The following is a 57,671-nucleotide window of genomic DNA, read 5'->3' as shown; positions in this document are numbered from 1 at the left end:
GCCTTGTCGCGTATGGCATTCATGTGCTCTGGGGCATGACTGATAATCATCTGCCTTGCTTCCTGATAGAGCTCGATATATTGTTGTTCGCTACCCATTTATTCTTCTCCTATTTCTTCTTTGATCCAGTCGTAACCATGTTCTTGTATCTCTTTGGCCAGTTCTGGACCTCCGGTTTTTACGATGCGTCCCTTGTAGAGCACATGAACAAACTGTGGACGAATCATCTCCAACAGTCGGTCGTAGTGGGTGATAACGATACAGGAGGTTTGTGGAGTCTGCAGTTTGTTGACTCCTTCTGCAACAATGCGCATGGCATCGACATCGAGGCCTGAGTCGGTCTCGTCGAGAATGCTTAGCTTTGGTTCAAGCATAGCCATTTGGAATACCTCGTTGCGCTTTTTCTCGCCACCGCTGAATCCTTCGTTGACCGAGCGGTTGGCAAGTTTAGAATCGAGTTCTACTATCTTTCGCTTCTCGCGCATAAGTTTTAAGAACTCTGCGGCATTCATTGGTTCAAGACCTTGATATTTCCGTTTTTCGTTAATGGCAGCTTTCATGAAGTTGGTCATCGATACTCCGGGAATCTCCACAGGATATTGGAACGAAAGGAACAATCCCTCGTGTGCGCGGTCTTCGGGCTTCATGTCCAATAGATTTTTACCATTGAAATATGCTTCTCCTTCGGTCACTTCGTAGAGTGGATTGCCCACGAGAACGGCACTGAGTGTGCTCTTGCCCGAACCGTTGGGGCCCATGATGGCATGTGTTTCACCGTCGCGAATGGTCAGGTCGATGCCTTTCAGTATTTCTTTGCCAGCAATGGTGGCATGCAGGTTTTTTACCTCTAACATATCTTGAGTCTTTTTATTGTCGTTGTTGTTTTATCCCACGGTACCTTCGAGTGATACGCTGAGCAGTTTCTGTGCCTCGACGGCAAACTCCATGGGGAGTTTCTTGATTACTTCTTTGGCATAGCCATTAACGATGAGACCTACGGCTTGTTCGGTGGGTATGCCACGCTGGTTGCAGTAGAAGAGTTGGTCTTCCGATATTTTGCTGGTAGTTGCTTCGTGTTCGAATACTGCGGTGTCATTGTGTACATCCATATAGGGGAAGGTGTGTGCACCACAGTCACTGCCCAGCAGTAGAGAATCGCAACTGGAGTAGTTGCGTGCATTGTCGGCTGTGCTGGTAGCACGTACCAGTCCGCGGTATGAGTTTTGGGAGTGGCCGGCAGATATTCCTTTCGATATGATGGTACTTTTGGTGTTTTTGCCCATGTGTATCATCTTTGTGCCAGTGTCTGCTTCTTGATAATTGTTGGTAACAGCTACACTATAGAACTCTGCTGTCGAGTTGTCACCACGGAGTATGCAGGAGGGATATTTCCAAGTGATAGCACTTCCGGTTTCTACCTGTGTCCAGGAAAGTTTAGAACCTTCACCTCTGAGATCACCGCGCTTGGTGACAAGGTTGAGCACACCACCTTTACCATTCTCATCACCGGGATACCAGTTTTGTACGGTAGAGTATTTTACTTCGGCTCTATCATTGACAATGATCTCTACGATGGCGGCATGTAATTGGTTTTCGTCGCGCATAGGGGCTGTGCATCCTTCGAGATAGGATACGTAGGCATCGTCGTCGGCAATAATCAATGTGCGTTCAAACTGTCCTGTGTTACGTGCATTGATGCGGAAATAACTGCTCAATTCCATAGGACAGCGCACACCTTTGGGGATATAGACAAAAGATCCATCGCTGAATACGGCACTATTGAGCGCTGCAAAGAAATTGTCGCGGTATGGTACTACCGTACCGAGGTATTGTCTGACGAGTGCGGAATGTTCCTTAATGGCTTCACCGATGGAGCAGAATATTACACCTTTCTCTGCGAGCTTCTCTTTGAAGGTGGTCTTTACCGATACCGAGTCCATGATGGCATCCACTGCTGTATTGCCACTCAATGCCAGACGTTCTTCAAGGGGAATACCCAGTTTGTCGAAAGTCTTCTCCAGTTCCGGGTCAATCTTTCCGTCACCTTGGGGTTTCTTGGCCAGCGGGTCTGCGTAGTATGATATGGCTTGATAGTCAATAGGTGGCACATGTACATGTCCCCATCGTGGTTCCGTCTGCTGTTGCCAGTAACGGAAAGCTTTGAGACGGAAATCAAGCATCCATTCGGGCTCTCCCTTTTTTTTCGATATGAGCCTGACAATATCCTCATTGAGTCCTTTCTCAATGATTTCAGTATGTACATCAGTAGTGAATCCAAACTCGTATTTCTGTTCAGCTACTTGGCGTACTAATTCGTTGTTGTTTTCTTTCATTTCCATTTGGGGTACAAAGTTACGAATAAGTGAGTGAAGTACAAAAGGAAAACGAGTTTTTCTTTTCGCTTTAGTTCCTTTAGAAAACTATTCTCTGCTTGATGATGCATAGTCGCGTGGTGATAGACCGAAGCGCTTGCGGAAACACTTGCCGAAATAACTACTATCCTTAAAGCCTGAACGATATGCCACTTCGTTGATGCTGAGGTTAGTGTGTTTTAGCAGTTCGGCAGCACGTGATAGTCGGAACTCCTTGATAAGATCGAGTGGTGCAAAGCCTGTGACGTTCTTCACTTTCTTGAAGAATGCCGATCGCGACAGCCCCATTTCAGCAGCCATGGTATCGATGTTGAATTCGCTGTTTTGCAGATTCTCATCGATGATGCGATGCAACTGGTCTATAAACTCCATACCTTTTTGCTCAACATATTGTGAGTAGTCAATCTCTTTGGCTGGTGTAGCGGTGGCCATAGTATGTAGCTTTGCCAGTCGTTGACCGATAATCATTTCGTTTCTCATTCGGTTCATTTGCAGTCCTGTGCGTACAATGAAGAATGTGATGATGCCGATGACAGCCAGATAGATAAGATATGCCCACCATGTGGCCCACCACGGTGGAAGTATGCAGATGTGCAGTTCGTCTCTTGAGCAGAGTGTTGGATTGCTGTCGTCTATTGTTTCAACCACAAAGGTGTAGTTACCTGGTGGTACTTTGGTGTACGATGCTTGTCTGTTTTGTCCGCTGTAGTTCCAGTCGTGGTCGTATCCTTTCAGTCGGTATCTGTATGCCACATTGTTGTTATTGATGAAGTTGAGTGCGGCAAATTCGATGGTGAATGAATTCTGATCGTGTTTCAGTTCTATCTGTTTGAGTTGGTCGATGCCATGTTGGTTTTCTATGCGTTCCAGTTGTTGGGTGATGTTTCTGTTGTTTACGCTCATATTGGTAATGAACGTATGGTAGTTACTGTTTTCGTTGACCAGATGCTTGGGGTCGAAGACGATGATGCCTTGTTTGCATCCTAGCCATATTTCACCATTGTTCATGCGACATGCAGAAGCCTCTTCAAATTTGACATCAGGCAGTCCATCGTATTTGTCGAAGTTACGTATGCGTTCATTTTTCGGATTATAGCAAGCAATAGTGTTTTCTCCTGCAAACCACAGTCTGCCGTTCAAGTCTTCGGTAATGGATACGATGACGTCGTTGCGCAGTCCTTCTCTCATGCCAAGTGTTTTGAAGTCAGGACAGTGTTTGTGTTTGTCGTAGTTGGTTAGTCTGCTCAGTCCACCACCGAAAGCGCCCATCCATATATTATCCCTGTTGTCTTTGAAGATGGTGTAGATGTCGTTGTTAGCAAACGATGATGCACGCTGTTCCTTATAGGTTTCAAATTTGATGTCTTGTGGTTGGCGGAATTTGGTATCTGTACTCATCAGTCCGTCAATCGTTCCAATCCATAGCCGTCCGTGTTGATCCTCGGCCATGTTTCTCACTTCAGTATATAATCCGTAGGACGGGTAGTTGATAAATCCGTTGTGTCTATTGTAGAAAACCAGTTGCGTGCTGCCGTTTTGTTTCACCAGATTGAGCCCGCCATCGAGAGTTGCTACCCAGATATGTCCTTTTTTATCAGTATAAGTCATATATACCGCATTGCCACTGATGCTTTGTGGATTATTGTCATCATGTAGGTAGTGGTTCAGTCTGTATCCAGTAGGCTGGCTGTTATCGGGTGTTGCCACGACAAGTCCGTCGCGTTTGGTTGATAGCCAGAGTCTGTGGTGCTTGTCTGCCATGACGTGGTAAATGGCTCCGATACCATGAGTCTTATAGTCGAAGGTATGTATGCGTTGTCCTTGTGGGTTGAGAATGAAAACGTCTCGGCTTCTAGTGCCCACCAATACGTTGCCATTAGGAAGTTGAAAGATGCTTCTTACTCCCGTTTGATCGAAATCAAAGGGGATGAGTTTGAAAATGCTTTTTGGTGAATGTATGCAATAGATGCCGTTCGTTGGAGTTGTTACCCACACAAGGCGGTCGTTGTCTTCGTAGATTTGAACATAGTCGTTGATGCCAGCTTGTGCAACTATCGCCTCCAGCTGTGTGTTTTTCCTCTTTTGCAGATTGTCGTTGTCTGCCATCCGTTGTTGTAGTTGTTCGCCTCTGGGTACAGCAAAGATGCGATAGTCGCGTCCCACCCATACTGAATATCCGTTGTTTTCTTCACAGTAGTCACGGTATAGTTGGTAGGTGAATGGGTTGATTTTCCCTTTTGACGAAAACAGTGTCTTGATGTCAATATGTCCCTTGGGGGTTGTTGTTGCCATCAAGAGGTTCTTGTCTTTTGTAAGTAGCAATACTTGCCCATTATCTGTAGCCTGCAGTTTAATGACCTGCATGTTTTGCGAGAGGTGTTTGAGTTCCTCGCCTAAGGCATGAAACCGTCCTGTGCGTCGGTAGAATACATACACTTTCCAATCCACGGTCTTTAGCCAAAGATTACCTTGTTGGTCTTCTGCCATGCTTTCTATCTTGCGTGGTGGTATGTCAGAGTCCGGGCGTGTACTTTTCTTCATTGTCTCGAAGTGGCTTCCGTCAAAACGACATAGTCCATACCATGTGCCAAACCACAGGAAACCATCGCGGTCTTTCATCGCACAATACACATTATTGCTTGGAAGTCCGTTGCTGGTTGTATAGTGGTCCGTTACAAGTAACGATGCTGTTTGCCCCCATACTGTTAATGCGGGTATGATGGTCAGTAGCAGTACCAGACAGTTTTTAAGTTTCGTCATGGTGACAAAATTACAAAGATTTTTTGAAAATCAATGATATTCCTGATAAAAATATGTGCATTGGTACTCATGTAATAGGACATTTCTCACAATCGCTATCTTGTGTGGTGTTGTTATTTGTTGTTATCAAATATAAAGATATAGGTGCATCGTGATAGAGATAACGGGAACGAATATTACAATACGCTTACTTCTATTTCGGCAAAGAATGAAAATAAGAACGGGTGTGATAAATCATTCTTTTCCTCCACACCCGTTCTCTGTATTCCTGTCACATGATTATTTTCTTGTGGCGCGAATGAAATAGGTAATCAGTAGAATATATGCAACGAGCGAGAGGAGTTCGCTCAATGGGTTTGCCCACCATGCTGTATAGTCAAACTGCACACCACCGAAGCGCAACAGTGCACTGATGACTCCCATTAATGCACCACCAGCAATGAATCCTGAAGCGATGAGGTTGCCCTTTTCGCCACGTTCTTTATTCTCTTCTGCATTCTTAGAACGTGATGTTACAAACCAATTGACAGCACCGCCAATCAGCAGTGGTACGTTGAGCTGTATGGGGATAAACATGCCCAATGCGAAAGCCAGTGCAGGAACTTTACACCAAGTGAGGATAATAGCCAGTATGGCACCGATGGCATAGAGAACCCAAGGCGCTCCTGTGCCTGTCATCAGCGGATCGATGACAGCAGCCATAGCATTTGCCTGTGGTGCAGCGAGTGCTCCTGATGCAAAACCGTATGTCTCGTTGAGTAGCATCATGACACCACCTACAGTTGCAGCACTTATCAGTGTACCGAGGAATTTCCACGTTTCCTGTTTACGAGGTTGTGTACCTGTCCAGTGTCCAATCTTCAGGTCGGTGATAAACGAACCTGCCATAGAGAGTGCTGTGCATACCACTCCGCCCATGATGAGTGCAGCCACCATACCGCCGGTGCCGCTCAGTCCTACAGCTACCATGACTACCGAAGCAAGTATCAATGTCATCAGTGTCATTCCTGATACAGGATTGCTACCCACAATGGCAATGGCATTAGCAGCTACGGTAGTGAAGAGGAACGCAATGATGGCAGTAAGAAGAATAGCTACTACGGCAAAGAGCAGTTTGCCGCCCATAACACCAAACCAGAAGAAGATGAAGGTGATGAGCAATGTAGCAATGGAAGCGATGGCGATGAAGCGTAAGGACAGATCGGCATCATTTTTTTGTTCTGTTGTTGGTTCGATATCTGTTGTTTTAGCGGTAGGTTTCATGCGTTTCACTGCGCCAATGATGATGTCGCGACTCTTGATAATACCTATGATGCCTGCCATGGCAATGGCACCGATACCTATCGATTTGCCATAGCTGGTGAATATTTCCTCTGGCGACATTGCACCTACTGCTGTAGTAATGGCAGGGTTCCATTGGTTGAGGACCTCGGTAGGGAAGAGTAGTGCCATTCCGGGCACTACCAACCACCATACAAAGAGTGATCCCAGTGTGATGATGAGTGCGTATCGGAAACCGATAATATAGCCCAAACCGAGAACTGCCGCCCCTGTATTGTTTTTGAATACGAGTTTAGCGCGGTCTGCCAAATCGCTACCGAATGGTATCATGCGGCTGGTTACATTCTCGTTCCACCATCCGAAGGTAGCCACGATAAAGTCGTAGAGACCGCCAATCAGTCCGGCCAACAGCAATGGGCGAGCCTGTGATCCACCTTTCTCTCCACTCTTTAAAACCTGTGTAGTAGCAGTAGCTTCAGGGAAAGGAAACTGTTCGGCAGGAGCTTCTACAAAGTATTTGCGGAAAGGAATAAGGAAAAGGATGCCGAGCACACCGCCCAATAGCGATGCAATGAAGATTTTCAGGAAGTCGGCTTCCATTCCAGGATACTTGGCCTGCAGGATATAGATGGCAGGCAAGGTGAAGATGGCACCAGCCACAACGGCTCCAGAACAGGCACCAATCGACTGGATAATGACGTTTTCGCGTAGTGCATTGTTGCGCTTGGCTGCTGTTGATACGCCCACGGCAATGATGGCGATGGGGATGGCTGCTTCAAAAACCTGTCCTACTTTCAGACCGAGATAGGCTGCGGCAGCCGAGAATAGTACAGCCATGAGCACACCCCAGGTGACAGACCATACGTTGACTTCGTTTTGTTGTTTCATATTATAATTTTAGTTTGATTCTGTTCATAGCTTCCTCCAAGCGTTTGCGCTGGCAAGCAATATTGACACGGACATAGCCACGACCACTTTCGGCGCCGTACATAGTGCCAGGATTGAGCCATACTTGAGCTTCGTCGAGCAGTCGTTGGCAGAGTGCATCAGTCTCCTCGCCACCAGCCGATACGTCAATCCATGGTAGATAGGTGCCTTCCAATCGGCATACTTTCCATTGCGGGATGTTGTTTCCCACAAACTGACAGAGCCATTGGTAGTTGCCCCAGAGGTATTCGTTGAGTTGGTCTATCCAGTCTTCGCAGTCGTTGTAGGCTGCCATAAGTGCCACATTGCCGAAGGGATTGATATCGCACACCTCATTGATATTAATAGCTCGGTTCAGTCTGCGTCGCCATTCGGGGTTGGCGCAAATCATGTTGGCAGTCTGTAGTCCGGCAATATTAAATGATTTGGATGGTGAATTCAGTATCACGCTGTTTTGCCGACAACTCTCGCTCACGGCAGCAAAAGGTTGGAATCGGTGTCCAGGCATGACAAGTTCGCAATGTATTTCATCGCTAATCACCTTCACATCGTGCTTCATGCAGATGGTATTGATACGCTCCAGTTCGTCTATAGTCCACACTCGTCCTGTTGGATTGTGTGGATTGCAGAGCAAAAGCATCGTAGTTTTCTCTTCTGCACAACGTTTTTCCAAGTCCTCCCAGTCTATTACAAACGTATCGTTGTGGCGCAACAACACGCTTTCTGATACCTGACAACCGTTGTTTCGGATTGATGAGAAGAAGCAATTGTAGTCTGGCGATAGCATCACCACTTGTTCGCCAGGCATGGTCAGTGCCTTGATAGCCACCGAAACGGCAGGTACTACACCAGTGGTATATAGAATTTCGTCGCGGTGGATAGTCCATTGGTGGCGTCTTGCAAACCATGAGATGACGGCATTATAGTAGTCATCTTCCACCAGAGTATAGCCGTAGATGCCCTGTTGTGCTCGTTTTACTACTGCTTCGACAATGGCAGGAGCTGCTTCGAAGTCCATATCAGCTACCCACAAGGGTATAACCTTGTCTGATGGAGCCTCGTCCCACTTTACACAGTGGGTGCCCCGGCGTTGTGTCGGTTTGTCAAAATCGTATTTCATAGGCTTTATAGCTTGCGAGTTTCTATTACACAGTTGTTAGGTTGCCGCACATTTTTGTCGATGGTGATGCTACCTATCGAGTCTGCCACGATGTGTCCCGACGTTGGATTTTTTATGTTTTCCACATGTCCGCGGATGTCTGCCTCTACTGTAGAATATTCGAAGATGCGGTCACATTCCGCATCGAAGGTACAGTTTTCGAGTTTGAGGTTATCCACATAGCAGAGCAGTTGTTCGCCTTTGAGGTGGCAGTTGACGAGGCGCACGTTCTTGGAGTGCCATGCCAGATACTCTCCATCGAGCTCAGAGTCATAGACCGTCACGTTCTCACACTCCCAGAATGAGTCTTTCGTGGTGATTTTAGCATGGTGTATTTCCACATTCTCGCAGTATTGGAAGATATATTTCGAGTCGCTCACCAGTCCGTCCACATAGATGTTGCGTGCAAACATAAAGGGGTATGTCCCATCGTGTAGTGTTACGTTTTTCAGTCGTACATCTTCTACGCGCCAAAAAGTTTCGTCGGCATCTGTAATCTCTACGTTTTCCAGCGTCACGTTTTTCATTTCGCGGAAGAATTTCGGACCGTCAATCTTGGTATCTGTCATTGTAAGATTGTCGGTGTACCAGATGGCAGAACGTGATCCTGGTGCAAAATAGCAATGGTCAATTTGTGCACCATCAACGTGCCACCAAGGATATTTTCCATAGAAGTGACATCCTGTTGCAGCGATATTGCTACATTGCTTGATACCACTCTCACCATCTATGATGGTCACGTTATCCAGTTGTAGGTCGTGTGTGGCGAACAATGGGCGTTCACCACCGAATTGTTTGTCTTTTATCAGTTCCATATGTAATCTTGTCGTAGCCCATCAACAGAGCATTTATTTGTTTTATTCCGCAAAATTACGACTATTTTGTGGAAAATCCCTCTCCCTTTCCACTAATTTTTCTTTCTGTTAGGTATAATCGGAAATACAGGTAGTTTTTCGGTCTTTGAGGTATCTCTATGTTTCTTCGTTCTGCATCAGAAAGCGGAATACCATATCGTGGCTTTTCTGTTTGAATCGGCTTCTGCGTTTACGCAGTGTAGGTTCTGATGTTTTGGTCATCATGGAGATGGTGGCATTGTTGCATCCGAGGAAGGTGAGGATAGCATATATACATTCGTCTTCGGTCAGTTCGGTGAACAATCTGCGAAGGTTTTGCAATGGTTCAATAAACACCTCCACCACACTATCAAGCAATGGCATGCGTTCTGGGTCTGACAGATATTGATGATCGGTGCGATATTTCAGTTGGTAGAGTCGCATGTATTCGGGTCGCATCTTAAACAAATCTCGTGCCACTGCCAATTGTTGTAAGCAGAGTGTATAGAGTTTTTCGTTGTTGGGCATTGTTTGCCCTACCTTGTTTTGACTTTCTTCCGCAGTCTGTTGTATTGTGTTTCGTTCGCGGTAGATTTGCAGTTTGAGGTTTTCCAAGCGTTTCTGTAAGCGCATGATACGTTTTTTGTTGCGGTGTGATACAAACATGATGGCAGCCCCCATAATCATCAGCACCACAACTACCATTACCATCCATTGCGTGCGTTGCAGTTTCAGTTGTGCGTTGTAGCGTTCTTGCTGATATTGCTCAGTCAAGTCGCGCATATCCTCATCGCGCCTTTTATTCCAATATTTGTCAAGATAGTTATACGATGTATCTGCAGCCACACATGCTGCTTCGTAGTTTCCTATGCTCCGTTCAGCCAAGAAGAGTCGTTGGTATAGTTTCGATCTTCCTTCTAAGTCCTCTTTGGGAATATTGGCGATTGCCTTACGGGTGGCATCGATACACAGTGTCCATTGTTTCAAATACTGATAGCAGCGTGACTTATTATAATAATAGTGAAATTCATGGGCATCTATGTTGCGTGCATAACTGTATGACTTGTCGGAATAGGCGAGTGCTTCGTCAAACTTCTCCATGCTGAGTTTCAGTGCACCGAGGTTGTTGTATGCATTGTAAATGCCGTTGGAGTCGTTCATGGCAATGGCTTTGTCGAGTGCTTTATTGAAATAGTAGGTAGCCGAATCGTTCTTGTGTATGAGATAATAGGACGATCCCACTCTTGTGTATAGTTGTAAGTGAAGAGTGTCGTTGCGCATTGCCAGTGCGGTGTTGAGTCCGCGGTGTGCATATTCTATAGCTTTCTTGACGCGATCTTCCTCCCAATATACTTTCGACAGTAGTGCATAGGTGCGTGCCAGTAGCGGTGTAGGCTCGTTTTCGTCTTGCAGTTGCAAACTGCCAAGCAGCATTTCGCCAGCTTCGGTCCATTTGTGATCCTTCTTAATGAGTTGTTCGCTTTGCTGATATAGCATTTGTGCCTTTTCTGCCTTATTGCTACATGCCCCCATGGTGATGATGGCAAGGAGCATGATGATGAGTTTCAAATAGTGCATGTGTGATGTGTTTAGTGTTTATAGTGCATAGAAAGCATCCATTAGTGAGCGTTTGTAGTTTCTGCTCACCTTCAGTTCGTCGATGTCTTGCAGTGGCTCTTTGAGAAAACACTGCGACTCCTGTATCATTTTGACGTGTTCTATGTTGACAATATAGCTTTTGTGAATTTGTACGAAATCGGCAGAGTAGTCCAGTATAGTATCGCTATTGCTGCGTGATCGTAGGCAGTAGATGTTGCCATCGCAGCAGATTACTTCCCATTGTTTCCTGTCTGTATTGAAGCGGAAGAAAGCCACCTCAGAAGCCTGCAATACAATATGTTCGCCCGTTGCGTTGATTACGATAATTGATTGACGGCGCTGTGGTGCAACTGTCTGCATGGTTGGTATTTCCGTCAGTTTGTTTTCGTAGTAGCGCATCATCAGCATTGCTACATCTTCTGGTGTGGGTGGTTTGAGCAAATAGTCGAAAGCCTGTAGATGAAGGGCATCTATCATATATTTTTCGTGGGCGGTATAAAACACCACTTTGGTATTTGGTTTTACCTGATGACGTATCTGTTGGCAGAATTCTATACCCGTCATGGATGGCATCTCTACATCGGTGAATATCAAGTCGGGTTGTAGTTCTATCACCTGTCCGACAGCCGTCGGCCCATCGTAGGCAGTACCTACCACTGTTACTGGGTGATTGCTTTCAAGTATTCGTTTCAACACTTCGACAGCCACGACGCTGTCATCAATGATGAATGCTCTGATATGTCGTTCCCTATTAGTCATAAGCTCTTTTATAAAAGGTTATAGTAAGAAGTCGAAACTGTCGGGCACAGTAATCCACGAGCGGCATCCTGTTTCTCCGGCAGGCAGGTCTCGCCTGTTCATTATGCCGAAAGCAATCTTACTGTTGTTGTGGTCGTTGAGCATTTGTATGGTTTGTTGCACCACTTTCATACCGGTGTGCATCTGTTCTGTTGATGTAGGTCCCAGTCCCATGCCGTTGTCGAGCACTTCTATTTCAGTGCTGTCAGTTCCTTTTCTGTGTATTTTGATGAGTAGGTCACGATATTTGCCTTCCACTATTTTCTTGGGTCTCAGTCCGTGTTTGATAGCATTCTCTACATAGATTTGTACCACCATAGCAGGTATAAACACACGGTCTGTGTTCACGTTTTTTTCTTTTTCTATCTTGAAACGGAAGTCAGATTCCATCTGTTGTGACTCGATGCTGACGTAGTATTTGATGAAAGCCAGTTCTTCGCTGAGTGTTGTTTCCAGCATTTCGGTTTGTGCCAGTCCTCTTCTTAGCAGTTGTGTCAGCGATGACAGGTTTACCTTTTTTCCATTCATTTGTGCCAGCATTTCATGGTTGAGTGCGTTGAATATGAAGTGAGGCGATATGCGGTTACGTATGTTTTCCATGCGTAGCCTTACAATCTGTTGCCTTACTTTCAGATTGTGTAGTTGATGTTGTCGGTGTCGCAGATAAACCAATATGCCAAGCACGATGATAATGAGTGTGGCAATGAGGAATAGTCCCCATGCCAGCAGTCCCATGATATATTGTCGGTCAATGATGTGCTGTTGTTCGTCCAGCTTTCTATTGTGTTGGTATTGAAGCAGATTGGCATTCATGCGCATGGTCATGTTTGCCGTTTGTATTGAGTCATTGATGGCATCTTTTTGTTGGTGAACTGCATAAGCTTGGGGCATCATCTTAGCTGTGCGATACACCAGTTCTTCGATTCTGAGTCGTTGCACCACTGCCGCAGGCAGCATGTGCTTGGGTGTTGAGGCTTCAGCCATGCGCTTTAGTGCCCGGTCAGTATGTCCTTCTTTAAGGTCGAGCCCAATGCGCGATGTTTCGATATAGTAGCGCACAATATCGAATCCTGCCTGTTGGAAGAACGCGTCAGCCTCGTCGAGTGCCTGTCGGGCTTGTTCGGTGTGTCCCAGCCACACGTAGATTTCGCCCATATTGGCACGTGCAGTGTAGTAGTCCCATGCTTTGGTAGAGTCGCCTTTTACCAGTGTAGCAGCTTTTTTGAAATAGGGTAGAGCTTCGCTGTATCGTTGTTGCAGGTACAGATCATTACCTCTGTTATTGTAGAAGATGAATTGATCTGCTCTCTGCATCTCTGATACGTGTTGTTCGGCGCGTTTCCACCATTTGTTGCTATTCTCATAGTCTGCCATGAAGGTATATACTGTAGCTATGCCCAACTCTACGGCAGTGTTGGCATTGGGGTTATTCATCGTGTCTGATAGTGCAAGTGCCTGCATATAGGCGTCGGCGCTATAGTCGAGTTTTCCCAATTGTCGGTAGTAATCGGCTTGGTTGGTTAGTGCAGACAGCATCAGTTGAGGGCGTGCGTTGATTTTTTTGAGTTGTTCTATAGCCTTGTTGTTATAGACCAGTCCAGAATCAGGTCGCCCCATGATGGCAGTATGCCACACCCCTTTAGCCAACAGCCATTCGGCTTGCAGCAGATTGAAGTCGCTGCCTCCACGTCCGGGCTTGCGAGCTTTGTGGTTACAACTGCTGATATACTGTTGTATGCGGTTCATGGTAACCTTCATGGAGTCAGTCTGCATGCGGGTGTAGTATAGTTTATTGCGCATAGAGAGCCAGAGGTAGTAGGCGTCGCTGTCTTTTGCTGCCATCAACTGTTGGTTGATGCATCGCGAGGCGTATGCCGTACGTCCCATACCTATCGAGTCTTCCACGTTTGTACGCAGTGTTTCTTGTTGCTTTTCTTCTTGCACAACGTCGCATCCCGTCATCATGGCGAGTGCAAGCAAGCCCCCTGTCACTGTTTTTAGTTTCCACATAGTTATTGCCAGGTTATGTTTATGTAACCGCAAAAGTAGGCATTTTTTCTGAAAAAGCCATCATCTTTCTCATGTTTTTGTGTGCTAATGCCTTTTTTCAATTTTGTATTTCCTCTTTCTAATCCTTGTTAGGCATGGTGCTTTTTTGCTCGTTGATATGTGTGGCATGTGGCATCGCTATTGTTTTTTTATATTGATGTGCAACCCATTATTCGATGTTTTTTTGTATATTTTTATTGTGGTTGTGAGAGTTATGAACAATTTTATCATAAGGGTGTTGCACGTTTGATAAAAGTATTATCCAACGTTTGATAAAGGTATTATCCAACGTTTGATAAAAGTGTTATCCAACGTTTGACAAAAGTGTTATCCAACGTTTGATAAAGGTGTTTTCAACGTTTGATAAAAGTATTGTCTAATGTTCGACAAAGGTATTTTCCAATGTTGCCAAAGGTGTTTTCAAACGTTTGGCAAAAGTGTTGGCAATGTCGAAATGAAAACAAAGTGATTGTTGGTCAGTGGTCGAACGGTGGTCGAACGGTGGTCGAATTTCCCGATTTTTAGGAATCGACCACCCGGTGTAAGTGCCTGTAAGCGTGCGTTATATTGTAGAATGGTGGCCGAGTGGTCGAAAATTTTAAAGGCACGCGTGCGTGCGCATGTGTGCGCGTACATTATATTATAATATTATAGAGATAAGCTAAATAAAAAAAACTGTGAAGCAAAAACAAAGAAATTTATTTTTTTTAGTGTTTATGATGACAAACCGTGCAATGGTGCGTCATTATACTGAAATACTATATAGTTTGTACAACCTAAAATGAAATTTAAAACAACCACCTTACACATGATGATATGTGTAGCCTTCATGATAATGACAAATGTCACAACGGCATTTGCACAGAAATATCGTGTGGCTGCATGCGACTGGATGATGCTGAAACGACAAAAGTTAGGAGAGTTTCAGCTTGCTAAAACCATTGGCGCTGATGGTATCGAGATGGATATGGGGCCATTAGGCAAACGACCGCAATTTGACAACAAACTCCGTGATCGTCATTTCCAGCAACTCTTCCGTCATACAGCCGATTCACTTGGTATCGAAGTGCCATCGGTAGCCATGTCTGGATTCTTTGCACAGAGTCTGATAACGCGCGACAACTGGCGCGACCTCGTAGCAGACTGTCTGAAAACCATGGACGTGATGGGTGCCAAGGTGGCATTCCTGCCATTGGGAGGCACTGGCCGCGAGTGGCAGACGATGACAGGCGAACCCTATAACACACTTGTTGCACGTCTGCACGAAGCCGGAGAGATGGCACGCCGCGAAGGCAAAATTATCGCGCTGCGCACAGGAATGGATGCCCGCCACACCAAGCGGATGCTTGCCGATGTTGATAGCAAGGGCGTGAAAGCCTACTTCAATCTTCAAGATGCCGTTGACCAAGGGCTCGACCCATCGACAGAATTGCGCATACTGGGCCGACGCCGCATCGCCCAGATCCATGCCTCGCTGACCGACAGCGTCACCCTCGACCGCGATACGCGAATCGATATGCCCGCAGTGAAACGCACCCTCGACCGCATGGGGTGGAGCGGATGGCTCGTAGTGGAGCGCAGTCGCGATGTAAGTCGTGTCAGAGACGTGAAGTATAACTTCTCCACCAATGTGGCATACCTCAAGAGACTGTTTCAAGAAAAAAGAGACAATAAATAAAAACTAATTACTAACAAAATGATTTATTCTATGAACAAAAATCGAATCTTTACATCAGGTAAAATGTGTGCCATAGCCCTCGTAGGTGCTGGTGCGCTGATGCTTGCCTCATGTGCAGAAGACGGTTTCACAGAAGAGCAGTTCGTTAGCTCTGTTACCAACAGCAAGCTCAAAAACCCCGAACTGACCTTCGGTTCGCAGGTCAATTCCGACGGAAGTGAGAGCGTCATTGTGAAATGGGAAACCGTGGCTGGTGCCGGTGGCTACGAGTATGAGGCTTACAATGTGGACGACCCCACAAAGCCAGTAGAACTCGCTAAGGGTACTGTAGATGGAACATCGTTCACATTCCCCAAAGCAGAGGACACCAACTACGAGGTGAAGGTCCACACCATGGGCAACACCCGATTGAACAATACCGAGGCCGATGCTCCTGAGGCAGTGAAGTACAGCACACTGGTGCCTGCCATCACTATTCCTGCCGGTCAGGATATTGCTGAATTCGTAGCTGCCAATATGCAGGACAGCGAAAACGAACAGGCCTTCGAGTTGGAAGCAGGCGGTCAATACACCTGCAACACCGCAGTAGATTTCAAAACCAACAAGATGACTTTGCGCGGTAACAAACTCGACCATGCCACTGTGGTGATGGGCGAGAAAGCTGCCATCTTCACTTCAGCACAGCTTAAAGTGAAGTTTATTAAATTCGACTGTAGCGCCATCAATCGTAAGGGTGGTGTCATCGAGATGTCACCAGAGCCTCCTGCATCATGTTCAGCCGAAGCCCAGAAGGTGGGTGCCGGTAAGAACGGTGGCAAACCAGCCGATGTCTATATCCTGCAAGATCCTATCGTCATCCAGGATTGCGCCTTCAAAAACGTATGTGACGGACTCTTTTCAGTGGGCGAGTGCTCATGGGGTATCGCCGATGTGCGCGTGATGAATTGCGTGGTTCAGTTGAACAACGATGGTACGAAGAACTCCAACGGTGCCATCATCTGCGGATTCTCTAACGGCTTCAAGGCTCCAAGCGGTGGCTCATTCTGGTATGGTGGCATCAAGAGTATCACCATCAAGGAGAGCACCATCTACAACATTGTAAGCAACAGCAAGAACCGCATGTTCCGTTTCAATAACAAAGACTTGGATCGTGCATTCCCCACAGCCGACGGTAGCTGCACCATGATGGACAATACCTTCGTGCGCGTTTATGACAAGAAAGAGTTTGGTAACAACACTCCTAACCGCAAGGAGTATGTTATCACCTTCGATAACAATATCTTCTACGACTGTTTCCGTCTGCAAAAGTTCATTCAGGGCAACTGCACCAAGACCTTCCATCAGGAGCTGAACACCATTCAGGGCATTGCCAACTCAGTTGATGGCACCGACAAAGGCAAGTATGCAACAGAAGAAGAAATCGGTATCGATGTCGCTGAGACCAAGAAAGAACTCGACTTCACACAGCCCAACTACGGTATCAATTTCAAAGCCACAGGTGCTATCTCAAGTACTATTGGCGACCCACGTTGGAAGAACTAATCCATTAACGACCAAAAAATATAACTGAACACAGTATGAGAAAGTTTATTGCAAGAATATGTCTGGGTACGATGATGGCTTTTGCTGCCGCACCAGTCATGGCCCAGAACCAGACCGTTACGGGTAGCGTGGTCGATGAAAACGGCGAACCCGTCATCGGCGCATCCGTTATGGTGTCGGGCACCAAGACTGGTACGGTCACCGACGTCAACGGTACTTATAAAATCAATGTGCAGAAAGGACAAAAGGTTGTCATCTCTTATATCGGCTATCTGCCACAGACCGTATTGCCCGGAGGAAAGATCTCCCTGCAGGAAGACCGCCAAAGTCTTGACGAAGTGGTAGTAGTAGGTTATGGTGCACAGAAGAAAGCACACCTCACCGGATCAGTAGCCACAGTAGATATGAACGACGTGCAGGATATTGCTGCAGGCGGACTGGCTTCTACACTGAGCGGACTGGTTAATGGTATGTCGGTTAGTGGCGGTGATGCCCGTCCAGGCGAGCGCGCCACCATTAAGATACGTGATACCAACTCACTCGGTTCCGTGGGCGTCAGCGCACAGGAGCCTCTCTTCGTTATCGATGGTTATGTATATCCCAACGATATCAAGATTGGCAACAGCACCCAAAACCTCGGTGCTGAGGCATTCAATAACCTCGATCCCTCTGAAGTGGAGAGCATCTCTGTATTGAAAGACGCTTCTGCCGCCGTTTATGGTGCACGTGCTGCCAATGGTGTAATCCTCGTGACCACCAAAAAGGGTAAGATTGGCAAACCAACCATCAGCTATAGCGGAACCTTCGGTTTTACCGATGAGGTGGCTCGCCCCAAAATGCTGAGCACCTATAACTATGGTCGTCTCTACAATGCAGTGGCTGCCGCCGACCCCACCAACACTTCGCTCAACAAAACCACCGCACTCTTTCAGAAGGATGAGCTCGAGGCTATGAAGAATCTCAATTATGATTTGCTGGGCGACAACTGGGAGACAGGATTCACGCAGAAGCATTCTGCCAATATCAGCGGTGCCACGGAGCGTGTCAGTTACTTTGGAGGTATTTCTTACTTCACACAGGACGGTAACCTCGGACGCCTCGACTACAACCGCTGGAACTATCGCGCCGGCATCGACGTGAAGGTCAGCAAGTGGCTCGGTGCCAATCTGACCATCAGCGGCGACTATGGCAAAAAGAATACACCACTCGTGAAAGTGGGCGGTTCGGGCAATGAGAAAGACTATAACCTGCTGCTCACTCACCCAGGATATATTCCCGAATATATCAACGGCATGCCTATGGCTGCCTATGGAGTCAGCAACTCGGAGGTGAACCAAAACCAGAACTACAACTTCTCGGTGCTGCAGAACAATGGCGACTACAGCCGTTCGATGAGCAACAACATGAACATCAACGCTGGCATCACCTACGACTTCGGATGGAGCAACATCCTCAAAGGACTGAAACTGAAGTTCTCTTACTCGAAGAGTATCAACAACACGAAGAACAACCAGTATGGTTCTCACTTCACACTCTATAAGATGAACCAACGCTATGGTAGCGGTCAGCACCTCTATACACCAACATCTGGCGATGAAGAGGGCTTCGACTATCTCGCCAATAGCAACTTCGTGGCTCTCGAAAGGGCCAACGGCGATATGCTCTACCGCACCATGACACGCACCGACAACTATCAGATGAACTTCACCGCAACCTATGCGCGTGACTTCGGACAGCATCATGTCAACGCGCTCTTCGCCATTGAGAAGTCGGAGGCCGAGAGTGAATACCTCGAAGGTCAGCGTCAGACTCCTTATCCCTTCACCACAGGTCAGTATAACTCGGCTAGCGGCGAACGCACCACGGTGTTCACCCGCAGTGAGAGCGGTACGATGTCGTACATCGGACGTATCAACTACGCTTATGCTGATAAATACCTCTTCGAATTCTTGCTCCGCTCTGACGCTTCTACTAAATTTGCTCCAGAAAACTATTGGGGAACATTCCCTGCAGTATCAGCAGGTTGGGTAATCAGCGAAGAGAAATGGTTCCAGAAAGCTGCATCTTGGGTTGACTTCCTCAAACTGCGTGCCAGCTGGGGTATGACCGGTCGTGACAACACCGCTGCTTGGCAGTGGATGCAGGTCTATGCACAGGATGCCAACAAGGGTATCATCTTCGGTACGGGTGCGAACATCGATTCGGGTAGCCGTATCACCATCAATAAAAACAACTCGGCCGTCAACCGCGACGTGCATTGGGACAAGTCCTACAAGACCAACATCGGTGTTGACTTCCAGGTGCTCAACAAGCGACTCGCCGTTTCTGCTGAATACTACAATGAGAAGAACCGCGAAATGCTGATGAACATCAAGCAGAGCGTGCCTTCTACCGTTGGTACTCAGAGTGCCGCTGTCAACCTCGGCGAGATGAACAGCTGGGGATGGGAGCTCAGCGTCAACTGGCGTGACAAGATTGGCAAGGACTTCAAATATCGCATTGGTCTCAACACTGGCTATCGCGACAATGAGGTCCTCGTGATGGACTGGGTGACTGGCAACTCACTGTATCGCCAAATTACCAAAGGACATCGCACCGACATGGGACTCTGGGGTATGCAGTGCATTGGCATGTTCCGTTCATTCCAGGACATCAACGAATACTTCGACATGTATATGAAGAAGGAAGACGGCAGCTATGGCACCTATATGGGCATGACCAAAGAACAGGTTCGCCCAGGTATGCTGATCTATAAGGATGTGCGTGGCGCATTGCAAGAGAACGGCACTTATGCTGGTCCCGACCACAACGTGGACGAGGAGCTCGACCAGGTGCAACTCTCCAACCGCACCAACCCTTATGGATTCACCATCAATGCCGGCGCTGAATGGAAGGGCATCTCGCTCACCGCTCAGTTTGGCGCAAGCTGGGGTGGCTACACCGTAGTGCCTTCGGCTGCTCTGAAACCCAACGGTAGCCTGGAATACTGCAACATGCCGTCGTTCTGGAATCCCGACAACATGTTTGTATATCAGGATATCTATGATGGAAGCGGAAATCTGCTGATGGAAGCCAACCGCGACGCACAGTATCCTAACCTGGCTTATAGCAATGTGAATGCCGTGACCTCTTCGTTCTGGAGAGTGAGTGCTGCACGTGTGGCCCTCAACCGTCTGACCTTGGCTTATACCATTCCTTCAAGCCTCTACAAGAAATTTGGTATCAACAACATCCGTGTCAACGTGACGGGTCAGAACGTGCTCAACTTCTACAACCCCTATCCTGATAAGTTTATGAATCCTATGGCAGGCACTTACGGCAGCTATCCTAACCTCCGCAAGTGGACTGTTGGTGTCAACCTCTCGTTCTAATTCATTATTGGGATACATTATATATAATAGTATAAGAATATGAAAAAAACAATTAAATATTTCAGTTTCGGTCTGTTGACAGTGGCTGCTTTCTCGGCTTGTAGCGACTCGTTCCTTGAGGAAAAGAAGAACTACGACAATGTCAACAAGGACGTATATAACTATATCGAGGGTGCCAACGGCCGCCTCAATGACCTCTATGCTTGGTCGTTGCCACAGGTGAGCAACATCTCTTGGAAGTACCCCTCATGCGGCAATGCCGACGACGCTGCCAAATCTACAGAGGAATATAGCGGCTTCGGCGCATTCGTTGACCCGCAAAACGAACTATCGTCGACAACTACGGGTACCAGCGTACCCGACTATTTCAAGGGTTCGGACGGCAATATCCAGGAACTCTGCTATGGTCGTATTCGCAATATCAACGACTTTATCAAAAACATCAAAGAGTGCACACTCAGCGAGGATAATAAGAATATCATGCTCGGACAGGCTTACTTCCTCCGTGCCTGGTGCTACTACAACCTCGTGAAATGGTATGGTGGCGTGCCCCTCGTGACCGAACCACTCGATCCCGTGGAGACTTCGTTCACCAATCGTTCTTCGGCTGAGGCCAGCATCAACTTCATCCTTGAAGACTTGAAGCAGTCGGCTGAACTGCTTGAGGCTAAGACTACCAATGGCGGATGGGACTCAGACAACTGGGGACGCGTCACCACGGGTACGGCTCTAGCCCTGAAAGGCCGCGTGCTGCTGCTTTGGGCAAGTCCACTCTTCAACCGCGACAACGATGAAAGCCGTTGGACCAATGCCTACACCGAGATGAAGGCCGACCTCGCCAAGATCAATGCTTGTGGCTATGGCCTCTATCAAACCGCCAACAACGTGAATGGTAGCGACTTCGCCGCTCAGTTCACTCAGGTAGGACAAAACCCTGAGGCTGTCTTTGTGACACTCCACAACAACATCAAGGGCACAGGTGCCGACAACCAGAAGAATAACAACTGGGAGAACGGCATCCGTCCTAAGAATACTTGTGGCTCGGGCAAGAATGCTTCGGCTATGCTCGTAGATATGTTCCCCATGGCTGATGGTAAGATTCCTGAGGGCATGGAAACCTATACCAAACTGCCTACTTCCAAGTATACTTACGATGCTAACTATCCATTCATGGACCGCGACCCACGTTTCTATCGCACCTTCGCTATGCCTGGTTTCCGCTGGGCCTATAATGGCGATGCTTCGTCTGCCAATGCCAACAACCCATCGGATGGCAAGAACTATGTGCTTTGGAACTATGTGTGGTACACCACGCTCGACGACCAGGGCAATGCTGAAAGTGGCAACTCTTATGGTGCCGACAACTTGCTCGCTAGCCGTCAGGGCATCTACGTGCGCAAAAAGAGTGATGACCTCGATGTCAATCCTTCTGCTCTCTACACCTACAATCCTACACAGTCTGGCAATGGCGCGCCCTTCCATTCAGCAGCACAGCTCATCGAACTGCGCTATGCTGAGGTGCTGCTCAACCTCGCTGAGGTGGCTTGCGGTGCCGGTCAGTTGAACGATGCTGTGGGCTATGTCAATCAGGTGCGTCAGCGTGCTGGCGTTCCCGCCTATGATCTGCCAGGCGATCAGGCCACTTGCATGAGCGAAATCCTCTATGAGCGCCAGGTGGAGTTTGCCTATGAGGGTAAGCGCTTCGACGACATGCGTCGCTGGTTGCTCTTCGATGGTGGTGCAAACTTCGCCTCTATCGGTGCCAAGGTGCTGAAAGGATGGGGTGGCAATACCTGCACATGGCTCGGCTTCAAGCCTTTCAACGGTCAGCGTCGTGAGAACATGGAGTTCCGTACTGCTGATAAGTATGGCGTCGGCAAAACCACCTATGACTCGGATCCTCTGGTGAAGGCTGGCGTGACGCGTCCTGCTGGCGTTGACTTGCGCAACGACCTGACCGACCAGTTGGAGACGCTGAAGTCATGGTATGGCGACAACCTCGTGCGCAAACTGAAGAAGGGCGACGCCCGTGAGACCAATGGTGAGTCGACAAAGGTGGATCTCTATACCAACTTCCGTGCGAAGTACTACTTCCTTGGCTTCTCGTCGGCTATCTCAGAAAAGAATATCGGTTTGCCCCAAACCATTGGATGGGAAGACGCTAATAACGGTGGTGCGATGGGTACGTTTGACCCGCTGACTGCTGAATAATCTGAAACAAACATATCAAAAGGAATCCCTTGCATCATCGGTGCAAGGGATTCCTTTTTTTGAGGAGCGGGCTAAGTTTTCTAGAAAACCTATTCCCTATAGAAACCTCAGCCCATCAGCCCCCGCCCATCTCCTCAGAAAAAAATCCTGTGATAAATAGGTACATTTCTTTAAACCTTTCGTCATTATTATAGTCGAATACCACAGCCAACTACAATAAAATCTACATAAGAAACAATGAAACACTCTGTTTTGATGGCTGCAATGGCAGCCACTCTGCTGTTTCCTGCAACAGCCAAAGCCCAGTATCCACAGATCACACAGGAAGCAAAAAAACTGATTGACTCTTTGGAGAATAAGTGGCAAGCCCATAGCGACTCAGCTTGGGCAGTAGCATTCCCCATCGTGGTGAAAGAGGCACAGGAAGGAAAACCCTATGTGCCTTGGGCTTCGCGTCCATACGACCTTCGTCAGGCAAAAATCCCCGCTTTCCCCGGAGCTGAGGGAGGCGGTATGTACACCTTTGGTGGCCGTGGCGGAAAGGTATTGACTGTCACCAATCTCAATGACGATGGTCCCGGATCGTTCCGTTGGGCATGTGAACAGGGCGGTGCACGCATCGTTGTATTCAACGTATCGGGCATCATCCGTCTGAAATCCCCCATCTTTGTACGTGCGCCATATATCACTATTGCCGGACAGACTGCTCCTGGTGAAGGTGTCATTATTGCTGGCGAGTCGTTTCAGGTGGATACCCACGATGTTATCGTGCGCCACATGCGCTTCCGTAGAGGTGAAACTCTGGTATGGCATCGCGAGGATTCCTTCGGTGGAAACCCTGTGGGCAATATTATGATCGACCACTGTTCATGTGAATGGGGACTGGATGAGAATATTTCATTCTATCGCCACATGTTTGACATGAAGGATGGAAAACCCAAACGAAAGGTGCCTACAGTTAATGTTACCATTCAGAACACCATCTCTGCTAAAGCACTTGATACATGGAACCATGCTTTTGGTTCTACCATCGGTGGCGAAAATGCCACATTTATGCGCAACCTTTGGGCAGATAATACTGGACGTAACCCAAGTATAGGATGGGGCGGTGTGTTCAACTTCGTCAACAACGTGGTTTATAACTGGGTACACCGTACTGCTGATGGAGGTGAGTTTACTACCATGTCCAACTTCATCAACAACTATTATAAACCAGGTCCTCTCACTCCGAAAAACTCACCAGTGGGCCACCGCATTGTAAAATCGGAGAGCCGTAGCGTCAATCTCTTCCCCTTTAAGCAGTTTGGACGTGTGTATGCTACTGGCAATATCATGGAAGGATATGATGAAGTGACGCGCAACAACTGGAATGGTGGCATACAGACTGCCGACAAGGATGGTGATATTGATGCTACAGAACTCGCTCTGATGCGTAGCAACGAACCTTTCGAAATGCCATTTGTCAACATCATGGGTGCAGAGAAAGCCTTCGACTGGGTATTGTCAAATGCTGGAGCTACTATTCCCTCACGTGATATCGTCGATCAGCGTATCTGTGATGAGGTGCGTACCGGACAGGCATACTTCGTGGAGAAGTATGAGAAGAAAGTAAAAGACAATCCCTATGGCGACATGTGGGGACTACACGATAAGTCGAAAAACGAACAGGGATTCTTCAAACATCGTCGTCTTCAGCAGGACAGTTACAAACAAGGTGTCATTACTGATCCCCGTCAGATGGGTGGCTATCCTGAATATAAGGCTTGGACACCATGGGTAGATACCGATGGCGACGGTATGCCTGATGAGTGGGAAATTGCCAACGGATTGAATCCTAACGATCCTTCTGACGCTAACGGTGACTGCAATGGCGATGGATACACCAATATAGAAAAGTACATCAATGGCATCGATCCCAAGAGCAAAGTGGATTGGCGTAATCTCAATAACAACTACGATACACTTGCTGCCAAGGGTAAACTGATGTAATACAAGGTATTGACAATGATGAAAACCATGATAAAATGTGCAACTATCGTATGCTTTCTGTTCTTCTCTGCTATTTCGGCAATAGCTCAAGTGGCGCTGAAGAGCGAAGGCCGCGATGCGCAATATGTGGAGACTATCAAGGCACGATCGCAGAAAATAGTGAATGGTCTTAAGCTCGCCGATGCCCAACAGGCTGAGAATGTATGCCATATCATAGCTAACCGTTACTTCCTGCTCAACGATATCCACGAGACTTGTGCACAGCAAAAACGCTTTGCCAAAGACTCGGTGGCTGATTCCAAGCAGCGTCAGCATATTATAGAATGTGCAGAACGCAGTCGAGATGCAGAACTCTACAAGCATCATTTCGAGTTTACAGCAGCTCTTTCGCTCTATCTTAACGATAGTCAGGTAGAGGCGGTGAAAGATGGAATGACCTATGGCGTGGTGCCCAAAACATATCAGGCACACCTTGAAATGATACCATCACTCAAGGATGAAGAGAAAACACAGATTCTGGCATGGTTGAAAGAGGCACGCGAATTTGCCATGGATGCCGAAAATTCTAATAAGAAGCATGGTTGGTTTGGCAAATACAAAGGGCGCATTAACAATTGGCTCACAGCAAGAGGATATAATCTGAAAGCTGAACGTGAGGCATGGTACAAACGCATAGAACAACAAAAGAAAACAGAAAAATGATGAAAAAGGGATTCTTACAACTCCTTTTCCTACTTATGGTAATTCCATCGGCAGCCCAAGTGTTGCCGATGGATTACTCGTATTGTGGGTATGAACGTTCGGAACAGCCGATTCCTGATGCTGCCGTGAAGGTCTATGTGCAACCTACAGGTGGTGATGATGCTCCGTTGATTCAACAGGCCATTGACATGGTAAGTCGGCAGAAACCCGATGCTCGATTGGGTGTCCGTGGTGCGGTATTGTTGGGAGACGGTGTCTTTAACCTTGCCACTCCATTACGCATAGGAACCAGTGGCGTGGTGCTTCGTGGAAGTGGTCGCGACCGCACCATTCTGCGTAAGACAGGATACGACAGGGGAGCGCTACTCTATATCGAAGGACAGCCCCAGCGCATCTATGGAGATACTGTTGATGTGGAAAATACGCCTGCTGGCGCTCTATCCATAGGTGTTAAGTCATTACCCAAAACATGGACTACTGGCACCCGACTCCTTGTATGGCGGCCTTCTACTGCAGATTGGATTCGCTCACTCGGTTGCGAATCGTTTGGCGGAGGCCAGCGGATGGGGTATTGGGCATGGCATCCTGGGGATATTGATCTGCGTTGGAATCGCCGTATCATGTCGTATAAGGGCAATACACTGGCGCTCGACGCTCCCGTAACCCTCTCGATAGAACAACGGTGGGGCGGGGCTAAGGCTGTTGCTTATACCCAACCAGGGCTCCTTGAACGTTGCGGCGTAGAGAATCTTACACTTGAATCTGATTACGACCGCACCTTGCCGAAAGATGAAAACCACTGTTGGGATGGCGTATCAATTACTGATGCTGAGAATTGCTGGGTACGTATGGTCACCTTCCGACATTTTGCAGGTTCTTCGGTTGTCGTAGGTCGCAGCGCTTCTCAGGTCACTGTTGAAGACTGCAAGTCATTGACTCCTGTGTCAGAGATTGGTGGTTTACGTCGTCGCACCTATTTAGTATTGGGCGAAAAAACACTCTTTCAGCGTTGTTATTCCGAATATGGCATCAACGACTATGCTGCCGGACATACTGCTCCTGGTCCCAATGCCTTTGTACAGTGTGACAGTTGGCAATCGTATGGTCCCAGTGGCAGTATCTCTTCCATGGCGCCAGGTCTGTTGTTTGACCTTGTCAACATTGATGGCAACGATCTTTTGTTCCGTAATCTGGAGTTGGAGAAGTTTGGCGCAGGCTGGAATACCGCCAATAGCACGCTTTGGCAGTGTACGGCTGCAGGTTTGTTCTGCTATTCACCTGATACGCTGAATCGCAATTATTCAATTGGTTGTTGGGGACAGATAGTAGGCAATGGTGAGTATTCCAAGATGAACGAACATGTCAAACCCTATAGTGCGTATCGTGACCAATTATTGAAACGCCTAACTACCGATCGGGATGAGATAGATAAACGATGCCGTGTGTTGGAGCGAAATACTACTGCAAGCAGTTCGCCTACTATGGAAGTGGCGATGAAAATGTCGACAGAAGCCCTGTTGCCACGTACTACGATGGAGGCTTGGATTGATTCCGCACATTTTGAAGCAGACATTACACCGATTAAACCTTTGGTCTGTAAATCTCCGAAACCATCGGTACAGAATCCGTCCGTCTATGCCCTAACCAATGGTTGGATTACCAAAAATGGTGCTGTATTGGTTGGGCAGAAGCATCAAACGCCTTGGTGGTCTGGTCGCACGATAAGTAGTTTCCTGCCTAAAGCCAAAGCTGCACTCACTCGTTTCGTACCTGGCGAAGAAGGTACTGGTCTCACCGACCGTGTGGATAGTGTGGTAGAAACCATGAAAAAATCGCACACAGTAATATTCAGCCAAAACTATGGTCTATGGACTGACCGCCGACGCGATGACCATGAACGCATCCGTCGTAAGAATGGTGACGTATGGGCACCGTTCTTTGAACAGCCTTTTGCCCGTAGCGGACAAGGTACAGCATGGGATGGATTGTCGCTCTACGATTTGACCAAACCTAATCTGTGGTATTTCTATCGTCTTCGTCAGTTTGCTGAAAAATCGCAAGACATAGGTATCCTACTCAAAAACCAACACTATTTTCAGCACAATATCTTGGAGGCTGGTGCCCATTGGGTTGATTGTCCATGGCGTACTGCCAATAATGTGAACCATACACCATTCTTGGAACCAGTCAATTTTACAGGTGACAAGCGTATCTTCACCGCTCAACTTTTCTACGATACTACCAACGAAAGCCTCCGTCCGCTTCATCGGCAATATATCCGTCAGATGCTTGATGCTTTCAAAGGACAGCCTAATGTGGTACATTCCATTGGTGAGGAATTTACCGGTCCCCTGCAATTTGTGCGCTTCTGGCTCGATGTGGTTGCTGAATGGGAAACGGAAAATGGTCGCACTTTGGTGGCACTGGCTGTCACAAAGGATGTGCAGGATAGTATTCTGAACGATCCTATACGCTCAAAAATTGTCGATATCATCGACATCGAACAATGGTACAACCATCAAAAAGGACAATATGCACCGCCGGGTGGTATGAATATGGCACCACGCCAGTATATGCGTAAAATCCGTGGTGGTAGTGTGCGTTTTGATGACGTGTATCGTGCCGTAGCGGAATATCGCACCAGCTATCCTGATAAAGCAGTCATCTATTCCGCCCAAAAGTATCCTGAAATGGGCTGGGCAGCTTTGATGGCAGGTGGTTCATGTGCTAATGTTCCGGTGAATGATAAGATGTTTTTGCGTGACATAACCTCGATGAAACCGCAGAAAATTGACGACAACTACCTGTTGCAAGGTGATTGTGGCTATGTGGTATATAAGACAACCAGTACACCATTGAGTCTGCCGCTTGCCAGTTCTTCTACCTATAAATATATGCAGATAGATGCGAAAACTGGCGATATCACCGAGAAAGGAATGGTGCGACGGCAAATAGAGTTTACCGAGCGAGGTATATACTGGATTCGTAAAAAATGACTTAAATAATGGGAAAAATCGGTATTTCACGATTTTTCCCATTTTCTTATTTGTTTTTTCGGTTGATATAAATCAATTCTTCTTAACTTTGTCATCAGAAAACAAACAAACTACTACACACATATACTACCTAACAACGATGACTACAGAAACGCAAAGAGCGCGTACTCAGACGCTCCTCACCGAATTCAGCAAGGGCAGCGATGCAGCCTTTGCCGAGTTGTACGAAATGTATGTACAACCTTTATATACTTATGGATTGCGCATGACACATAATGAAGAGTTGCTGAAAGATTGCATTCAGGAAGTTTTCCTTAAGGTATATAGTAAACGAAGCGAGCAGACAGATATTAAGAATTTTGCCTCTTATCTGGTCATCTCTATGAAGAACCGTCTCCTTGACGCCTTTCGTCATCAGTCATTTTGCAGCGACAATGAAGTAGAGTGTTATGCAGGACGAGCAGCTGACTGCGATGTGGAACAAGGATACTTATTGATCGAAGACGAACAGATGCAATTTCAACAAGTGGCAGCATTGATGCAATGTCTCACACCGCGACAGCGTGAAGCCATCACCCTTTACTATTTGGAAGGTCGTAAATATCCTGAGGTGTGTGAGCGTATGCAGATGAACTACCATTCAGTACGTAACTTGATGCACCGTGGTATGTTGAAATTGCGCGAATCAGCAGGTGTCTTACAGACTATTCAGTGATGACAACAGATGTGCCTATACGTCATTAGAAAAAGACGAGGCACGTGAAAAAGCACTATTATACCCAGGTTGATGAGTTTTTGTGTGATGATGATTTCATCCGCTACGTACTCGACCGCGACACATCGATGGTTTCCCGATGGGAAACCTATATTACTGCGCCCTATCGTGCCCATCATGCATTTCTCACCGCATGCGATATTTTGATGCATCTTGATGATAGTTCACTCCTCAGCAGTGAGGAAGCTGGTCGATTGAAAGAGCGAATTTTTCTCTTTTTGGGAAAGAAGTCTCGATAGCGTATTTGTCGTGCAGTTCTGACATGTGCTTTTTTAATTTGCTTCTTACTACTATTCTATCTTGTCCTATGCCCTTAGGATAGTCCAAGTATGCTGTGTATAGATGATGACATAACGTGTACTCGTGCGTCCTTATTATAAAATAAATAACGACATGAAACGACTGATTTTTTCTGCTCTGGCTAGCATGGTTATCCTTGCAACTCAGGCTCAACCGTCGGTAGAAACCGAACGACAGTATCTCTCCGGACACGGTGCTGACGATATGGTGCAGTGGGATTTCCGGTGTACTGATGGTCACAACAGCGGACAATGGACTAAGATTGGAGTGCCGTCGTGCTGGGAACTGCAAGGTTTTGGTACTTACCAATATGGTATGCGCTTTTATGGCAAGGCAACTCCCGAAGGCATTGCTGATGAGAAAGGACATTATCGTACTACCTTCCAATTGCCTGAAGCATGGCGGGGCAGACAGATTCTGCTTACCTTTGAAGCTGTCTTTACCGATGCGCGAGTGACCATCAATGGGCGTAAAGCTGGTTCTGGATTGCATCAAGGCGGTTTTACCCGTTTTCAGTTTGATGTTTCTGACCGTGTTTTCTTCGGCAAAAAGGCTAATCGCCTTGAGGTGGAAGTGTCAAAGGAGAGTGTTGATCCACAAGTGAATCTTGCTGAACGTCGTGCCGATTATTGGAATTTCGGCGGTATTTGGCGCCCTGTCTTCATCGTGGCGAAACCAGCTCTCAACATCCAGCGAATAGCCATAGATGCGAAAGCTGATGGTCGCATGCGAGCAGAAGTCAATCTGAACCGTGCTGTTCCCGGTTCTACAGTAGGAGTGGAAATTGTTGATGAGGGTGGTAAAACCATTGCCCATAGTAACAGATTTGCTGTTGGTAGTGACCATACCCTGATAGATTTCATGGTCAGCCATCCCCGCTTGTGGAATGCCGAACAACCCTATCGCTATACAGCAGTATTCTCTTTGCGTGATAGTGGTGGCCGTTTGCTTCATGTGGAACGTCAGAAGTTTGGTTTCCGCACCATTGAATACCGCCATACTTATAATGGCGATGCCGAAGATGGCGTGTTTATCAATGGCAAGAAAGTTATATTCAAGGGCGTCAACCGTCATTCTTTCCGTCCAGAAACCGGTCGCACCCTGTCAAAAGCCAAGAATATAGAAGACGTCAAGCTTATCAAGTCAATGAATATGAATGCAGTACGCTTGTCTCATTATCCTGCAGACCCTGAATTTCTTGATGCTTGTGACTCGCTCGGACTCTATGTAGAGTGTGAACTTCCTGGTTGGCATTGGGCACACGGCACTATTGTTGGGTCGCAACTAGCGGAAGAAATGGTCACTCGTGACTGCAATCATCCTTCTATCATCTTTTGGAGTAATGGCAATGAAGGCGGGTTTAACTACGACCTCGAACCTGTTTTCCATCGTTTCGACCTTCAACAGCGTGTGGTGCTTTATCCTTGGGCCAATCGCAATGGCTTTGAAACCAAACATTACCGTTCGTGGGGTGAAACGGCAGAATACATGAGACAGAAAGAAATCTTCATGCCTACCGAATTTCTTCATGGCCTCTATGATGGCGGACATGGAGCAGGACTGAAAGACTACTGGCACCTCATGATGTCCAATCCACGTTGTGCGGGCGGTTTTCTATGGGATTTGATGGATCAAGGTGTGGTGCGTACCGATATGAATGGGCTTGTCGATTGTATGGGTAACTTTGCCTCCGATGGCATTGTAGGTCCCCATATGGAGAAAGAAGGCTCTTATTATACTATCCGCGAAATATGGTGTCCCGTACAAATCAGTAGGGAGGGCAACCGATTGAAAGTGGCAAACCATTATGATTTTACTTCGCTGAAGGATTGCCGTTTTACCTATCAGTATGTGGCAATGCCTCGCTACGGGGAATCAGCCACTAAGGTATTGGCACAAGGCTCATTGCCTTCACCCGATATCAATCCTCATGGCGAGGGATATATTACTTTACCCCAACAGCCAGAAGGCACACTCCTCGTGACAGTATGTAATCCGCAAGGTGAGGAAATCTATACCTGGCGCTTCGCAGAGAAGTTCACTGCTGATAAACCTGTCGTAGCTCAACAGCTCCAACCGCATGAGACCGACACTACAACCACTGTTGCCGTGGGTGGTCGCCACTATACGTTCTCGAAGAAAAACGGTTGTCTTCAGTCTGTTACTGTGGCAAATCGTATCATTTCCTTTGCTAATGGTCCCCGTTTCGTAGCAGCCAAACGTAGCGACCGTTCCGATGATGGCTTCTATAACCATGATGATAAAGAGGCATTTAAGAAGAAAACCGACTATATCACTTATGCTGATCAAGGTGCTTTCGATGGTTTTTCATGGAATGATTCCACACTCGTTGCTACCTACAGACATGGTTCTCTAAGTCAAGTGGAATGGACCTTTATGGCCGATGGTAGTGTGAGATTGACCGCCCATTGGTATTTCAATGGTGTAGTAGATCTGTTGGGTATTACTTTCGATTATCCAGAACAGCAGGTGAAAGGCAAACGCTGGGTGGGCAATGGCCCTTATCGTGTATGGCAAAATCGCCTCGATGGCCCACAATATGGCTATTGGACCACTGCCTATAATGATCCCATTCCTGGTGAAACCTTCGAATATCCTGAGTTTAAAGGTTATTTCTCTACCGTCAACTGGATGCAACTTGAAACAAAAGAGGGCGTTATCGGCATCCGTCAGCCTAATGCCTATGTAGGTATTTACCAGCCACGTGATGGCCGTGACCACTTGCTCTATACTTTGCCAGAAACTGGTGTTTCGCTCTTGAGAGCCATTCCTGCTGTGCGCAACAAGGTTAATACCACCGATCTCAATGGTCCTTCTGCACAACCCTATTGGGCAGAAGGTTCAGATTCCATCACCGCAATACTCTCGTTCGAATGAAGAAATATCTCATCAGCATCGCCCTTTTGACACTTGGCATGCAAGCACATGCCTCGTCGCGCCCCTGGACATTCTGGTATTGGATGTACGGTGCAGTAAGCAAACAAGCCATCAAGGCAGATCTTCAAGCCATGAAAGATGTGGGATTGGAAGGCTGTTACCTCATGCCCATACGTGGTGTGGGTGAACGGCCCGACTATCAAGGCACTGCCCAGCAACTCACACCCACCTTTTGGCAGATGGTTGACTATGCCATGGAGCAGAGTGACTCACTACAGATGCAGATGGGTGTGCATATCTGCGATGGCTTTGCCTTGGCAGGCGGTCCTTGGATTAGTCCTGAAGAATCGATGCAACAGGTGGTATGGACCGACACCATCGCACATATCGACCGACGTCATTCCACATTTGTCTTGCCCCAAGCTCATCCCGGCCATTTGGGTTTCTATCGTGATATTGCCGCTTTTGCCGTTCGTGTGGCATCACCATTGCCCAAACCCCATGAAGGCGGAACGATCAAACGCGATGAAAAGGGAGTATTTCGTGCGAAAACACCCGGTTTTATCGAGTTTTCTTTCGATGCTCCGCAACAAGTACGAAGTATCCATATCGTGCCCAGTGGCAACAATGTGCAGGCGCAGCGATTGCGTATTGAAGCCAGTACGGATGGTGTAACCTATCAGTTGGTACGCCAATTGACACCTCCCCGACAAGGATGGCAGAATACCGATCAGAACTATACCTATAGTCTTCCTGCCACCACAGCCCGATATTTTCGTTGTTATTGGACGCCTGTAGGCACCGAACCTGGTAGTGAAGATCTTGATGCTGCTAAATGGGCACCTACGTTGAAAATACGTGATATCCGTTTGGGGGCCGATGCTGTCATCGATCAGTATGAAGCCAAGAATGGTAGTGTGTGGCGCATAGCCACCAACAACAGTCCTTCGACAGATTTTCCAGAAGTGGTGATGCTCGACAAGGATGGTAGCCCCAGACATCCGTTGGGCAATGGAATATGGCGTATTGTTCGTTTTGGCCATACCGCTACAGGTCACACCAATGCCACTGCAGGTGGAGGTAAGGGACTGGAGTGTGATAAATTCACACAGAAAACAGTAGAGAAACAAATTGATAGTTGGTTTGGACAGTTTATGAAAAGACCCCATTCCAACGTAGTGCGCTATATGCATATTGACTCTTGGGAATGTGGGTCGCAAAACTGGTCAGCGTCGTTTGCTGATGAGTTTCAGCGGCGTTGTGGTTACGACCTTTTACCTTTCCTTCCCGTTTATGCAGGCATTCCGATGCCAGGAGATGATCGCGTGTTGCGTGACATCCGTACCACCATTGACCATCTCATCAACGATGTGTTCTTTGCCACGGCAGCCCGTAAGGCCCGTCAATATGGGGTGAGTCTCTCCTCAGAGAGTGTTGCCCCCACCATGATTAGTGATGGACTGACCCACTACCGCTATGTGGATTTTCCGATGGGTGAGTTTTGGCTCAATTCTCCCACACACGACAAGCCCAACGATATGCTTGATGCCATCAGTGGAGCGCATGTTTATGGCAAAACCATCGTTCAGGCAGAGGGATTTACCGAGATTCGTGGTGTTTGGAATGAAACTCCAGCCATGATCAAACCATTGCTTGATCGCAATTTGGCATTGGGCATGAATAGACTGTTCTTTCATGTCAACACCCACAACCCATGGATGGACCGCCGCCCCGGTATGACTCTCGATGGAATCGGACTTTTCTTCCAACGTGACCAAACTTGGTTTCGTGAGGCCAAGGGTATGGTCGATTACATCACCCGATGCCAAGAATGGCTTCAACGTGGTGTTCCCGTAGTAGATATTGCCGTATTTACTGGTGACGAAATGCCGTCTCGATCACTTACTCCCGACCGCCTTGTGCCCATGTTGCCCGGTCTTTTTGGTACCGACCGCATAGCTGATGAGGCACGGCGCCTTGCCAATGAGGGGCAACCCATGGAAGAAAGTCCCGTTGGAGTGCGCCATTCTGCAGGTATCATAGACCTCAAGAATTGGGTCAATGCCCTTCATGGCTACTGCTACGACTCGATGAATCCTGACGGATTGCAGAATGGAAGGTTTGATTATAAGGCGCTCGTCGTGCCACAAGGCTCATTCGTTTCCGATGCCTCCAAGCGTCGCATTGCAGAACTCGAAAGTCAAGGCGTGCGCATCATCCGCACACCTTATTGTCAAGACACCCTCGATGTCATCGGCCCTGATGCCTTATTGCCCGAAGGAGTGGCATTCAACCATCGTCGTGATGGCAATACAGAGATATATTTCCTTGCCAATCAGCTGGACAGCGCACGCACCATGACCATATCGCTGCGCACCACTAAAGGTGTTCCTCATATCTATTATCCTATCGATGGGAAGCAGGAACAACCAGTTTTCCGCCATTCCAACGGAAGAACCGAACTGATGTTAACCTTGTCAGCCTATGGTTCGGCATTTGTTATATTTACAGATGAGTCACAAGGAAATGCGCCCGAAACAACGCTTCAACACCATGTGCTCACCACAGCACCATGGGATATCCACTTCCACAACAATGGTGTCAGTCTCCAGCAGCAACCACTTGCTGATTGGACAGCGTCATCCAACGATAGTATCCGCTATTATAGTGGTCGTGCTACTTATACCACAAACTTCAAAATCAAGGTAAAAAAAGGACAACGCTATTATCTCTCGTTGCCTGATGTTAGAGATGTGGCGCAGATTTGGGTCAACGAAACCGACTGTGGCATTGTATGGACATCCCCTTACGAGGTAGATATTACCAATGCTGTACATCGTGGCAACAATACGTTGCGCATCGCCGTTACCAACACCTGGCATAATGCTTTGCGTGGTGCTGATGCAGGCAAAGCCCCGTTTGATGGCATTTGGACCAATGCCCGATACCGCACCAAGGGCGACAGCCTATTGCCTGCAGGTCTCCTTGCCCAACCCATTATCCGTATTACTAAAGCAACAAAACAACAATAATGAAAAGACTTCTACTATCCCTTCCGCTTTTGTGTCTCTGCACCTTGGTGCAAGCCAAGGTCGTGATGCCTCGCTTTTTTGCCGATGGCATGGTGCTTCAGCAGCAAACTGAATGTCGGCTTTGGGGCACAGCGACACCTGGTGCCCCTTTGGTCGTTACTGCTTCATGGACTCATGGTAAATGGAAAAGCCGTGTTAATGCCGACGGCAGTTTCTCTATCACCATCACAACTCCCACAGCAGGAGGCCCTTTCACCATCTCTATCGACGACGGTGAAAAGACCATGCTTAGCAATGTGCTCGTTGGTGAGGTATGGATTTGTAGCGGACAGTCGAATATGGAGATGCCCATGAAAGGTTTCAAGATGCAGCCTGTAGAGGGAACAACCGAAGAACTCTTGCGCTGTAAAGATACAAAAATGCGCCTTTTCACCGTCAAACGCCATGCTGCAATCACTCCACAAACCGATGTAGAAGGCGAATGGAGCGAGGCCAACAGTGAGAGCGTGCGCAATTTCTCTGCCACCGCCTATTATTTCGGACGTGCGCTGCGTCAGCAACTTGATGTTCCCGTTGGACTCATCGTCACCGCCTGGGGTGGTTCTGCTTGTGAAGCATGGATGGCAGCCGACTGGTTGAAGGCATTTCCCAAGGTGACACTCCCTCGTGATGAGAAGGATGTGAATCGGTTGAAGCAGCGTTGCCCCACCGCTTTATATAATGGACAGCTTCGTCCCCTTATCGGTTATGCCATGCGTGGTGCTATTTGGTATCAAGGTGAGGATAATGTGCCCCGTTACGACTACTATGCCTCACTGTTGGAAACCATGGTACGAGGATGGCGTGCCGACTGGAAGCAAGGCAATTTTCCATTCTACTATTGTCAGATAGCCCCCTACGATTATAGTCTCATCAATTGGAGCGGTAGCCAACTCTTGCGCGAACAACAACTCTTGGCTGAGCAGCGCATACCCCATGCCCGTATGGCGGTGTTGATGGATGCCGGTTTGGAATATGGCATTCATCCACGCATGAAACGACAAGCCGGCGAACGACTGGCTCTGCTTGCCCTTACAAACACTTACGGCGTGAAGGGATTGCCCGATTTCGCTACTTATAGCAAAGTAGAATTTCAGGGAGATACTGCCGTGGTACAGTTTGACCGGAGTAAGGAATGGGTTTATTTCGAACATGGCACCACCTCAAAACTCTTTGAAGTGGCAGGTCGAGACAGTGTGTTCCATCCTGCTAACCATGTGTGGATAGCCCGTAATCGCGTTTATGTGAAGTCCGACAGCGTTGCCCATCCTGTGGCAGTACGCTATGCATGGTCCGACTGGGCAGTGGGTGATTTAATGCACGATGGTTTGCCTGTGTCATCATTCCGTACTGATTTCTGACCTTTGCCTCAGATGGTGTGTGGTCATCCATACATTCCGCCGAAGCAGGATGTAGCATGACAGCAGCTGTAAGAACAAAGATAAAATCGAACATATTCCCCTTTTTCGTGCAGATGGCCGATAGGGGCAGAACATAGAAACAAGTAATAAACAATGAACAGACTTTATACCTTATTACTCATGGTGACGCTTGTCATGGGACTCCATGCAGCCGATGTACCATCCGTTGCAGGATTGTTCCCTCTCGAAGGCAGTGGCAGAACCGTGTGGAATTTCAACAACGGATGGCGTTTCCATCTGGGCGATGTGCCTGAAGCCAACCGCATTGACTATGATGATCACGCTTGGGAAGTGGTTTCCACTCCCCATACCGTACAGTTGATGCCTGCCGAAGCCAGTGGCTGCCGTAACTATCAGGGTGTGGCATGGTATCGTAAACGCTTCGTGATGCCCGCCCAAACTGCTGGTAAAGACGTCACCCTCCATTTCGAAGCCATCATGGGCAAACAGGTGGTTTATGTCAACGGTCGTGAAGTGAAACGTCATGAAGGCGGCTATCTGCCTATTACCATATCGCTGACGAAGCTCGGTCTGACTGCCGGCGATGATGTTTTGGTAGCTGTTATGGCTGATAATAGTGACGATAAGAGTTTTCCTCCAGGTAAACCACAGATGACGCTCGATTTTGCCTATCATGGTGGCATCTACCGTGATGTATGGCTGATAGCCAAAGGTATGGTGCATATCACCGATGCCATCGAGGCAAACCGTGTAGCTGGAGGCGGTATTTTCGTGCATTGTGAGAACATCAGTAGCGAAAAAGCCGTGGTGTGTGTCAATACCGAAGTGGCTAATACTGGTCAGCAGCCTGTGACGCTGACCGTGACCAATGTATTGCAGGAGACAGGAAAACGTGTCGTTACCTCGTTGCGACTGGCTCCTGGCGAGACACGCACAGTCTGCCAGCGCATCAAAGTGGCTCGTCCCAAACTGTGGAGTCCAGAGTCACCAACCCTTTATCATGTCAACACCTATGTGCGTCAAGGTCGTCAGCCCATGGATGGCGGTACTACCCGCATCGGCATCCGGTCATTTGAATTTCGTGGCAAAGACGGATTCTGGCTCAATGGCAGTCGTTACCACCAGTTGGTAGGTGCCAACCGTCATCAAGACTTTGCATACGTGGGCAACGCACTGCCCAACTCTCAGCAGTGGCGCGATGCTCGCAGACTGCGTGATGCTGGTTTCACTATCATCCGCACCGCCCACTATCCACAGGATCCTGCATTTATGGATGCTTGCGACGAACTCGGTCTCTTTGTCATTGTGGCAACACCGGGATGGCAATACTGGAATAAAACTCCTGGGTGGGACGAGAAGGTACATGCCAATACCCGTCAGATTATCCGTCGCGACCGCAACCATCCATCGGTTCTGATGTGGGAACCCATCCTCAACGAAACGCGCTATCCCAAGAAATTTGCCCTCGATGCCTTGCAAATCACACGAGAGGAATATCCCTATGAAGGTCGTCCTGTGGCTGCTGCCGATGTTCATTCGGCAGGAGTGGCAGACCATTATGATGTTGTATATGGTTGGCCAGGCGATGATTTCAAGGATGACAAACCCCGTCAGTGCATCTTTACGAGAGAGTTTGGCGAACTCGTTGACGACTGGTATGCTCACAACAATCTCAACAGGGCTTCTCGATCTTGGGGTGAACGACCTATGCTGATGCAGGCGATGAGCCTTTTCAAGAGCACCGACGAACTGTTTCATACCACCGGACAGTTTATCGGCGGTTGTCAATGGCACCCCTTCGACCATCAGCGCGGTTATCATCCAGATCCCTACTGGGGAGGTATTTATGATGCGTTCCGCCAACCGAAAACTGCCTTGCAGATGTTTTCTGCCACATTGCAACCGTTTGTGTCAGATCCGAAACCTCAGGTGTTTATAGCCCATGAAATGACGCAATTCTCTGATGCTGACGTCACCGTGTTCTCCAATTGCGACTCTGTGCGACTTTCTATCTACGATGGCGTTCATTCTTGGACATTGCCTGTGGTTCATTCCGTTGGTCATGCTCCCTCACAACCCGTGGTATTCAAAGGCGCATGGAACTTCTTTGAGGCACGCAACTGGAGTTATACGCAGAAAAACTGGCGGCGTGTGCACATGGTGGCAGAAGGTATTGTCAATGGTAAGGTGGTTTGTCGTGATGATCGTATGCCTTCACGTCGAAGCACCAAACTGCGTCTTCGTGTAGATACATTGGGACGTCAACTGGTGGCAGATGGCAGCGATTTTATCGTTGTGGTATGTGAAGTGACCGACGATCTCGGTCATGTACGTCGTCTTGCTAAAGACCAAATCCGTTTCACCGTATCGGGTGAAGGCTCTGTCATCGGCGATGCATCCATTGGCGCCAATCCCCGTGCGGTAGAATGGGGTAGTGCTCCTCTGCTGATACGTTCAACTCGCACTCCTGGAAAAATACGTGTTCATGCCGAAGTGGCATTCCCTGGCACTCACGCACCTACCGCTGCCGACCTTGAACTGACGAGTGTGGCAGCACCTTTGCCCATGCTTTCGGGCGATATTCAGCCTACATCAGGTGAAAATGCCGCTGTTTCTACCACGAAAACAGCTTCTCGCCAACTTTCGGAAGATGAGCGCAACCGTCTGTTGCAAGAGGTAGAAGCCCAACAGGCCGACTTCGGATTGCAGAAATAAAGTATAAGGGCAGACGTCAAGCGATGCGTTGTTATTGTCCGTCTGCCCTTCGTAAGGCATAGTGCTGTTATGCGCAATGTTGCAAGTTCGAATCAGACGCTTGCTTCCCTGTGTGTTCGGGTTGTCAACGAGATATAGTTCGCGGAAATCTATAGGAGCGGAGAGAGATAAAGACCTTATTATTCCTCGCATACATACGCGCACACGAGCGCACGCAGGCGCACACGCGATGTCGAAAAAATCGACCACTCGACCACCAATACCGCTTAACAGACAGAGATACAATGGCTTAACTGGTGGTCGATGACTTTGTCCTGACGCGCTTCGACCACCATTCGACCACCAACTGACCAACTACTGGGCACATTCCCATCAAATACAGCCACATTCCTATCAACGACCAACCACCTTTCCACCATCGGCTATCATCTGGGTTACGAGCACCAAAGCCACTTCTGCAGCGCCTTTAAGCGCAAATATGGCGTATCGCCATCGCTGTTTCGCGACCAGCAAAACAAGGTCATTGCAAGTGCATGATAGTCAAAAGGATAGTGCGCTGTTTTGCAAATTCATTGAATTTGGTCAGCAATCTCATTGAATTTGGTCAGCAAATTCAATGAATTTACTCGGCATTTTTAATGATTTTGCCCTACTGTCACGATGATATTCATGCGCTAAAGAACTGCTGCATGTCTCAAACGAAAGTCGCTCTTCTCAGCAAAACAATTTGTTTTGCTGAGCAAATCAATTTACTTTGCAAAGGAAATCAATTTGTTTTACTGAGCAAATCAATTTACTTTGCATTCGCATCGACCGTCTGTTCACGAGAAACATCTGTTTATCAACATATTATACCAACGTCCATAACACAGTCAGCAACAGTCCGCAAACAAGAAGACAATCATGGCTTTTCTGTGGACAAACGATGGGGAATATCTGCCATTGAAGTGAAATTCCTATGCCATTAACCTTAATTAACACAAAAAACCTTGTGCTGTAAAAAAAAAAGACGATATTTGCAGAAATTATCAAGTGTTTTATGACCCAACAATAGCTATTATAACCTTTTAAAACTATTTTAGATATGAAGTATTCATATAAACTTATTCTGGCATTGTGTATCATTGGATTGTTCAGTGGATGTACAATAGAAGAAGACGATACTCCTGCGGATGCAATAGACCAACTAACTATTACAGGCAGAATAATAGACCACAACAACCAACCCGTAAAGAATATACCTGTTGTATTCTACTTCTATAGAGGTGCTTATATTGTTAGTTGCAATCGTAAAAAAGCCACTTCAAAGACTGACGAGAACGGCATATATAAGTTCACCATATTTCGTAAGACTGACGAAAATAATGATGGATTAGAACAGTACTATTATTTATACCCTGATTTAGATGACAAGAAATATTTCACGCGAGCAACATATTTTCGTGACATTGATGCTTTCTGGACAGATAGATACCATGTGGTTAGCGATTATATTTTATGGGAAGCCCAATATGTTAAAGTGTTTGCCAACACAAAGCCTGAAGGTGCTGAGTATTATGACATAGAGTGTGAATTTGAAAAACCTGTATATAATTATGGCAAATATTACTCTTCACGTAATTATAACATAAATATCACACCATACACAACCAATTTTCAAGTGCCCCTACATCAAGACTTGAAGTTTACGATGACGTGGGACGATAAGTATAAAAGAACTGTTTTCGTGAAGAAAGACAATCTGCCCAAGCAAATAGATCTCTCATACATACCGGAATGACCTGTAGATTGAAACGGCAAGGCTATTGACTATACAAAACGGCTCAAATAGACAAGTGTTTTTCCGCTATGCGATTAACAGGTCTGCGTTGTCATTTATTGTCGTTCAACAAGTTTTCTGTCATGAGAATTGTGTATTACCGAGTGAATTGTTCAGGTTTAAAAAACTACAATTATTGAAATTGAAATCGCTCTCACACTTCTATCCGGCTACTCCAATGAGGCTCAGAATACCAGTAGTAGTATGTTGGCATGATTAGAATGAACTTTGAATATGCGTATCAACAACAAGGGCACAACCGTCATGGTTGTGCCCTTGTAGCTATAGGGATAGGATAGAGGTGGGTTAAAGCTTCTGTTCCACTTCGATTTCTGTAAAGGTCTCGATGATGTCGCCCACCTGGATATCGTTGAAGTTGACGAGTGAAATACCGCACTCCAAACCAGTGGCAACCTCTTTGGCATCGTCCTTATAGCGCTTCAGCGCATCGATGGCAGCGGTGTGAACCACAATACCGTCGCGGATGACACGAGCCTTGTCCTTGTTGTGTACTTTTCCTTCGGTCACCAAACCACCGGCAACAGTACCGACCTTTGAAATCTTGAACACCTGTTTTACCTCGATCTCACCAGTAAGAATTTCCTTCTTCACCTTGTCGAGCATACCCTCCATTGTAGATTTCACTTCATCGAGTGCATCATAGATGATAGAGTAGGTGTTGATCTCCACGCCTTCGCGCTCTGCCAGTCGGCGTGCATCAGCAGAAGGACGAACCTGGAAGCCGATGATGATGGCATCTGATGCAGAAGCCAGCATGACATCGTTCTCGCTGATCTGACCCACAGCCTTTGAAATGACGTTGACCTGTACCTTCTCAGTAGAGAGTTTGAGGAACGAGTCGCTGAGTGCTTCGATAGAACCGTCGGTATCACCCTTGACGATGATATTGAGTTCGTGGAACTCACCCAAGGCAATACGGTGTGAGATATCGTCGAGTCCAAGTGTCTTAGTGGTACGGAGCGACTGCTCACGCTGCAACTGTGTACGCTTGTTGGCTATTTCTCGTGCCTCCTGCTCTGTCTCCATCACATGGAACGAGTCACCGGCAGTAGGTGCGCCATTCAGTCCGAGAATAATAGCGGGCTCTGCAGGTCCAGCCTTTTCAATGCGTTGGTTACGTTCGTTGAACATGGCTTTGATGCGTCCGAAAGCTGTTCCTGCAATCACCACATCACCTTGTTTCAGTGTACCGTTGCTTACCAGCACGGTAGAAACGTAGCCACGTCCCTTGTCGAGTGACGACTCGATAATGCTACCCGTAGCCTTTCTGTTGGGATTAGCCTTGAGATCGAGCATTTCTGCTTCGAGCAATACCTTTTCAAGGAGAGCATCAACGCCGATTCCCTTCTTGGCAGAGATTTCCTGACACTGGTATTTACCGCCCCATTCCTCTACGAGGAGGTTCATATTGGCAAGGTCTTCACGAATCTTGTCAGGGTTTGCACCGGGCTTATCAATCTTGTTGATGGCAAATACCATTGGCACATTGGCAGCCTGAGCATGCGCGATGGCCTCCTTGGTGGTAGGCATGACGCTGTCGTCTGCAGCGATAATGATGATGGCGATATCGGTCACCTGAGCACCACGGGCACGCATGGCGGTGAACGCCTCGTGACCTGGAGTGTCAAGGAACGTAATTTTTCTACCGTCTTTCAGTTTCACATTGTAGGCACCGATGTGCTGGGTGATACCTCCTGCCTCACCGGCAATCACGTTGGTCTTGCGGATGAAGTCGAGCAGCGATGTCTTACCATGATCGACGTGACCCATCACGGTGACGATAGGTGCACGGCTGACGAGGTCGTTCTCGTCGTCGGCTTCTTCGGTGATGGCATTTTGCACTTCAGCACTTACGTATTCGGTGGTGAAACCAAATTCCTCTGCCACGATATTGATAGTCTCTGCATCGAGGCGCTGGTTGATACTTACCATGATACCGATGCTCATGCAGGTGCCGATTACTTCGTTGACACCGACATTCATCATCGTGGCAAGTTCGCTAACCGTTACAAACTCGGTCAGCTTCAGTACCTTGCTCTCTGCAGCCTGTTCGGCCATCTCGCTATTGAGGCGCTCTTGTACGGCATCTCGCTTTTCGCGGCGATACTTCGCACCCTTCTTGTTCTGACTCTTTGAGGTGAGACGGGCGAGCGTCTCCTTTACCTGACGTGCTACAGCCTCGTCGTCAACTTCCAATGGCTTCTGTACTGGACGGTTCTTCTTGTTTTTCTTGCCGCCGCCCTGTTGTCCGTTTTGGTTGCCGCCTTGCTGTTGTCCACCGCCACCTTGGCGCTGTTGTCCGCCTTTGTTCTTTTTGTTGCCGCCTTGCTGCCCGCTCTGGTTGGCTGCAGCCTCTATGTCAACGCGTCCGCTACGGATGCGCTCACGCTTCTTGCGCTCGCCACCATTGCCATGCTGTGCATTCTTTTCCTCGCGTTCCTTACGGCGCTCCTCCTTCGATTTCTTCTTCGGACGAGTGCTTTGGTTGAGGGTGCTGAGGTCGATTTTACCCAGTACGTTGACCTTTGGAGCGTATTTTGTTTCGCTCTTCAGGGTGAATACCTTGGTTTCGGAAGCTTTTTCAGCATCCGCAGGCTTGTTTTCTACTGTGGCAGGCTTGGCCTCTTCGGCATTGGCAACGGGTGCTTCTGCCTTGGGCTTGGCTTCCTGCTGAGGCTTAGCCTCTGTTTTTGGCTTGGCTTCCACTTTGACGTTAGGTTTAACCTCTTCTGCCTTGACAGCCTTCTGCTCGTGGTTTGCAGGAGCAGCAGGGGCAGCCTCAGGAGCTTTCTGCTCAGCGACAGGTTTTGGTTCTTCTTTCTTTTTTACAATAGGCGATGCCTCTGTCTGGCTCACGGCAGCAGCCACAGGTGCAGTATCGCTATTGGCGGCCTTCTTTTTGCCTACGCTGTCGAGGTCAATCTTGCCCAAGGGTTTAAACTGTTGGCGTTGTTCCAACAGGTCTTCAGCCTTGTTGCTTTTCTTCTCGGCCTTCTCTGCCTTTTTATCCTTGGCTTTCTTCGCAAATATCATTTCGGCCTGTGTCTTCACAGCCTTGTCACCACTGAATGCACCCACCAGAGCCTGGTATTGTGAATCGGTGATTTTGGTATTTGGCGTCATTTCTTCTTTGACTTCGCCAAGTTCTTTCTTGTTTTTCAGGAAATCAACTGCCGTTTGAAGTCCTATATTCAGTTCTGATAATACTTTATTTAATCTGACACCCATTTAATTTGTTGCTTTACAATTCTGTTTTATTCTTATTATTCAAACTCCGCACGGAGCACGTTGAGCAGGTGGTCAACCGTTTCTTCTTCGAGGTCGGCCTTTTCGATCAGCATTTCGCGTGGAGCGTTGAGCACGGCCTTAGCGGTCTCCAGACCGATGGCCTTGATGGCGTCGATGATCCACTGGTCTATCTCGTCAGAGAACTCGTCGAGGTAGATGTCCTCGTCGTCGCTGTCTGAACCGTTGGATACACGGAATACGTCGATGGTGTATTCGGTCAGCATGGAAGCCAGTTTGATGTTCAAACCGCCTTTACCGATGGCAAGGCTGACTTCCTCAGGTTGCAGATAGACTTCGGCTTTGTGCTCTTCGGGATTGATGTTGAGGTTGGTCACCTTGGCGGGACTCAGCGCACGAGTAATGAAGAGCTGTGTGTTGCTGGAATAGTTGATGACATCGATATTCTCGTTGCCCAACTCGCGTACGATACCGTGTACGCGGCTACCCTTCACACCTACGCAGGCTCCTACTGGGTCGATGCGGTCGTCATAGCTTTCTACAGCCACCTTTGCACGTTCTCCTGGCATGCGTGCCACGCGACGGATTGTGATGAGGCCGTCGTTGATTTCGGGCACTTCGGCTTCGAGCAGACGCTCAAGGAACACAGGGCTGGTGCGTGAGAGGATGATACGCGGATTGTTGTTCTCGTTCTGCACCTCCTTGATGATGGCACGTATGGTTTCGCCCTTGCGGTAGTTGTCGTTGGGAATCTGTTCTGACTTAGGCAAGTGGAGTTCGTTGCCCTCATCGTCGATGAGCAGTACTTCGCGTTTCCACATCTGATACACCTCGGCGCTGATTACCTGACCTACGCGATCCTTGTACTTATTGTAGAGCGAGTCGTGCTCCAGTTCAAGAATCTTTGAGGCAAGAGTCTGACGGAGATTGAGGATGGCACGGCGTCCGAATTTCTCGAAGCGCACTTCTTCACTCACTTCCTCGCCCACTTCGTAGTCGGGTTCGATTTTCTGTGCCTGTGTGAGCGAAATCTCTTTGTTTTCGTCCTGAACCTCACCATCAGCTACTACGATACGGTTGCGGTGGATTTCGAGGTCACCTTTGTCAGGGTTGACAATGACGTCGAAGTTCTCATCGCTACCGAACTGTTTGGCAAGTACGTTGCGGAGACTCTCTTCCAGCACGCTGACGAGAGTGGTGCGGTCGATGTTCTTGGTCTCTTTAAATTCCTTAAAGGTCTCAATCATTGACGGACCTTTGTCTTCTTTTTTTGTAGCCATTATATAATCTTTTTATTTTGTTTACTCTTTAGCTCACGTGTCAGAGATTATTTGAAGGCGAGAAGGTATTTGGCATATTTCACCTCGTTGGTATTGAAGGTCTTCTCCACATCCACCAATACGGGGCGCTTTTTCCCTTCAATCTTCTGCTTCTCCTTGACCACCACCACAAACGACAGTCCGTCGTCGGCTACCGACTGGAGCACGCCTTGGTATTTCTTACCGTCGGCAGCCAGCACTTCCACTTCTTTGCCAATGTGGTTGATATACTGCTGTACGACTTTGAATGGTTGTCCGATACCGGCGCTACCCACTTCCAGTTCATACTCGCCGAGTTCTTCTCCGAGTCTTTCCTGCAGGAAGCGGCTCAGCGCGGCACAGTCTTCAATCCATACACCATCGGCGTGGTCGATTTCGATCACGATGCGACCGTCGGGCGTCATGTCAACGTCCACGAGGAAGTAGTCATTCTGACTCAGCCATTCCTCTACTGCGGCCTTTACTACGTCTTTATTTATCATACACCTTTATTGGTATTAAAACAAGAATGAGAGGCTCTTGCGAGTCTCTCATTCCTCTGAACGTGTGCAAAGTTACGACATTTCTGTCAATCTTGCAAGTATTTCCACTTTTATTTCACTTTTTTGGGCGATAATAGTTTTTCGTATTCTCCTGATGTGTTGAGTATTCGCTCTGCTTCCTTCAGAGTTTTGTCTGTTTGCAGCATGTGGAGCAGTTGTCCGCTTTGGAAATAATAGGCGGATATGATATCTTGTTCTATCTGCCGTTGTATTTCGTTGCGGTGCTGTTGTAGGTCGCGCTCAATATCATGGTGGTCGAGTTTGGCTTTCAGTGCTTCAAATTCAGCCTTTGCGTCGTCGTAGTATCCTTCGAATTTTGCGGTTTTGATGAGTTCTTCAAACTGTTTCTTGCTGATCTGGTCGTAGGTAAATCCTGCTTTCAGCACTTGTTGGGTGAAGTCGGCATATTCCGCATCGGTCAGATGGAACTTGTCGGCAGGAGCAATGGTAGGATGCTTGGATATATAATCCACCACATAGTCAAACATCACTTCGGTAGAGTCTATGCGGTCCAAATACAGGAGGATGTTCGACATGGTATCGGGTTTGATTTCGATATCGGGCATGATACCACCTCCGTCGCGTACCTCACGACCATTGCGTGTATAGAATACGTGTGTCAGCGAATCGGGCACATGTTCTTTATAGCCACCGCCGGTGTGTTTATAGTTGATGGCTTGGATGCATCGTCCGCTGGGGATATAGTATTTTGATGTTGTCAGCTTGAGGTTACCATTGTAGGGTAGGTCAACATTAGGAATCTGCACCAGTCCCTTACCATACGTGCGCGAACCTATTATTAATCCGCGGTCAAGATCCTGTATCGAACCGCTGACAATCTCGCTGGCAGAAGCTGTTTCGTCGTTCACCAGTACGATGATGGGCATCACGGTATCGATAGGCTCCAGTCGGGTTTTGTAGTCAGAGTTGGCACGGCGCAACTTTCCTTTGGTTTCCACCAATGTCAAACCTTTAGGCAGCCACATATTGGCAATGTCCACACATTCCGAAACCGAACCGCCACCATTACTTCTCAGGTCGAGTATGAGTTTTTTCGCTCCGCGTTGTTTCAGGTCGAGATATGCCAGACGCATAGGTTTGGCTGGTTCGCCAGAGAAAGTGTTCAGGTTGATATATCCCACGCCACCCGGGCGCATACCATAATAGGTTATTTCAGGTGTCTTGATGCTCTCGCGTGTCACTTTGAAATTCATCACCTTGCCCGTCGAAGGACGTTTAATCTTGATCATGATGGTGCTGCCTGCATCGCCACGCAGATGGTCGCTGACGTATGCCACGGGTTTGTTGGTCATCAGCGTGTCTTCAATCTGCAAGATGATATCTCCCTTGCGCAGTCCCACCTTTGCAGCGGGCATTCCCTCAAAAGGTTCGTCGATGACCACTTGTTTTCGTTTTTGGTGGTAGCGTACCACTGCACCGATACCCGCATATTTTCCTGTCATCAGCATCTTCAAGTCCTTTTGTTTGCTCTCAGGGTAATATTCGGTATAGGGGTCGAGAGATCGCAGCATCGCATTGATGCCATTGCCAATCACGGTATTGGCATCGAGTGTATCGACATACATTAGGTCGAGTGTCTTGTATATGGCATTGAATATTTCGATGTTCTTTGCCACATCTAAGTTGTGGTTTCTCGCTTCCTGTGCATTCATATTCATGGGAAGCCATGCCAGTAGTGCGGCAAAAGCTGTCAATCGGCATAGTTGGCATACGTTGTTTTTTCTCATGATCATATTGTTTTTCGTATTGTTTCTATGTTTATACGATGCAAAATTATAGAAAAATAACCGAAAAACGATTTTTTTTCTCAAAAAGTTTGTGTATTTCAAAAAAACGTATTACCTTTGCACTCGCAAAACAGAAAAACCTGCTTCAGTAGCTCAGTTGGTTAGAGCACCTGACTGTTAATCAGGGGGTCGTTGGTTCAAGCCCATCCTGAAGCGCAAAAGTTAAGCATTGAAAATGAGAGAGTTAGACGAAAGTTTAACTCTCTTTTTCTTTTTTGCTTTTGCTCGTCTGAACAAATTTTGGTTATCTATTTACGTTTTTTTAAGTCTCAGTTCTCAAAATATCACAACTTAGAATGCTATCATAGAATCCATAACGTAGAATATCACAGTGTCCGTTGTACCCTTTTTGCTCATAAAAACAATCTAAAAAGCAAACTACACTCCAACTATTTATATCCTATAAGCTGCAACGCATCTTCGCTCATGTATTCTGCTATATCTATATATGGGATTACGATATCAACCACCCCTAAGGCCCCTGAACCGATCTCATACTTTTGATATATAAAGCGAACTCCCTTCTCCGTGATAAAAGGATCCTTCTTGGGATAAGGATGAGCTTCCAATTCATCACCGTCAACATCTGCGATACTGTTAACAAATTTTATTAGGCAAGATTTAAATCGAGAATCATAGGGGTTATCAATTACACGTACAATATGGCCATCTGTCTTACTAAAAGTTGCTCCATACAAGGTGCCTCCACCTACTCCACCATGACTTCCCCCAAAATCAACTTGATACGAAACCAACTTCTCTGTTTCACACACCATTTTTATGGAAATTGATTCTTCCCAAGCAAAGGAATCGATAGAATCTCGGGCTCTTTCATCAGTGATTTCTCTAACTTTGTCATTGACAAAAAATTCCGCTATCGCTTTTCCATCGCTTAAATCTCCATCATAAGTCGGACGTGAATTTTCGCCCCAAGTAAAATCATCTGTTAATGCCCTAACAATAAATGAAACTACGGATTCCTGTAATATTTCATTATTCGTTTGAGGGAAATCGATACTAACTTCTGTATTAATGTCGTCAGTCTCCTTCCCATAGGAAACAGGAATAGTAGAGAAGTCTATTTCCATTATGGGTTCCTCTATTACAGAATCGACAACGGCAACGATACTATCAGTCACAACAACTGAGGGTTCATTGTTTTCTTTCGAGGAAAAGCCAATTATCCCAATTACAATACCAATAATCAATATGCATCCAAGAATTATTGGAATATAGTTCTTCTTAGCTTGTTGTGGATCTTCTGTTTCGTAACTGATAGCATCTTCTGTTTCGTTTTCTTGGTTAACCAATTCATCAAGATCAACATTTTCTTGTGAATCTTCATCTATATGAATCGGTGAAGGAGACTCTTCACTATTTATTGCATAACCACAATGCGGGCAAACTGAAACAGTATCACTAATATAGTGATTACATTCGGGACATTTCTTTACCATAATCTGTTAATTTGACTTTTTTTCTGTTCGCAATAAGCTATCAATTCTTGTTGCAGTTAAATCATCCATAGATGGCAGTACTATCACCACCATCCCAATATTGACTTTAGTTTTTAAATCTGCAATATCTTCGTTTTTTAATCTTATGCATCCTTCTGTATCTCGCGTTCCAATAGATTCGGGCTTATGGGTCCCGTGAATTCCTATACCTTTATGTCCAGGGACTTCTAATCGTAAAAACCAAGGACCATAAGCACCTTCAATCTTTCCTTTACCATCCTTAAAATCGTGTCCCCATGTTGACGCTTCCTCTATTTCAGTTATATGAAAAATACCTTCTGGAGTCTTTAAATCGCCAATACGGCCTTTATTCCCCGGATTCTTACCACAAGAAATACCATAAGTGTTTATCTCATTCCCTGAATAATCAAAGAGTTTTAAGGAAAGTGTCTCTTTGTCCACAATAATAAATCTTGCATTAGCAATTTTGTCAATCTTGTGATTATACCACATTTTTACACCAAACAGTCCTAAATATGGCACAATCACAAGAAAGGCTAAAAGCGCATACAAAACATTTCTCGTAGAGCTACTTCGTTTTTTCATTATCTAATATGAATATTCAACATTTAGCACCTTTGAAGCAGAGTAGAAATCATATTTATATGTAATATCTACTATATAACCTTGTGAAGGTGCATCTTGTTCTGTGAGAAGATGCGGTGTCTCATCTTCATCAAAGTAGAAATACAACAATTTCCTTTCACCCGATACAGAATTAGTGATGATTACAGCAAAATCTGTAAATTGAGAGGACTTGTTATATAAGCGTTTGAAGAAGACACTGTTTGGCTTAGCATCCTTTGGCTTTGTAAAGACTTGCCATTGATTTGTGCTATTAGGTGACGTGGAGATACCCGCATCAATTCTCATCTGCTCATCAATTTTCCCGATATATTGCTTTTCTTTGAAATAGTTGAGTAAGGCAATTCGACATTTAGTTGTGATTATTGTCTCCTTGCTATCCTGATTTCCAAATATACTATTCATGATAAAGAAATCTGGCTTATTTAAAATATAAGGAGAAGCGACATACCCTTCTTGCTTCTCTCCAGCTTGGGAATTAACCTTCACTTTTGCCCACTCACTATCATATTCATATGTAATAAGTTCTGTACCATATGGTAATGATGCCACCTTGTTGAAATCGGCACCAGCAGAACGTGAGGAGCGTAAGACAATAACGTTCGCCATGGAATAGTATCTTGGTGCCTCACGATCAATCTTCTCTGGCAGATATACATTATCATAATAGAAGTAACCACCGACTCCACAAATAATAACTGCCAGTAAAACAATGATACCTATTAATGTGCTATTACTTTTCTTAGCCTCTTGATATGCGACATTTGAAGGAGGCGTTGCTACTGGTGCTGAATAAGTTGAGGAAGTATCATTAGGAACTTGTTTGACTGGCGCATTCTGCTCTGCAGGAACAATCTTAGATGTTGTTTCCACCTGAGGCCTCACGGCTACCGATTCTACTTGTGCTACATCTTCTTCAGTTTGAACAGGTTGTTCAATAGTTACTTGATGAGTTCTCTGTTCTTCAAGGGATGACCCCCCTAAAGAGTTCTCTAATTGACTATTATCATGAGTCTGCTCAGAACCATTATCAGATTCTACAGTCTGGGGGTCGTCAAATAACTTTTCCCCACAATGTGGACAAACAGGAGCCATATCACTAACAAAGTGATTACACTTCGGACATTTTACTACCATATTTTTATAAAGCTAAATTAACCAATAATGTAAAGCCAAAGCCTGCTGCAGCCCAAATCAGATAGGATTTAGCTGCATTAGGCAAATTGTTTCTTTTAACAAAATAGAGTACAAGACCTACAATAGGAATCATGAAACAAATAATCTTCATTAAGATTCCTGCAGAATCCTCTACGTCCTCATAGAAATCCTCTCTTTCTTCAAGTGGAGTCTGGTTGTTAGTATTAACATTTGAAACTAATGTAGAATTACTTTGGTTCGACTCTGCAGGCTCTGATGAAAGCGAACTTAGTTCATTTCCACAATGTGGACAGATAGTAATGGTATCACTTATATAGTGATTACAATGTGGACATTTCTTTACCATAGTAACAATTCTGCTTTATAAAAATAATGAAATGGTTGGCGACAAACAAACAATAGCGAGAAGAATAAATAGGCCAAGACAACCTTTAGATTCTTTTATTTCAATATCTGCAACTTTATAGCCTAAATTGTTTAGGAGTTCTGCCAAGAAAACGGGAACGTCACTTTTTACTGCAGAGGCAGAACATGCTATGGAATCCTTCTGCACATCCTCGTCCCACTCGTCGAATTCGCTATAATATTTAGAATTCTTGATTAGCTTATAAGCATCTATAGTAGATAACACATCTGCTATCTTCTTGTCAGATACGTCAAGGTCATTGTAATAAGAAATATCTATTCTCCCGCCTGGAAACCCTAATTTCTCCAAACTGAGCATAAAATTATCTTTTACAAAGATATCCATTTTCTTCTTGCATGAGTTAAATGACTGAGAAATAACTTGCTGCAATTCTTGTTGATTATCCATATTTTACAATTTAAATGACACCTGGAATTTTAGACGCTAAGTCCTGAATGCTAAACGTACCGTCAATCTGTTGGATTTCCGTTTTCCCATGAAGAATGTCAAAGAACATTTTTGCCACTTTTTCTGGTTCAATAACGGCCTTGTTTCCTTCAGCATCTGTACCTAAATCATATTTGCGAAGAATCTGACTTCCCATCGCCGTAGCTCCTATCAGGAAATGATTCTGCAAACGTTCAAAATCAACCAAGTCTGTGGCTAGAACTTTACCAGCAATTGAATAACTATAAACCAACATCGTTTTTTGATCCTCAGATAGCATTGTCTTTAATTCATCAGTCTTGGCATCCATTTCGATAACACCTGTATTCTGCATCTGCTGAGTACCTTTATAAATTGCACCTAAATCTGCAAGACTTAAGTTGAATAGCTTTGATTCGGCCATAACTTCAATTGGGGTGCTACAGAATGCGCTTGGTAACAAAAGATAGTTAGCCCCTTCAAGACATACGCTATTTGAATTAAAGGTTCCCACAATGCAACTTTTCATGTCAATACTTTTTGTCGAGAATACGCCACCAATTACAATACAGTCTTCGAGTTGTATTTCATCAGCATAAATACTACCTGCTACAAATGCATGATTAAGAGTAACTTTCTTTGCATTAATGTCAGCCATAAACATCAAGTCACATTCCTTTGCAAATGACGTTACAGAGTCAGAAGATGCTACTGATTTTCTCAAAATGACCTTGCCTTTTGCTTTGGTATTAACATGAAGTTCCAACTTGGTATACACGGCTCCGCAGATCTCTGCGTCACCACTTTCAATCTCTAACTTATTAGCATATACAGCGCCCTCAACCACAGCATCAGCCAATATAGTTACGTTTCGATCGAGTTCTGAGGCCGTATGTGGCAGAATAGAACTTCTAACCAGATTGTCCTTAAGAAGGACTTCGCCCTCCATACTAATAATGTTTAACTCCTTTTTCATATGTCTTTGTTTTTTTATTTCACGAATGTTTTGAATGAATTGTTCTCAAAAAAGCCTTTCATTATTGCCACAATCCTTTGACTGCGTGCAGATCCATCACTTACATCAGATAGCATCTTATTATAATATGCACCTATTCGGTTCTTATCGTCAATACTTACTTCCCGTTCCTTAAGGCTATTTGCAGAATTGAGCAAAGAATCTTTTGCCTCCTTATTTCCATCGATAATAGGATTCGCATATATAGTCGTTTTTAAGGATGATGATTCATCACCACTGAAGACGACGATGACAGGAGCATAGCAAACTTTGTTAGATTCCTCTGTGTCAATGCAGAATTTATCCTTGGCAATACTCAAAGATTTGTTACCTTTAATATAGCCTCCTGCAGTTGATATTAGGTTTTCAGCGTTGCTCTTCATCTTGGAGGCCTGAATGGCTATTCGTGCAGAATCACTTTCTTTTCCTGTCGTAGTTGCTACGGAAAGAAGGGAAGTTTCGATTCGACGATTTTGTTCCTGGCGTACTTGACTGACGAAGTCGAAACAAGGTTTAATCATTTGTTTAATACGGTTATTCATCTCCTTTGTAATTGTTTCAAAAAGAGATGTGTACCGAGATTTGATTCTGTTAAAGTCCTTGTTCATAACCTCATGCTTATACTCCAATTCTTTACATTGCTGCATGAGTTCACCTGCAAGAGCATGCATTTCGGCTTCAATTCCCGAATTCTGTAAAGTCAGATTTTGCTCAATTAGAGACGAGAAACCAGAAGTTACACTATTAACTATTTGTTTCTCATTATTAACTTTTGAAGCAACGTTTGCAGTCTTAAAACCTATGATAGAACCCGTCAAAGTTCCAACGTGGTTTCCACAACGATCCACACTATTATCAAATGGCGTTGTGTTAACCTTTACATTAACATCTATATCTTTAACCTTCTCTTCTTCAACAGATTCTACATATACTTTTGTTCCGTCTTTTAATGTCACCTCATTACGTGAGTAGACGCTACCATTAATATACAATCTAAAATGGTGGTCAGTGTATTTTACGCCAAGGGTTTTCGTTTCTGTATAACTCATAGACAGCCCTCCTTATAATGTTTGAAACTTACCATCGAATAATTTCATCATAACATCCTTTAGGCGTTTAGGAACATCAGCTTTGTCAACCATCTCTGCATATTGGTTTGCGATGTTTGCACTTTGGCTGTCATCAGTTTTCCATTCTATTGACTTAACAATAGCATCTAAAGTCTGAATGGTCTTTTGATAAGCAACATCACCTAATGCAGATTTTAAAGTCTGGTTATCCTTTATCATGGATGCACCACTTCTGAGCTCCGTATTCTCCTCATCGATAATCATTGGAACATAGTATATCTTCTCTTCTTCTATCTTTGAGTTCCATAAGTTTTGGGTTGTTCGCTCTTGTTGTTTATCATGCTTTATGTATTCACCAGCAGCAGTGATCAAATTTTGAGCGTTTCTCTTGATGTGAGCGGCCGCAATAGCCTGTGTCGCAGTCAGACTTTCCGATTGTAGGACAGGTACTCCAGACACCAAACCATAGATGCGATTTTGTAACTGTTTTACCTGCTGTGAGCAATAATCCATCAAAGGTTTGTCTAATTCGGAGATTCGATTTCTCAGCTCTTGATTAAGACTGCCAAACAATTTGGCATATCTTGAACCAATCATGTTATAGTCACCAGTCATTCTTGATTGCAGACTTTGTAAAGCCTTCTGCTGTTGCATAAGTTCAATAGCAAGTGCTCTGGTCTTAGCATTCTCATTTGCCAATTTTTGTGCAATCTGGCTAATAACGACATTAAAGAAACCGACATCGAGCTTACCGCAAATTTGCTCAGTTGAAGACTTCTCCTGAGCGATTACAGCCGTTTCCATAGCGGCAACAGCTCCTGTCGTCATATCAACTTTATTTGACACCACGTCTATCTTATCAGCCATTGGCTGTGTACTGACATGGATATCATACTGGTCATTACGATCAAAAATTCCCATAGTTGTTCTATCTTTAAGTTAAAAATAGTCATTCCTCCATTAAATCAACTTCAGCTCCAGCAGCTTCAATTGATTTCTTTAATTCTTCTGCTTCTTCACGAGAGAGGTTCTGAATAATAGGAGTAGGTGCAGATTCTACTAAATTTTTCGCTTCTTCTAGTCCCAAACCAAATGTCTCTTTTATAGCTTTCACAACCTGAAGTTTGGCAGCTCCTGCTGACATCAAGATAACAGAATATGATTTCCCTGTTTCAGGTTCATCATTTTCAGGTGCATCACTTTCAGATGCATTTTCTGGTTGGCTATTTTCTGAAATCTGGCTTTCATCATTGGATGTATTCTCACTTAAATCATCTGTAGGCATCTCCTGTCCAGAATTTGGTATGGTTTCTCCTTGCGGCTCAATAGCATTTGTACTTTGTTTTTGTTCGTCTATCTCCGTCAAGGTATTGGCCGCATATTGAGCCACATTTAATGACAATTGTTCTGAAACGGAATCATCTACTGATGGGGATGGTGGTAGTACAGATGCTTGTGCATATAATGGATTAATGCTAGCCAACGGCCGACGACGGTCATCCAATTGATCTTGATTATCCCCTGCTGATACCAAGTCCTTTGCAAGACGGTCACGCAAAGAGGCATCGTAATACTCAATGTATTCGAAATTACGAGCTCTTTCATCGATGTCATCTTTCAAGCGATCCATATATTCATCAAAATCTTCCTGCGCTTTTCTAAACTGCTGTGATTGCAGTTCAAAGGCAGCGAGATTGTTCTCGTCTTGCTTGTCAGATTTATTCTCCAATTCTTCAGATTTTTTCCCTGCGAGCATCTGATTCTTCATCGAACTCTTTATTTCCGCAACACTTTCAACGGTAGCCTGTGCTGCAAGGAATTTCGTCATATTGCTTCGCATAATATTCAGCAAGTCATCGCTGGACGTTCTATTACGGCCATAGAAGTCTTCCGTATCTTGATGCCATTTATTAAGATAATCAATCTTTTGATTCTTTATATCATTATAAATCCTCATTCGTTCGATTCTAGTTTCAGCCAATAGATTTTGTACAATTGGAGCAACTATTTCTTCCTGAATCTGGCTAATTCCAAATGGCATAGTTGTTATTGTGCCATCTTCTGCTACCCAGTTACCTGTCTGAGCATCGTACTTTACCCTTGAACTTTCCTTTAACTGGAAGGGTTTGTAGCCCTCTACTGTATCTGAATAGTTGAAGTTCGTGTTTCGAATCTTCTCAATTTCATCATGCTCCAATAGCGGAGAATAATGATTATATGAATTCTTAAGAATAGTAAATAGTAGTTGGTTAGAACTATCAATTAATTTGTTATTTGATGCAACCTTCATAGTGGCAACAGTTTGTACTGCGACACCAATGTTTGCTATCAGGTGTTTTAAGACACCTTCAAAATCTTCGTTCTCTTTTGCAAATTGAGCTTGGAAGTCACTAATCTTTTTAAATTCTTCCATCTCCTTGTCAAAGCGGTTCTCATAGAAAACGGGAATTGTTATTTCATTATCAATTTCCGTGGTCGCGAACATATCAAGATAGTTCATTTGTTTACTACCAGGAAGTATAAACGGGACCTTTATATTCTTTGTAGAAACATCAGAAAGATAATAAGCGCCTGTACGTAATGTACGATCCATCGTGCCGAAATAATCGTAGAATTTCACGTCTTGAATAGAACTTGAGTAATTTGACGTTTCTACCTCCTCTACCTGTTCTGACTTCTCTACGACAGGTGCTTCGGTAGAGAGCTTTTCAAGGTCTTTTAATGTATTGACAAGTGCTGATGGGTTATTTGCAACTTGAAGGCTTACATTTGTTGGAGCAACGCCATCAGTCAAGTCTACTACAACACTCTTGTCACCAAAGGCGACCTTTTTAGCCACGGGTATGTAAACAGCTCCGATTTTATTAACTCTGTAATCTCTGAAAATACCCGCTTTCGCATTAGATAATTCCTGTTTCTTTTGTTCAATTTCATCAATATTGGATTGAATGTTCTTCTTAAAGTTATACGTCTTAAATAAGTATGCGCAACCTGCAATAGCCACGATTGCACCTATTATAGGATTTACAATTAGAAGGACTAATCCTATCACCAACAAAGCTCCGCCTATCACATAATCTCTGCCAACATGATTAGCGCTCTCATTAATTGACGCTATCTCGCCGTCTAACTCTTCACTCTTTTTGTCAAAATCATCCTCTTGATCGATGATTTTTTGAGCTGCATTTAGATAGAAATCAAACAACACTTGTGCTTGATCCTGATAAACATCCCTTGAGGATTCAAATACTTTACCTTTCATAATTTTATAGTTTAATAAGTTCTCAATCTTTGTGATAAAATTGTTTTTGCGTTCTCTAATTCAGAAAGT

Annotated in this window: 38 protein-coding genes, 1 tRNA gene and 1 pseudogene (2 of these 40 cut by a window edge); 16 read left to right on the top strand and 24 right to left on the bottom strand. The window is 46.0% G+C overall.

Annotation, left to right across the window (positions count from 1 at the left end):
• The 10 genes and pseudogenes from sufD to CIK88_RS04165 all read right to left on the bottom strand — a co-directional run.
• On the bottom strand, positions 1-98 hold the beginning of the coding sequence (gene sufD, locus CIK88_RS04210) for a Fe-S cluster assembly protein SufD (RefSeq protein ID WP_094434740.1). 1,234 nt of this gene lie to the left of the window's left edge; the window shows 98 of its 1,332 coding nt (coding positions 1-98); the start codon lies at positions 96-98; its stop codon lies off the left edge, out of view.
• Complete coding sequence (gene sufC / locus CIK88_RS04205; protein WP_094391482.1) at positions 99-854, bottom strand: Fe-S cluster assembly ATPase SufC; 756 nt, start codon at positions 852-854, stop codon at positions 99-101.
• Positions 855-884: 30 nt separating this feature from the next.
• Positions 885-2,339: a Fe-S cluster assembly protein SufB gene (sufB, locus tag CIK88_RS04200; RefSeq protein WP_371591499.1), complete on the bottom strand. Its 1,455-nt coding sequence runs from the start codon at positions 2,337-2,339 to the stop codon at positions 885-887.
• An 81-nt stretch (positions 2,340-2,420) separates the two neighbouring features.
• Positions 2,421-5,132 (bottom strand): two-component regulator propeller domain-containing protein, encoded by a 2,712-nt coding sequence (locus CIK88_RS04195; protein ID WP_094434738.1) that lies wholly within the window; start codon positions 5,130-5,132, stop codon positions 2,421-2,423.
• Between the two features lie 279 nt (positions 5,133-5,411).
• A pseudogene (locus tag CIK88_RS04190) lies at positions 5,412-7,286 on the bottom strand (OPT family oligopeptide transporter); the annotation flags it as partial.
• 16 nt (positions 7,287-7,302) lie between these two features.
• The gene (locus tag CIK88_RS04185) at positions 7,303-8,460 is read right to left on the bottom strand and encodes a MalY/PatB family protein (RefSeq protein WP_094434734.1); all 1,158 of its coding nucleotides are present in this window, start codon (positions 8,458-8,460) and stop codon (positions 7,303-7,305) included.
• A 5-nt stretch (positions 8,461-8,465) separates the two neighbouring features.
• Entirely contained in the window at positions 8,466-9,314 is an 849-nt protein-coding gene (locus CIK88_RS04180) for a DUF3737 family protein (protein WP_094434732.1), read from the bottom strand.
• A 156-nt stretch (positions 9,315-9,470) separates the two neighbouring features.
• A complete protein-coding gene (locus tag CIK88_RS04175) occupies positions 9,471-10,910 on the bottom strand; it encodes a tetratricopeptide repeat protein (protein WP_094434730.1) in 1,440 nt (479 codons plus the stop codon).
• Positions 10,911-10,928: 18 nt separating this feature from the next.
• Complete coding sequence (locus tag CIK88_RS04170; protein ID WP_094434728.1) at positions 10,929-11,690, bottom strand: LytTR family DNA-binding domain-containing protein; 762 nt, start codon at positions 11,688-11,690, stop codon at positions 10,929-10,931.
• Positions 11,691-11,708: 18 nt separating this feature from the next.
• Complete coding sequence (locus CIK88_RS04165; RefSeq protein ID WP_094434726.1) at positions 11,709-13,739, bottom strand: histidine kinase; 2,031 nt, start codon at positions 13,737-13,739, stop codon at positions 11,709-11,711.
• An 820-nt stretch (positions 13,740-14,559) separates the two neighbouring features.
• Here CIK88_RS04165 and CIK88_RS04160 point away from each other — a divergent pair.
• The 15 genes from CIK88_RS04160 to CIK88_RS04090 all read left to right on the top strand — a co-directional run bounded on the left by CIK88_RS04160 (position 14,560) and on the right by CIK88_RS04090 (position 41,188).
• Entirely contained in the window at positions 14,560-15,456 is an 897-nt protein-coding gene (locus CIK88_RS04160) for a sugar phosphate isomerase/epimerase family protein (protein WP_094434724.1), read from the top strand.
• Positions 15,457-15,486: 30 nt separating this feature from the next.
• Entirely contained in the window at positions 15,487-16,998 is a 1,512-nt protein-coding gene (locus tag CIK88_RS04155; protein WP_158214637.1) for a DUF4992 family lipoprotein, read from the top strand.
• A 35-nt stretch (positions 16,999-17,033) separates the two neighbouring features.
• A complete protein-coding gene (locus CIK88_RS04150) occupies positions 17,034-20,369 on the top strand; it encodes a TonB-dependent receptor (protein WP_254046846.1) in 3,336 nt (1,111 codons plus the stop codon).
• A 39-nt stretch (positions 20,370-20,408) separates the two neighbouring features.
• Positions 20,409-22,580: a RagB/SusD family nutrient uptake outer membrane protein gene (locus tag CIK88_RS04145; RefSeq protein WP_094391471.1), complete on the top strand. Its 2,172-nt coding sequence runs from the start codon at positions 20,409-20,411 to the stop codon at positions 22,578-22,580.
• Positions 22,581-22,817: 237 nt separating this feature from the next.
• Complete coding sequence (locus CIK88_RS04140; protein WP_094391470.1) at positions 22,818-24,569, top strand: polysaccharide lyase; 1,752 nt, start codon at positions 22,818-22,820, stop codon at positions 24,567-24,569.
• 27 nt (positions 24,570-24,596) lie between these two features.
• Positions 24,597-25,271, top strand: coding sequence for a DUF3826 domain-containing protein (locus CIK88_RS04135; RefSeq protein WP_094391564.1), 675 nt, complete (start codon positions 24,597-24,599; stop codon positions 25,269-25,271).
• Entirely contained in the window at positions 25,268-28,267 is a 3,000-nt protein-coding gene (locus CIK88_RS04130; RefSeq protein ID WP_254046845.1) for a DUF6298 domain-containing protein, read from the top strand. The genes CIK88_RS04135 and CIK88_RS04130 overlap by 4 nt, the downstream gene beginning before the upstream one ends.
• 139 nt (positions 28,268-28,406) lie before the next feature.
• Positions 28,407-28,982 (top strand): RNA polymerase sigma factor, encoded by a 576-nt coding sequence (locus tag CIK88_RS04125; RefSeq protein WP_094434718.1) that lies wholly within the window; start codon positions 28,407-28,409, stop codon positions 28,980-28,982.
• 44 nt (positions 28,983-29,026) lie between these two features.
• The gene (locus tag CIK88_RS04120; RefSeq protein ID WP_094434716.1) at positions 29,027-29,281 is read left to right on the top strand and encodes a hypothetical protein; all 255 of its coding nucleotides are present in this window, start codon (positions 29,027-29,029) and stop codon (positions 29,279-29,281) included.
• Between the two features lie 154 nt (positions 29,282-29,435).
• Positions 29,436-32,240 (top strand): glycoside hydrolase family 2 TIM barrel-domain containing protein, encoded by a 2,805-nt coding sequence (locus CIK88_RS04115; RefSeq protein WP_094434714.1) that lies wholly within the window; start codon positions 29,436-29,438, stop codon positions 32,238-32,240.
• Positions 32,237-35,272 (top strand): glycosyl hydrolase, encoded by a 3,036-nt coding sequence (locus CIK88_RS04110; RefSeq protein WP_094434712.1) that lies wholly within the window; start codon positions 32,237-32,239, stop codon positions 35,270-35,272. Before CIK88_RS04115 ends, CIK88_RS04110 begins: the two co-directional genes overlap by 4 nt.
• Positions 35,272-36,672: a sialate O-acetylesterase gene (locus CIK88_RS04105; RefSeq protein WP_094434710.1), complete on the top strand. Its 1,401-nt coding sequence runs from the start codon at positions 35,272-35,274 to the stop codon at positions 36,670-36,672. Before CIK88_RS04110 ends, CIK88_RS04105 begins: the two co-directional genes overlap by 1 nt.
• A gap of 153 nt (positions 36,673-36,825) precedes the next feature.
• Positions 36,826-39,408 carry a glycoside hydrolase family 2 TIM barrel-domain containing protein gene (locus tag CIK88_RS04100; protein ID WP_094434708.1) on the top strand — a complete coding sequence of 861 codons (2,583 nt, stop codon included), beginning with the start codon at positions 36,826-36,828 and terminating at the stop codon, positions 39,406-39,408.
• A 333-nt stretch (positions 39,409-39,741) separates the two neighbouring features.
• The gene (locus CIK88_RS12780) at positions 39,742-39,945 is read left to right on the top strand and encodes an AraC family transcriptional regulator (RefSeq protein WP_094435036.1); all 204 of its coding nucleotides are present in this window, start codon (positions 39,742-39,744) and stop codon (positions 39,943-39,945) included.
• A 547-nt stretch (positions 39,946-40,492) separates the two neighbouring features.
• A complete protein-coding gene (locus tag CIK88_RS04090; protein WP_094434706.1) occupies positions 40,493-41,188 on the top strand; it encodes an Ig-like domain-containing protein in 696 nt (231 codons plus the stop codon).
• Between the two features lie 345 nt (positions 41,189-41,533).
• Here the strand turns inward: CIK88_RS04090 and infB are convergent, their stop codons facing one another.
• The 4 genes from infB to CIK88_RS04070 form a co-directional block, all read right to left on the bottom strand.
• Entirely contained in the window at positions 41,534-44,476 is a 2,943-nt protein-coding gene (gene infB, locus CIK88_RS04085) for a translation initiation factor IF-2 (RefSeq protein WP_094434704.1), read from the bottom strand.
• A gap of 35 nt (positions 44,477-44,511) precedes the next feature.
• Positions 44,512-45,774 (bottom strand): transcription termination factor NusA, encoded by a 1,263-nt coding sequence (gene nusA / locus CIK88_RS04080; protein WP_094391461.1) that lies wholly within the window; start codon positions 45,772-45,774, stop codon positions 44,512-44,514.
• A gap of 47 nt (positions 45,775-45,821) precedes the next feature.
• Positions 45,822-46,295 (bottom strand): ribosome assembly cofactor RimP, encoded by a 474-nt coding sequence (rimP, locus tag CIK88_RS04075; RefSeq protein WP_094391460.1) that lies wholly within the window; start codon positions 46,293-46,295, stop codon positions 45,822-45,824.
• Between the two features lie 110 nt (positions 46,296-46,405).
• Positions 46,406-48,103 carry a S41 family peptidase gene (locus tag CIK88_RS04070; RefSeq protein WP_371591498.1) on the bottom strand — a complete coding sequence of 566 codons (1,698 nt, stop codon included), beginning with the start codon at positions 48,101-48,103 and terminating at the stop codon, positions 46,406-46,408.
• A 142-nt stretch (positions 48,104-48,245) separates the two neighbouring features.
• Here CIK88_RS04070 and CIK88_RS04065 point away from each other — a divergent pair.
• A tRNA-Asn gene (locus CIK88_RS04065) sits at positions 48,246-48,319 on the top strand.
• Positions 48,320-48,552: 233 nt separating this feature from the next.
• Here CIK88_RS04065 and CIK88_RS04060 read toward each other — a convergent pair.
• The 10 genes in view from CIK88_RS04060 to CIK88_RS04015 are tightly spaced (at most 28 nt apart) and all read right to left on the bottom strand, a layout consistent with a single transcriptional unit that may run on beyond the window.
• Complete coding sequence (locus tag CIK88_RS04060; protein ID WP_094434702.1) at positions 48,553-49,620, bottom strand: DUF3298 domain-containing protein; 1,068 nt, start codon at positions 49,618-49,620, stop codon at positions 48,553-48,555.
• A 6-nt stretch (positions 49,621-49,626) separates the two neighbouring features.
• Positions 49,627-50,226 (bottom strand): L,D-transpeptidase, encoded by a 600-nt coding sequence (locus CIK88_RS04055; protein ID WP_216820875.1) that lies wholly within the window; start codon positions 50,224-50,226, stop codon positions 49,627-49,629.
• A gap of 3 nt (positions 50,227-50,229) precedes the next feature.
• Complete coding sequence (locus tag CIK88_RS04050; protein WP_094434700.1) at positions 50,230-51,402, bottom strand: zinc ribbon domain-containing protein; 1,173 nt, start codon at positions 51,400-51,402, stop codon at positions 50,230-50,232.
• Positions 51,403-51,406: 4 nt separating this feature from the next.
• The gene (locus tag CIK88_RS04045) at positions 51,407-51,769 is read right to left on the bottom strand and encodes a zinc-ribbon domain-containing protein (RefSeq protein ID WP_094434698.1); all 363 of its coding nucleotides are present in this window, start codon (positions 51,767-51,769) and stop codon (positions 51,407-51,409) included.
• A 15-nt stretch (positions 51,770-51,784) separates the two neighbouring features.
• Entirely contained in the window at positions 51,785-52,237 is a 453-nt protein-coding gene (locus CIK88_RS04040) for a hypothetical protein (protein ID WP_094434696.1), read from the bottom strand.
• 10 nt (positions 52,238-52,247) lie between these two features.
• Entirely contained in the window at positions 52,248-53,231 is a 984-nt protein-coding gene (locus tag CIK88_RS04035) for a hypothetical protein (protein ID WP_094434694.1), read from the bottom strand.
• Between the two features lie 14 nt (positions 53,232-53,245).
• Positions 53,246-54,319 (bottom strand): envelope fusion protein, encoded by a 1,074-nt coding sequence (locus tag CIK88_RS04030; RefSeq protein ID WP_094434692.1) that lies wholly within the window; start codon positions 54,317-54,319, stop codon positions 53,246-53,248.
• Positions 54,320-54,331: 12 nt separating this feature from the next.
• Complete coding sequence (locus tag CIK88_RS04025) at positions 54,332-55,261, bottom strand: hypothetical protein (RefSeq protein WP_094434690.1); 930 nt, start codon at positions 55,259-55,261, stop codon at positions 54,332-54,334.
• Positions 55,262-55,289: 28 nt separating this feature from the next.
• Positions 55,290-57,602, bottom strand: coding sequence for a ribosomal protein L7/L12 (locus CIK88_RS12775; protein ID WP_371591497.1), 2,313 nt, complete (start codon positions 57,600-57,602; stop codon positions 55,290-55,292).
• Positions 57,603-57,613: 11 nt separating this feature from the next.
• Positions 57,614-57,671, bottom strand: partial view of a hypothetical protein gene (locus CIK88_RS04015; RefSeq protein ID WP_094434688.1) — the 3' end only. 632 nt of this gene lie beyond the right edge of the window; 58 of the gene's 690 nt are visible here — the last part of the coding sequence; the start codon falls outside the window, past its right edge; it ends in the stop codon at positions 57,614-57,616.

This window comes from Prevotella sp. P5-50, from assembly GCF_002251295.1.
Classification (GTDB): Bacteria; Bacteroidota; Bacteroidia; order Bacteroidales; family Bacteroidaceae; genus Prevotella.
The sequence above is the reverse complement of the archived record's forward strand: the minus strand, read 5'-3'. Positions and strand labels throughout refer to the sequence as shown.

Coding starts and splice junctions, on each gene's coding strand:
- sufC (WP_094391482.1), bottom strand. CDS start 854: ATGTTAGAGGTAAAAAACCTGCATGCCACCATTGCTGGCAAAGAAATA.
- sufB (WP_371591499.1), bottom strand. CDS start 2,339: ATGGAAATGAAAGAAAACAACAACGAATTAGTACGCCAAGTAGCTGAA.
- CIK88_RS04195 (WP_094434738.1), bottom strand. CDS start 5,132: ATGACGAAACTTAAAAACTGTCTGGTACTGCTACTGACCATCATACCC.
- CIK88_RS04185 (WP_094434734.1), bottom strand. CDS start 8,460: ATGAAATACGATTTTGACAAACCGACACAACGCCGGGGCACCCACTGT.
- CIK88_RS04180 (WP_094434732.1), bottom strand. CDS start 9,314: ATGGAACTGATAAAAGACAAACAATTCGGTGGTGAACGCCCATTGTTC.
- CIK88_RS04175 (WP_094434730.1), bottom strand. CDS start 10,910: ATGCACTATTTGAAACTCATCATCATGCTCCTTGCCATCATCACCATG.
- CIK88_RS04170 (WP_094434728.1), bottom strand. CDS start 11,690: ATGACTAATAGGGAACGACATATCAGAGCATTCATCATTGATGACAGC.
- CIK88_RS04165 (WP_094434726.1), bottom strand. CDS start 13,739: ATGTGGAAACTAAAAACAGTGACAGGGGGCTTGCTTGCACTCGCCATG.
- CIK88_RS04160 (WP_094434724.1), top strand. CDS start 14,560: ATGAAATTTAAAACAACCACCTTACACATGATGATATGTGTAGCCTTC.
- CIK88_RS04155 (WP_158214637.1), top strand. CDS start 15,487: ATGAACAAAAATCGAATCTTTACATCAGGTAAAATGTGTGCCATAGCC.
- CIK88_RS04150 (WP_254046846.1), top strand. CDS start 17,034: ATGAGAAAGTTTATTGCAAGAATATGTCTGGGTACGATGATGGCTTTT.
- CIK88_RS04145 (WP_094391471.1), top strand. CDS start 20,409: ATGAAAAAAACAATTAAATATTTCAGTTTCGGTCTGTTGACAGTGGCT.
- CIK88_RS04140 (WP_094391470.1), top strand. CDS start 22,818: ATGAAACACTCTGTTTTGATGGCTGCAATGGCAGCCACTCTGCTGTTT.
- CIK88_RS04135 (WP_094391564.1), top strand. CDS start 24,597: ATGATAAAATGTGCAACTATCGTATGCTTTCTGTTCTTCTCTGCTATT.
- CIK88_RS04130 (WP_254046845.1), top strand. CDS start 25,268: ATGATGAAAAAGGGATTCTTACAACTCCTTTTCCTACTTATGGTAATT.
- CIK88_RS04125 (WP_094434718.1), top strand. CDS start 28,407: ATGACTACAGAAACGCAAAGAGCGCGTACTCAGACGCTCCTCACCGAA.
- CIK88_RS04115 (WP_094434714.1), top strand. CDS start 29,436: ATGAAACGACTGATTTTTTCTGCTCTGGCTAGCATGGTTATCCTTGCA.
- CIK88_RS04110 (WP_094434712.1), top strand. CDS start 32,237: ATGAAGAAATATCTCATCAGCATCGCCCTTTTGACACTTGGCATGCAA.
- CIK88_RS04105 (WP_094434710.1), top strand. CDS start 35,272: ATGAAAAGACTTCTACTATCCCTTCCGCTTTTGTGTCTCTGCACCTTG.
- CIK88_RS04100 (WP_094434708.1), top strand. CDS start 36,826: ATGAACAGACTTTATACCTTATTACTCATGGTGACGCTTGTCATGGGA.
- CIK88_RS04090 (WP_094434706.1), top strand. CDS start 40,493: ATGAAGTATTCATATAAACTTATTCTGGCATTGTGTATCATTGGATTG.
- infB (WP_094434704.1), bottom strand. CDS start 44,476: ATGGGTGTCAGATTAAATAAAGTATTATCAGAACTGAATATAGGACTT.
- nusA (WP_094391461.1), bottom strand. CDS start 45,774: ATGGCTACAAAAAAAGAAGACAAAGGTCCGTCAATGATTGAGACCTTT.
- rimP (WP_094391460.1), bottom strand. CDS start 46,295: ATGATAAATAAAGACGTAGTAAAGGCCGCAGTAGAGGAATGGCTGAGT.
- CIK88_RS04070 (WP_371591498.1), bottom strand. CDS start 48,103: ATGAGAAAAAACAACGTATGCCAACTATGCCGATTGACAGCTTTTGCC.
- CIK88_RS04060 (WP_094434702.1), bottom strand. CDS start 49,620: ATGGTAAAGAAATGTCCCGAATGTAATCACTATATTAGTGATACTGTT.
- CIK88_RS04055 (WP_216820875.1), bottom strand. CDS start 50,226: ATGAAAAAACGAAGTAGCTCTACGAGAAATGTTTTGTATGCGCTTTTA.
- CIK88_RS04050 (WP_094434700.1), bottom strand. CDS start 51,402: ATGGTAGTAAAATGTCCGAAGTGTAATCACTTTGTTAGTGATATGGCT.
- CIK88_RS04045 (WP_094434698.1), bottom strand. CDS start 51,769: ATGGTAAAGAAATGTCCACATTGTAATCACTATATAAGTGATACCATT.
- CIK88_RS04040 (WP_094434696.1), bottom strand. CDS start 52,237: ATGGATAATCAACAAGAATTGCAGCAAGTTATTTCTCAGTCATTTAAC.
- CIK88_RS04035 (WP_094434694.1), bottom strand. CDS start 53,231: ATGAAAAAGGAGTTAAACATTATTAGTATGGAGGGCGAAGTCCTTCTT.
- CIK88_RS04030 (WP_094434692.1), bottom strand. CDS start 54,319: ATGAGTTATACAGAAACGAAAACCCTTGGCGTAAAATACACTGACCAC.
- CIK88_RS04025 (WP_094434690.1), bottom strand. CDS start 55,261: ATGGGAATTTTTGATCGTAATGACCAGTATGATATCCATGTCAGTACA.
- CIK88_RS12775 (WP_371591497.1), bottom strand. CDS start 57,602: ATGAAAGGTAAAGTATTTGAATCCTCAAGGGATGTTTATCAGGATCAA.